The organism is Micromonospora sp. WMMD1128 (assembly GCF_027497235.1).
In the GTDB taxonomy this organism is placed as follows: Bacteria; Actinomycetota; Actinomycetes; order Mycobacteriales; family Micromonosporaceae; genus Micromonospora.
In genome coordinates, this window is sequence record NZ_CP114902.1 from 903,493 (window position 1) to 961,163 (window position 57,671).

The window sequence follows — 57,671 nt, forward strand, 5'->3', positions numbered from 1 at the left end:
GCTGGCGCCGAAGGTCTCCCGGCCCGGGTGCTCGAACACGATGTCCGGGTCCTCGCCGCCGGTCAGCTCGCGGATCCGCTCGCCGAAGCGACGCCACTCGTCCTGGTCCTGCGTCTGCTCGTCGGACCAGAACCGGAAGCCCTCGGCGGTGCGGTCGATGACCAGCTCGGCGCCCATCCTCCGGCACAGCTCGGCCTTCTCCGGCGAGGAGACCACGCAGACCGGGATCGCCCCGCCACCGAGCGCCATCTGGGTGGCGTACCCGCCCAGGCCGCCGGAGGCGCCCCAGATCAGCACCACGTCGCCCTGCTTCATGTTGGCTCCGTGGTGTGAGACGAGCTGCCGGTAGGCGGTGGAGTTGACCAGCCCGGGGCTGGCCGCCTCCTCCCAGCTCAGGTGGCGCGGCTTCGGCATCAGCTGGTTGGCCTTGACCACGGCCAGTTCGGCGAGGCCGCCGAAGTTGGTCTCGAAGCCCCAGATCCGTTGCTGCGGGTCGAGCATCGTGTCGTCGTGGCCGGCCGCGTCCTCCAGCTCGACCGACAGGCAGTGCGCCACCACCTCGTCGCCGACCTTCCACTTCGTCACCCCGGGCCCGGTCCGCAGCACCACGCCGGCCGCGTCCGACCCGACCACGTGGTACGGCAGGTCGTGCCGGCGGGTCAGCTCGGAGAGCCGGCCGTAGCGCTTGAGGAACGTGAACGTGGGCAGCGGCTCGAAGATGCTCGTCCACACCGTGTTGTAGTTGATCGCGCTGGCCATCACCGCGACAAGCGCCTCACCCGGGCCCAGCTCGGGGGTGGGCACCTCCTGGACGTGCAGCGCCTTGCGCGGGTCCTTGTCCCGGGTGGCCAGGCCGTCGAACATGTGGGTGTCCTCGGCGCGGACCACCACGCCGCGGTAGCTCTCCGGCACCGGCAGGCCGGCGAGGCCGGCGAGGTCCCGCTCCGGCTGCGCCGAGCCCTCCGCCGTCATGATCGCTTCAAGGATGTCCTGCACGGTGACCTCCCGTTCGTCAGCACCCGCACCGGGGCAGGGGTGCTGCCATCGTCGGCGCGGTGCGACGGGACCGCCATGTCGGCGGTCGACACATCCGGCACCGGTCGCGCTCCTGTGCGGCGGGACGTTACTAAACGGTAGCTAAGGTCGGAAGTCCAGTGTGAAAAACTGCATCGGCCGATGCGTCGAGATGTCCGTGGGAACGCGCAACCACGCATGGCCGCGCGTCTTCCCACGTGTTAGGAGGGGGCCCCGGTTAACAGACGTCTGTTAACCGGGGCCCCCTCCTAACACCTCAGGCGGGCTGGACCAACTCGATCAGCACACCGCCGCCGTCCTTCGGGTGCACGAAGTTGACCCGGGAGTCCGACGTCCCGCGCCGCGGGGTCTCGTAGAGCAGCCGGACCCCACGCTCCCGCAACGCCGCACAGGTCGCGTCGATGTCGGCAACGGTGTACGCGACCTGCTGGATGCCGGGACCGCGCTTGTCGAGGAACTTGCCGATCGTCGAGTCGGGCGAGAGCGGGGCGAGCAACTGCACCATGCCGCCGGAGGTGTCCGGGCCGACCGCCAGCATCGCCTCGCGTACGCCCTGTTCCTCGTTCGTCTCGGTGTGCACGCAGCGCATGCCGAAGGTGCGCTGGTAGAAGTCGATCGCGGCGTCCAGGTCCGCGACAGCGATCCCGACGTGGTCGATGCGGCGCAGACCGATGTCTGTGACAAACTCGGCAGCGGGCTCGACGGAGGAGTTCTCAGCCATGACGCTAGTCTGACCGAACAATCGTTAAGGCGTACAGGTCGGCACCCCCCTCGGAGGCAGGCATGGCTTCGGTGATCGTCAGCGGCGCGCGGACCCCGATGGGCCGCCTGCTGGGCAACCTCAAGGATCTTCCGGCGACCAGGCTCGGCGGCATCGCGATCAAGGCCGCGCTGGAGCGCGCCGGCGTGGCACCCGACCAGGTGCAGTACGTGATCATGGGCCAGGTGCTCCAGGCGGGCGCCGGGCAGATCCCGGCCCGGCAGGCCGCCGTCGACGCGGGCATCCCGATGTCCACCCCGGCGTTGACCATCAACAAGGTCTGCCTCTCCGGCCTGGACGCCATCGCGCTTGCCGACCAGCTCATCCGGGCCGGCGAGTTCGACATCGTGGTGGCGGGCGGCATGGAGTCCATGACCAACGCCCCGCATCTGCTGCTCGGGCAGCGTGCCGGCTACAAGTACGGCGACGTCACGATCAAGGACCACATGGCCCTCGACGGGCTCACCGACGTCTGGGACTGCTGCTCGATGGGCGAGTCCACCGAGCGCCACGGCGCGAGGCACGGCATCACCCGCGAGGAGCAGGACGCCTTCGCCGCGGCCAGCCACCAGCGCGCCGCCGCCGCCCAGAAGAACGGCCACTTCGCCGAGGAGATCACCCCGGTGATCATTCCGCAGCGCAAGGGCGACCCGCTGGTGATCGACGAGGACGAGGGCATCCGGCCGGACACCACGGTCGAGTCGCTGGGCCGACTGCGCCCCGCCTTCAGCAAGGACGGGACGATCACCGCGGGCAGCGCCTCGCCGATCTCCGACGGCGCCGCCGCGGTGGTCGTGATGAGCAAGGCCAAGGCGACCGAGCTGGGGCTCACCTGGTTGGCCGAGGTCGGCGCGCACGGCAACGTGGCCGGGCCGGACAACTCCCTGCACTCGCAGCCGTCCAACGCGATCAACCACGCCCTGAAGAAGGGCGGCCTGGGCCTCGACGACCTCGACCTCATCGAGATCAACGAGGCGTTCGCGGCGGTCGGCATCCAGTCCACCCGTGACCTCGGGATCAGCGCCGACAAGGTCAACGTCAACGGCGGGGCCATCGCGCTCGGCCACCCGATCGGCATGTCCGGCGCCCGGCTGGTGCTCACGCTGGCGCTGGAGCTGAAGCGGCGGGGCGGCGGCACCGGCGCGGCTGCGCTCTGCGGCGGTGGCGGCCAGGGCGACGCGCTGATCATCCACGTGCCGACGGGCGGCGAGTCCCACGCGTGAGTGACGTGAACATCGCGGCCACCGGCCCGGTGCGCCGCAGCCGGGACGTACCCCTGCTGGTCGAACGGGCCCGCGCGGGCGACCCCCGCGCGGTGGCCCGGCTGATCACCCTGGTCGAGTCCGGCGACGAGACGCTGCCCCAGGTCGCGGCGGCGCTGGCACCCTATTCCGGGCACGCCCAGGTGGTCGGCCTGACCGGTTCGCCGGGCGTGGGCAAGTCGACCACCACGAACGAGCTGGTACGCGCGCTGCGCGCCCGCGGCCACCGGGTCGGTGTGCTGGCCATCGACCCGTCCAGCCCGTTCACCGGCGGCGCGATCCTCGGCGACCGGGTCCGGATGCAGGACCACGCCACCGACCCCGGCGTCTACATCCGCTCCATGTCCAGCCGGGGCCACCTCGGCGGGCTCTCCGCCGCCACCCCCCAGGCGGTACGCGTGCTGGAGGGCGCCGGCTGCGACGTGGTCCTCGTCGAGACCGTCGGGGTCGGGCAGGCCGAGGTGGAGGTGGCCTCGCTCGCGGACACCACGCTTGTGCTGCTCGCCCCCGGCATGGGTGACGCGATCCAGGCGGTCAAGGCCGGCATCCTGGAGATCGCCGACGTCTTCGTGGTCAACAAGGCCGACCGGGACGGCGTGGACGCCACCGTCCGCGACATCCAGGGCATGATCGCGCTCGGCGAACGCGGGCCGGGTGAGTGGCGCCCGCAGGTGGTGCGCGCGATCGCCGCCCGCGCCGAGGGCATCGACGACATCGCCGCCGCGATCGACAAGCACCGCGGCTGGCTGGAGCAGCACGACGAGCTGCGCCGCCGCCGGGAGGCGCGGGCCGCCGCCGAGATCGAGGCCATCGCGCTGGGCGCGCTGCGCGCCCGGATCGGCTCACTGCGCGACGGTACGCAGCTCCCGACGCTCGCCGCCAAGGTGGCCGAGGGCGCCCTCGACCCGTACGCGGCGGCGGACGAGTTGTTGGCCCAACTCGGCACCTGACTCCATGATCGACGGTCGGGGGGTGGGGCTTGTACGCTCCCGGGGTCGGGTTGGGCGAGGGTGATGGGGAGCAGGCGTGGAGCACGAGGCTACGCAGGAGCTGTCGATGACGCCGGACGCGACGGCGGGCGGGACGACGCACGTCGCCGACGAGGTGGTGGAGAAGATCGCGGTGGCCGCCGCGAAGTCGGTCCCCGGCGTGGCCGAGTTGGGCGGTGACGTGGCCCGCTTCTTCAACGCCGTGTTCGACCGGGTCGGACTGGATCAGCTCGGCGACGCCCGGCGCGGCTGCTCGGCCCACGTCACCAACGGCGCGGCCGTGGTCAACCTGGTCATCGTGATCGACAGCGGTCACCCGGTGCCGCAGGTCACCGACGCGGTGCGGACCGCGGTCACGTCAGCCGTCGAGGCGTACGGACTGCGCGTCGACGAGATCAACATCCGGGTGGACGACGTGGCGATCGGTGATCCCGGCGCATCCGTGCGCTGAGCGCGAGTGGGTGCACGTCGCCGGCAAACCTGATGGCCGGCCGGGATACCGCCACTTCGGCGTCATGCCGGGCGGGTGCTCGGCGGAAGCCATCACTTCGGCGAACTGGCGTCGCCGGTGGCGTTCCGATCGCGTGACTCGGGTACGTGCCGCACGGATGCCAGCCGGATCGGCCCGTCCACGCCCGCGCTTCGCGTCGGAGCCGGCCCCGGCTGTTGTGGACGCTCGCCGGTCCGCTCGGACCACGTCGTTCGGGTGCACCTGATGTCGCTCCGGCACCACAGATGCCCCCAACCCTCGCCCCCTTCCCCCCTCCGTGGGCCACGGGGGTGCAGTGCGAGCGGTGGGTGGAACGGTATGGACGTCAAACGGGCGCGGAGACGTCCATACCGTTCCACCCACCCGGCCGGAGCGCCACGAGTGGAACGGCATGGACGTCAAACGCCCGGCCCGTCGCCGGCATCGGACCCGCCCCGCCCTGACGAGCCGGGATCCTGGCATACGCCCTGACCCACCCGAGACACGCCGCCGCTCGACCGCCTGCGCGGGCCGGCGGGGAAGCGCGCCCGGCCCCGGCGTCGGCGGAGGACGTGACCTGTGCGCGCACGCCGGAGCGGACTGCCGGATCGGGTCAGGCGTTCGGCGGGCGGGTCAGCTCGACCTCGTCGCCCGGTAGCAGCTCCACGTCGCCCGTCGGGCCGTGGACCTCCAGGATCGGTACGCCCTCGTCGAGCTGCATCGTCCGGCGCTCGTTGCCGGTCGGCATCCGGGCGATGACCGAGCTGCCGGCCTCGAGCTCGACCTGCCGACGCTGAGGCGCCTCCCGCACCCGCGTGCCGAAGGGCCTGCTGGTGGTGACCAGCCCTTCCGACCGCAGCAACGAGATTGCCATGCGGACGGCGTCGCGACCGATCTGGTGCTCCTGGCTGAGCCGCGTCTCGCTTCCGACGTTCGCTCCGGCCGCGAGTGCGCCCGACTCGATCTGCTCTCGGAGCAGGTCGGCGAGCTGCACATAGACCGGCGTGTGCGACCGGGGATCGATAACCATGCCGTAAGCCTTGTGCCTTCGTGGATGCGACCCAACAAGGCTTTATTGCTTTGATGGATTGTTGCTACGTTGCCCTCTTGCTATGGTCGCAGTAGCAAGGCGTGCTCGGGCGGTCGCCGGTGAACGTGACCCGTTCGTGGGCGCTTGCGGCTGAGTTGCCCTGGTGCCGTGCTGCGGACTGACGCCGCGGTGGCAGGGCGGGCGGGTCCGTCCGTGCGGGGCGGACGGGTGGACCCGCCCTTCCAGTCCACTCCACGCGAGAGGTGGCAGTGATGCGGGAACGGTTCGTCATCCATCTGCCCGTCGTCGCCGGTGACCTGGCCGGCGCGGTGCGCCTGGCCCGGGTGGTGGCCCGCTGGTCGGGGGTGCTCGCCTCGGCCGACCCGGGCGAGACCACCGTGTCGGCCGAGGACGAGCAGGGCGTACGCCATCGGGTGTTCTGTGATCGTCGGATGGTCGGCGGGCGGCGCTGCCGGCTCCGGGTCGACCACGACGGACCCTGCTCCCGGATTACCGGTCGGTACGCGTCTCCTTAGCGATCGTTCAGGATGGCGTTCTACACTCGGTGTCCGGACCAGGACCGCAGGACCCGAGGAGGAGCTCCGCGCATGGACGCTGACGAGATCGCCGCCGGTCGGGCCCGCTGGCAGGCCCGCTACGACGCCGCCCGCAAGCGCGACGCGGACTTCACCACGCTGTCCGGGCTGCCGGTCGACCCGGTTTACGGGCCGCCGGAGGGAACGGCGTACCCGGGGTTCGAGCGGATCGGCTGGCCGGGCGAGTTCCCGTACACCCGGGGGTTGCACCCGACCGGCTATCGCGGACGGGCCTGGACCATCCGGCAGTTCGCCGGCTTCGGCAACGCCCGGCAGACCAACGAGCGCTACAAGATGATCCTCGGCGCCGGAGGCGGCGGGCTCTCCGTCGCCTTCGACATGCCGACGCTGATGGGCCGCGACTCGGACGACCCGCAGTCGCTCGGTGAGGTCGGGCACTGCGGCGTGGCGGTCGACTCCGCCGCCGACATGGAGGTGCTCTTCGACGGCATCGACCTGGCCGGCGTCACCACCTCGATGACCATCTCCGGCCCGGCCGTGCCGGTCTTCTGCATGTACCTGGTGGCCGCCGAGCGGCAGGGCGCCGACCTGTCCACGCTCGACGGGACGCTTCAGACGGACATCTTCAAGGAGTACATCGCGCAGAAGGAGTGGCTCTTCGACCCCGAGCCGCACCTGCGCCTGATCGGCGACCTGATGGAATACTGCGCCGCCGAGATCCCGCGTTACAAGCCGCTCTCGGTCTCCGGCTACCACATCCGCGAGGCCGGCTCGACCGCCGCGCAGGAGTTGGCGTACACGCTCGCCGACGGGTTCGGCTACGTCGAGCTGGGCCTGTCGCGCGGGCTCGACGTCAACGTCTTCGCCCCCGGGCTCAGCTTCTTCTTCGACTCCCACCTCGACTTCTTCGAGGAGATCGCCAAGTTCCGGGCGGCCCGCCGGATCTGGGCCCGTTGGCTGCGCGACGTCTACGGCGCCACCAGCGAGAAGGCGCAGTGGCTGCGGTTCCACACCCAGACCGCCGGGGTGTCGCTGACCGCCCAGCAGCCGGTCAACAACGTGGTACGCACCGCGGTCGAGGCCCTCGCGGCGGTGCTCGGCGGCACCAACTCGCTGCACACCAACGCGCTCGACGAGACGCTCGCCCTGCCCACCGACGAGTCGGCCGAGATCGCCCTGCGGACCCAGCAGGTGCTGATGGAGGAGACCGGGGTGACGAACGTGGCCGACCCGCTCGGCGGCGCCTGGTACGTCGAGGCGCTCACCGACCGGATCGAGGCCGAGGCGGAGGAGATCTTCGCCCGGATCCGGCAGCTCGGCGGCGACGGCCCGCACCGGATCGGGCCGATGACCTCCGGCATCCTGCGTGGCATCGAGGACGGCTGGTTCACCGGGCACATCGCCGAGTCGGCGTTCGTCTACCAGCAGGCGCTGGAGAAGGGCGACAAGAAGATCGTCGGCGTGAACTGCCACACCGGCACGGTCGCCAAGGAGCTGGAGATCCTGCGCATCTCGCACGAGGTGGAGCTGGAGCAGCGCCGGGTGCTGGCCGAGCGGAAGTCGGGCCGTGACGACGCGGCGGTCACCGCCGCCGTACGCCGGATGGTGGAGGTCGGCCGGACCGGCGCGAACATGATCCCGGCGATGCTGGACGCGGTCCGCGCCGAGGCCACGCTCGGCGAGATCTGCGACGCGCTGCGCGCCGAGTGGGGCGTCTACCGCGAGCCCGCCCGCTTCTAGGTGGTTAGGCGGGGGCCCTTCTTAACACACGTGTGTTAAGAAGGGCCCCCGCCTTACACCTCTGAGCAGGGGTGAGAGTCGCAACGTCGACCTCGCGGGTGAACGGTCTTCGGTGCGACACGTGCGAGACTAGACAACCATGAGCGACCCACGGATCACCTCGTCGATCTTCACCCGCGGCGCGGTCGACCTCAGCGCGCTGCGCACCCCCGCACCGGCCGACACCCCTCCCGCCACACCGACACCGGGCGGTCCGCCCGCCGGGCTGCCGGGCAGCCCCGCCGGCTCGGCCGCCGTGCTCGACGTGACAGAGGCGAACATCCAGTCCGAGGTGCTCGAACGCTCGCTCAGCACACCGGTCGTGGTCTTCTTCGGCGCCGCCGGCTACCCGGAGAGCGACCAGTTCGCCCCGGTGCTGGAGCGGCTGGCCGCCGAGGGCGACGGGGCGTGGCTCCTGGCCCGGGTCGACGTGCAGCAGCAGCCCCGGCTCGCGCAGATGTTCCAGCTCCAGACGCTGCCGACGACCTACGCCATCGTCGGCGGGCGGCCGGTCGACGCCTTCCCGGGCGTGGTGCCCGAACCGCAGCTGCGGCAGTGGATCCAGGCCGTGCTCAAGGCCGCCGGCGTCACGGTCGCCGAGCCGGAGGACCCGCGACTCGACGCCGCCGACGACGCGTTGATGAGCGGTGACCTCGACGCCGCCGAGGCGGCGTACCGGAAGATCCTCGCCGAGTCACCGGCGGACGCGGCGGCGGAAGCCGGCCTTGCCCAGGTCGGGCTGGCCCGGCGGGTGGCCGGCGCCGACCCCCAGGGTGCGCTCGACGCCGCGGCGGCCGACCCCGACGACGTGGACGCGCAACTGCTGGCCGCCGACATCGAGGTGCTCAGCGGCCTGGCCGAGCAGGCATACAAGCGACTTGTCGCCACCGTCCGCCGGACCGCCGGCGAGGAGCGGGACCGGGTACGCCAGCACCTGATCGGCCTGTTCACCATCGCCGGCCCGGACGACCCCGCTGTGGCCTCCGCCCGACGAGCCCTGGCCAGCGCCTTGTTCTGAACCCGACGTACGCCCGCGCGGGCCGGCGCGCCGCCGGCCCGCCCGACCACCGAGGACGGGAGCCCATGATGCGCCGGATCGCCGTCCTCGACGCGCCGACGAACCTCGGGCTGCGCCCGCCCACGGCCAGCTCCGTCCCCGGCTGCGGCAAGGCGCCCGGCGCGCTGCGCGACCACGGGCTGCTCGCCCGGCTGCGCGCCCGCGACGCCGGCTGTCTCACCCCGCCCCGGTACGATCCGGGCGACTGGCGCCCGGGCGACGGCGTCTGCCACGCGCCGGAGATCTCCGCGTACTCGGCGGCGCTCGCCGACCGGATCGGCGCGATCATCGACCGCGGTGAGTTCCCGCTGGTGCTCGGCGGGGACTGTTCGGTGCTGCTCGGCTCGGCGCTCGCCATGCACCGCCTCGGCGAGGCGGTCGGTGGGCGGATCGGGTTGGTCTTCGTCGACGGCCACTCCGACTTTCGGCACCCCGGCAACGCCTCGTACGTCGGCGCGGCGGCGGGGGAGGACCTGGCCCTGGTCACCGGGCGGGGCCAGTCCGACCTGGCCGCCATCGAGGGGCGACGACCCTACTTCCGGGACATCGACGTGGTGGTGCTCGGCATCCGCGCGCAGGACGAATACCGCCTCGACCTCCAGGCCGCCGGCATCACCACCCGGCCGGTGCCGGCGCTGCGTGCCGAGGGCGCGGCCCGGACCGCCCAGTGGGCGCACGAGCAGCTCGTCGACTGCGCCGGCTACTGGGTGCACATCGACGTCGACGTGCTCGACCCGGCGGTGATGCCCGCCGTCGACGCGCCCGACCCGGGCGGCATCGCCTTCGCCGAGCTGGAGATCCTGCTCGCCGGGCTGGTCGACACCCCGCACTGCCTCGGCGTCGAGTTGACCGTCTTCGACCCCGACTACGACCCGGAGGGGGCGTACGCGGCGGAGATCGTGAACACGGTGGTGGCCGGGCTCGCCCCGGTGGCCGCCCCGGGCGCCGCGCCGCCCCGGCTGCTGCCGGCCGACCCGGTCGCCCCCACGGCCCCGACGCCCCGCACGGGCAACGGCCGCCGCGCGGAGCGTGGACCGGCGGCCGTGCCCGCGCCGGCCGTCGCGACGGACCCGATCGGTCCGCCGGCGGCCCCGCCCGGGGAGGGCGACCCCACGCCGGCTCCGGCCGCCGACACCTCAGTCTGAGCGCGCCCGGGTCGTTTGGGTGCACCTGATGTCGCTGTCAGCGGGCGAGGCTGCGTTCGTCCGGCGGGCGTTGCCGCGTTCGGTCGGCGGGCGAGGCTGCGTCGTCCGGCGGGCGTCGCCGTGTGCCCGGTCAGCGGGCGAGGCCGCGCAGGAAACGCTCGGCGATCGGCACCGCGCTCGTCGTGCTGGAGCCGCCCTGCTCGACGAAGACCGCGAAGGCCACGTCGCCCTGCCAGCCGACGAACCAGGCATGGGTGTGCGCCGGGTTGTCGTCGTATTCCGCGGTGCCGGTCTTGCCGTGCACCGGCTCGCCCGGCACGTCCGCCAGCGCGGCGGCGGTGCCGCCGGTGACCACGCCGCGCATCATCGTCTTGAGCGCGGCGACGGACTCCGGCTTGAGCGGCGGGCCGGCCGGCGCGAGCTTGCCCGGCGCCGGATCGACAAGCAGTTGCGGCTGCTGGAAGTTGCCCCGCGCCACGGCCGCGGTGGCGCCGGCCATGGCCAGCGGGCTGACCACAGTGGTGCCCTGGCCGATGGCGGCGGCGGCCTGCTCGGTGGGGCCGCCGTTCGCGGAGATCTTGCCGGTGAACACGTCCGCGCCGAGGTTCCAGTCGGCCTCCAGGCCGAGCGTACGGCCGGCCTGGGCGAGCCCGTCCGCGCCGAGCTGCGGGGCGAGCGAGGTGAAGGCGGTGTTGCAGGACTTGGCGAAGTCGGTGGCGAACGGCACCTTGCCCAGCGCGAAGTTGTCCGAGTTCTTGAAGATCCGGCCGTCGACCTCGGCGGTCTTCGGGCAGTCGACGGTGGTCTGCGGCGTCACCGCGCCCCGGTCGAGCAGGCCGAGCGCGCTGACCATCTTGAACGTCGAGCCGGGCGGCACCTGCGCGGTGAAGGCCAGGTTCTCGCCGGCGGCGCCGGGGCCGTTGGCGGCCGCCAGCACCGTCCCGTCGCTGATCCGCACCGCGACCAGGGCCGAGCGCCGCTTCTGGCCCCGCAACGCGGTGTCGGCGGCGTTCTGGGTGGCCACGTCCAGCGTGGTCTTCACCGGCTGCCCGGGCTTCGACGGGCTGCGGAACACCTCGGTGCCGGTGGGCTCGGTGGCGCCCTCCGCCGCCGGCCGTTCGGTGATCACGGTGACGCCGGGCGTGCCGCGCAGCCGTTCGTCGTAGCGGCCCTGCAGACCGCCGTGGCCGACCAGGTCGCCGCGCGCGTACCGGTCGGGGTGGGCCTCAAGGTCGTCGGCCTGCGCCGGGTCGACGGAGCCGAGCAGCGCCCGGGCGAACTCCCGGGTCGGGGCCAGCATGAGCGTGTCGGTGGGGAACCGGGTGCCGGGCAGATCGTAGATGCGGGGCTTGATCTGCCGGTACGCCTCGTCGCGCAGGGTGACCACCTCGACGAGCGCGTCCCGGTCCGCCTCCTTGAGGCGTTTGGGCAGGTCGCTGACGTCGACCGGAGGATCGAGCGCGGGCCGGATCGCCTTGAAGGCGGCGTCGAGCTTACGCGCCAGCCCGGGCGCGTCGGTGACCTCGCCGGCCGCGACCTGCACCCGGACCACCGGTCGGGGCGCGACGATCGGCTCGCCGGCGGCGTCCAGCACCGCGGCGCGCCCCGCCGACTCCCGGCGCAACGCGAGGTGGTCGCCGTCGGTCAGCTTCTCGTGCACCACGGCCGGCTCCCAGATCACCTGCCACTGGTCACCGCCGCCCTTGAGGCGTACCGGATTCTCGTAGGCCCAGCGGGCGCCGCCCGGCAGCGCCCAGGTCAGCCGGACGCGGGCGGTGGCGATGTCGCCGGCGACCTTGATGTCGCCGGTGCGTTCCAGGTCGGGCGGGGCGGCGGCCAGATCGCCGGAGAGCGCCTTGATCCGCTTGGTCACCTCGGCCGCCGACAGCCGTGCGCCGGTCGGCTCGATGAAGCCGACCGGTTGCAGGTCGCCCGACCGCCAGCCGCTCAGGAACGCGTCGACGACGCGCTCCGGCCCGTCCCCGTCGGAGCACCCGGTCACCGCGCCTCCGGCCAGCAGGGCGGCGACGAGCGCCGCGAGCAGCCGACGGCGGGATTTGCGGCGGGGGCGTACGGGGTACGACAGGGGCATGAAGCGGTCCCTCCGGTGCGTGCTTGACCTGCACGCTAGTACGGCGTGCGGCTCCCCACCGCCCCGCCGCCGCCTCCGCGCGGCGAGAAGGGCGGTGTGACAGTGTGATGAACATCGCCAGCCGGGTATTCCGCGACCGGCCGACCACGCACCCGCAACAGGTGAAAGGGCACAGTCCCGATCCGGACGTCCGGCCAGTGGTCCGCCGACGGAAGGGCACAACGGCAGGGCCTAGGCTGGGCGGCAGAGTGACCCACAACGCGGTGGGTCGAGGGGAGTGGCACCGATGGACCGGCGTCCGGCGATCAAACCGGGACCCGACCTCCGGCAGGCTGACACCAGCCGGGACGATGACGGCTTCGATTCGGAGACCGACGGGGATGGTTTCGGCCACCTCGACACAGGAGTGACCGGGATGACCGGTTCCAGCATCGACACCCTCTACGACCTGGGCCTGCCCACGCAGGCGCTCGTCGACGAGTCGGAGGACGCCGAGCTGGACGAGCCGGTGCCCAACGCGGAGCGGCTGGTCGCCCAGGCGGTCGTGCTGGCCGGCGACGACCACGACGCGGCCACGCTCGTGGACCGTTTCTGGCGGTTCGCGCCGGACGAGGAGCTGATCGGCTTCACCGCCGAGGAGATGCTGGAGGCGGCCCGGGCGCACCGGGACCTGGCCCAGCAGCGGGTCCCGGGCGAGCTGAAGCTGCGCATCCACGAGCCGGACGCCGAGCAGCACCACACCGTGGTCGAGATCGTCACCGACGACATGCCGTTCCTGGTCGACTCCGTCACCGCGCTGCTGAACTCCCGCCACCTCGACGTACACCTGCTGGTGCACCCGCTCGTGGTGGTCCGGCGCGAGCCGCTGGGCCGGCTCACCGAGGTCTCCGCGGACGTGGAGCCGGACGACGCGATCGCCGGCGACCTGGTCGAGAGCTGGATGCGGATCGAGATCGACCCGGTCCGCGACCCGGCCGAGCGGGAGGCGCTGCGCCGCGAGCTGCAACGGGTGCTCACCGACGTGCGCGAGGCCGTCGAGGACTGGCCCAAGATGCGGCAGCGGGCGATGGCGCTCGCCGACGAGTTGGCCGCCGCGCGGACCTCGGACAACCGCCCACCGGTGCCGGAGAAGGACATCACCGACTCGGTGGAGCTGCTGCGCTGGCTCGCGCACGACCACTTCACGTTCCTCGGCTACCGGGAGTACCGCCTGGTCGACACCGACGGGGTGGACGGCGGGCAGGCCCTCGAGGCGGTCCTCGGCACCGGGCTGGGCATCCTGCGGTCCGACTCGCCGGAGGCCCGGTCGCTGGCGTCGATGACCCCGGAGGCGCACGAGCGGGTGCTGGAGAAGCGCCTGCTCATCATCACCAAGGCCAACTCGCGGGCCACCGTGCACCGGTCGGCCTACCTCGACTACATCGGTTTCAAGATCTTTGACGATGCCGGCGAGGTGGTCGGCGAGCGGCGCTTCCTGGGCCTGTTCTCCACCGCCGCCTACCGGACCAGCGTGCAGGAGCTGCCGGTGGTCCGGCGGAAGGTCGCCGAGGTGCTGGACCGCTCCGGCCTGAGCCTGCGCAGCCACTCCGGCAAGGACCTGCTCCAGATCCTGGAGACCTATCCGCGCGACGAGCTGTTCCAGATCAAGACCGACGACCTCTACCACGCGGTGATCGGCGTGCTGCGGATGGCCGGTCGCCGGCAGCTACGCGTGTTTTTGCGGCGCGACGCGTACGGGCGGTTCATCTCCTGCCTGATCTACCTGCCGCGGGACCGGTTCACCACCCAGAACCGGCTCCGCATGCAGGACATCCTGCTGCGGGAGCTGAACGGCGTCGGCGTCGACTACACCACCCGGGTCACCGAGTCGATGCTGGCGCGGGTGCACTTCATCGTCCGCACCGACCCGAACAGCCCGCCCGGGGAGATCGACGCCGACCTGCTCGCCGAGGAACTGGCCGACGCCACCCGGCTCTGGGACGACGACTACCGGCTGGTGCTGGAGCGCAAGCTCGGCGACGAGCAGGCCAAGCACCTGTTCAGCCGCTACGCCGACGCGTTCCCGGAGGGCTACAAGGACGGGCACACGCCGTACGAGGCGATGAAGGACCTGGCCAAGCTGGAACTGCTGGAGGAGCCCGGCCAGCTCGAGATGCACCTGTTCCGCAAGCAGTTGGCGCCCCGCGCCCACGCGGGCCGGGCGAACGACGCCGACGAGACGATGGACGTGCGGTTCAAGGTCTACCGGTACGGCGAGCCGATGATGCTCTCCGCCGTGCTGCCGGTGCTGCACTCACTCGGCGTGAAGGTGGTCGACGAGCACCCGTACGAGGTGGAGCGCGTCGACGGCCGGATCTGGCTCTACGACTTCGGGCTGGAGCTGCCCGAACGGCACCAGGACCTGGCCGAGGTACGCCCGCACGTGGAGAACGCCTTCGCCGCCGCCTGGCGGGGCGAGGCCGAGGTGGACGGCTTCAACGAGCTGGTGCTGCGCACCGGGCTCACCTGGCGGCAGGTGGTGGTGCTGCGGGCGTACGCGAAGTACCTGCGGCAGGCCGGCACCGTGTTCTCCCAGGAGTACATGGAACAGACGTTCATCGCGTACCCGCGCGTCGCCGGGCTGCTGGTGCAGCTCTTCGAGACCCGGTTCGCGCCCGGCGCGGCCACGCTCGACGAGCGCCGGCAGCGCAGCGGCGACCTCGTCGACGCGATCGGCGAGGCGCTGGACGAGGTGGCAAGCCTCGACCAGGACCGGATCCTGCGCGCCTACCTGACGCTGATCCAGGCCACGCTGCGTACCAGCTTCTACCAGAGGCCGGTGGGCGGGCGGCCCAAGCCGTACGTCGCGTTCAAACTGGACCCGCAGGCCATCCCGGACCTGCCGGCGCCCCGGCCCAAGTTCGAGATCTTCGTCTACTCGCCCCGGTTCGAGGGCGTGCACCTGCGGTTCGGGCCGGTGGCCCGGGGCGGCCTGCGCTGGTCCGACCGGCGCGAGGACTTCCGTACCGAGGTGCTGGGCCTGGTCAAGGCGCAGATGGTGAAGAACGCGGTGATCGTGCCGGTCGGCGCCAAGGGCGGCTTCGTGCTCAAGCAGAAGCCGGGCGACCGGGACGAGGCGGTGGTCTGCTACAAGGAGTTCATCTCCGCGCTGCTCGACGTCACCGACAACATCGTCAGCGGCGAGATCGTGCCGCCCGAGGACGTGGTCCGGCACGACGCCGACGACCCCTACCTGGTGGTGGCGGCGGACAAGGGCACCGCGACGTTCTCCGACATCGCCAACGAGATCTCCACCGCGCACCGGTTCTGGCTCGGTGACGCGTTCGCCTCCGGCGGCTCGGCCGGCTACGACCACAAGAAGATGGGCATCACCGCTCGGGGCGCCTGGGAGTCGGTGAAGCGGCACTTCCGGGAGTTGGGGCACGACACCCAGACCCAGGACTTCACCGTGGTCGGCGTCGGCGACATGTCCGGCGACGTGTTCGGCAACGGCATGCTGCTGTCGGAGCACATCCGGTTGGTGGCCGCCTTCGACCACCGGCACATCTTCCTCGACCCGGACCCGGACGCCGCCACCTCCTACCGGGAACGCAAGCGGCTGTTCGACATGCCCCGGTCGTCGTGGGAGGACTACGACCCGGAGCTGATCTCGGACGGCGGCGGCATCTTCCCGCGTACCGCGAAGTCGGTGCCGATCACGCCGCAGGTGCGCGCGGTGCTCGGCCTCGACGACGGCGTCACGCAGCTCAGCCCGCAGGAGCTGATGAAGTCGATCGTCACCGCGCCGGTGGACCTGTTCTGGAACGGCGGCATCGGCACCTACGTCAAGGCGTCGACGCAGACCAACGCCGAGGTCGGGGACAAGTCCAACGACGCCATCCGGGTGGACGGCAAGGGCCTGCGCTGCCGGGTGGTCGGCGAGGGCGGCAACCTGGGCTTCACCCAGCAGGGCCGGATCGAGTACGCCGCGGGCGGCGGTCGCATCTACACCGACTTCATCGACAACGCGGCCGGGGTGGACTGCTCCGACCACGAGGTGAACATCAAGATCCTGCTGAACACGGCGGTCGCCGACGGCGAGCTGGACCGGCCCGAGCGCGACGAGCTGCTGGCCCAGATGACCGACGAGGTCGCCGAGCTGGTGCTGCGGGACAACTACGACCAGGCCCGGGCGATCAACAACGCCCAGGCCCAGGCCGCCTCGCTGCTGCCGGTGCACCGACGGATGATCAACGAGCTGGAGCGCTCCGGCGCGCTGGACCGGGCGCTGGAGGCGCTGCCGCCGGACGAGGAACTGGCGGTACGCACCGAGAGCGGACTGTCCGCGCCGGAGTTCGCGGTGCTGCTCGCGTACGTGAAGATCGTGCTGGAACGGGAGATCGTCAGCGAGGGGCTGGCGGACGAGGAGTGGACGACAGACGTCCTGGTCAACTATTTCCCGACCCCGCTGCGGCAGCGTTTCGCCGACCGGATGGGCCGGCACCGGCTGCGCCGGGACATCGTCACCACGGTGCTGGTGAACGAGGCGATCAACCGGGGCGGCATCTCGTTCGTGTTCCGGGTGGTCGAGGAGACGGCCGCCTCGGCGGCGGACGTGCTGCGCGCGTACGTGGTGGTCCGCGAGGTGTTCGAACTGGGCGACCTGTGGAACGCGGTCGAAGCGCTCGACAACAAGGTGTCGCCCGAGTTGCAGACCGCCGTCTACCTGGACACCCGACGGCTGCTCGACCGCGCGGTGCGCTGGCTGGTCACCAACCGGCGCTCCCCGATCGACGTGCCGGCGGAGATCGCCCGGCTGCGCGACGGAGTGACCCAGCTCATGCCGGACCTGGAACACCTGTTCTGGGGCACCGAGCGGGAGGCGATCGCGGCGCACATCGGGTCGCTCACCGACCGGGGACTGCCGCGCGAACTGGCCGTGCGGGCGACCCGCCTGATGTACAGCTTCGGCCTGCTCGACATCGTCGAGACGGCGCAGACGACCGGCCGGGAGGTGAGCGAGGTGGCGTCGGTCTACTTCGTGCTCTCCGACCGGTTCCGGGTGGACGCCCTGCTGTCGAAGATCTCCCTGCTGCCCCGGGAGGACCGCTGGCAGACACTGGCCCGGATGGCGCTGCGCTACGACCTGTACGCCGCGCTGGCCGCGCTCACCGCGGAGGTGCTCGGCTCCACCTCGGAGAGCCTCCCGCCGGTGGAGCGGGTGCAGGAGTGGGAACAGGCCAACGCGACCTCGATCCACCGCGCGCACCGGGCGATGGGAGAGTTCGACGAGTCCCGCGCCGACCTGTCCGCGCTGTCCGTCCTGCTGCGCCAGATCCGCACCCTGGTCCGGACGTCCGCGGCGGCCTGAGGTGTAAGGCGGGGCCCCCGCTTAACGCATTCGGTAGAGGCGGGGGCCCCGCTTAACACCCGACGCGCCGGCGCCGGGTCATGCGGTCATGTGTGCGTAGACGACGATGTTGTTCAGGTAGCTGCCGGCGGCCTGGTCGAACACCCCGCCGCACGTCACCACCCGCAGGCCGGGCACGGCGGACGGGCCGTAGACCTGCTCCGCCGGGAAGGCTGTCTTCGGGTACGACCGGACGTCGTCCACGGTGAAGGTGGCGGTCGAGCCGTCCTGCCGGGACACCGCGATGATGTCGCCTCGCACCAGGGCCCCGAGGCTGAAGAAGACCGCTGGGCCGAGCTTGGCGGAGTCGACGTGCCCGACGACGACGGCGTTGCCGACCTCACCGGGGCTGGCGCCGGGGGAGTACCAGGCCGCCTTCATCGCCTGGTCCAGCGGGGGCACCTGAACCGTGCCGTCCGGGTTGGTGCCGAGCGGCATGATCTCGGCGCGTACCCCGATCCGGGGTATCACGATGGTGGTGGGCACCGACCGCGCCAGTCCGGCCGGCACGCCGCCGGGCCTGCCCGGTGCGCCCGTGAGCGTCGCCGTCGGCGCAGGTCTGCCCGGCGCCGCCGCTGGTCCGCTCGGTCCCGCTGGTCGGATCGGTCCTGCGGGTCCCGTCGTGCCGTCCGGTCCTGCCGGTCCTGCCGGTCCCGTTGTCCCGCCCGGTGCCGCCGGTCCGCCCGGTGCCGCCGGTCCGCCCGGTGCCGCCGGTCCGGTTGGTCCCTGTGTTCCGGTCGCTCCGGTTGTTCCGGTCGCTCCTGCTGTTCCGGTCGTTCCCGGTAGCCCCGTTGGCTCCGTCGGATCCGGGGGGATCGACTCCGGCGCGGGGGCGTACCACGGTTTGTCGGCCTGGAGGATCCCATCGGTCGCCGGCTCGGCGGGGTCCGTCGTGCCGGCCTGCGCGATCGGCTGCGGCGGGGCGGGCGGCGGGACGGTGCGCACGGACGCGCCGATCAGGCCGGAGCCCACCATGGCGAGCAGGACGACGAGCGCCGTGCCGGCGGCACGCCACGGTCTCCCGTGACGGCCGCCGGCCCGGGTCGTCGTCCGATCAGACCAGGTCACTGGCCCGCCGCCGACGCAGCAGCACCAGGCCACCAAGCGCGGCGGCACCGATCATTCCGGCACCTCCGGTGGCGAGACCGCGGTTCATGCCGGTGGTGGCCATGCCGCCGTCACCGCCGTCGACCCCGCCGCGGGGCAGGACCACGAGTTCGCCTTCGCCGCAGGAGCCCGACAACTCATACCGGCCCGGGTGGGCGTCCTCGGAGACGTGGGCCTCGCCGTAGTAGACGAAGTCCTTCCCGCGCTCCCAGCCGGCCTCGTCCCCGCCGTGCCCGTACTCGTCGCCCCCGTGTTCGTCCTTTCCGTCCTTGCCGTGTTCGTCCTTGGCGTCTTCGCCGTGGCTGTCCTTGCCGTCCTTGCCGTCCTTACCGTCCTTGGCGTCCTTGCCGTGGTTGTCCTTGCCGTCTTCGCTGTGGCCGTCCTTGCCGTCCTTGCCGTCCTTGCCGTCCTTGGCGTCCTTGCCGTCCTTGCCGTGCTGGTCATCGGCCCAGAGGGCGGCGTCCCAGCCCGGCTCTGCGGCCTGGCCGTACTCCTCCGGGCCCTCGCCGGCGGCGGCGTCGGCCATGCCGGCCCCCACCCCGCCGGGCTTCGGGTCGGCCGGCGGTTCCGGCATTCCCGCCTCGCCCGGGCCGTGCCCGTCCTTGCCCTTGTCGTCCTTGCCCTCGGGGGCCTTGCCCTTGTCGTCCTTGCCTTCGGGAGCCTTGCCCTCGGGGGCCTTGCCTTCGGGGGCCTTGCCTTCGAGGGCCTTGCCCTTGTCGTCCTTGCCTTCGGGGCCCTTGCCGTGGTCGTCGCCGTGCCCGTCCTTGCCGTCGGGGCCCTGGTCGGCGTCCTCGGTCCAGTCGTCGCCCCGGCCAGCCCAGTCCCCGCCGTCGGCCCAGTCCCCGCCGTCGGCCCAGCCTCCGCCGTCGGCCCACTCGCCGCCGTGATCGGCCGAGTCGCCGCCGTCGGCCCACTCACCGTGCTCGCCGTCGCGGGCCGGGTGGAGGTCGACCTTGCCGGTCACCTTCGACCAGACGTAGGCGTGCTCCTGTGGTTCGGAGCAGATCTGGAGCAGGTCAACGGTGTCACCGGCCTTGACCACGTGCGGCTTGGCGATGACCTTGCCCTCGTTGTCGTGCCCGCCCGCGTTGGCCATGCCTGGGGTGAACGCGAGAAGGCCGGCACCGCCGAGGGCGGCACCCGCAACGACCTTCCCGAGCATCTTCTTAGCCATGAGCAGCGTCACTCCATCCCTGTTCGTCCTGAGCCCGACGTCAGTCGAGCTAAGGCCGACGTTAGACTCTTTCGCGACATATTCGGGGAAAGATTCGTTTTTAGAAGTTTGCCAATGATGCGGCTTTAGCGCATCAGAGGCCGCCCCGCACCCAACTACGCCTCCTGTGCCGCCTTGTCTCGCCTGTCGACATCAATGGGCCGAAAGGTGGGAACCTGGCCGATCCAGGTGCGAATGCGGCCCGGTGGCGCGCGGCGCGCTGGGCGTGGCGGGGGCGGAGGGACGGGGTGGGGGTAAGGTCGAGGGGCGCATCGAGGCATTGCCATGGAAGCGCTCCCATGCAAGAATCGCTGCACGCGGTTCGGGGAGCCACACCGCGAGCTCAGACGTCGAGGGCAGCCGGTCTCACCGGAACGACGTCCGGCTCCCCACGGCCGGTCCTGCGGACCGGTCGGCACCACCACCCTCACGCCCGTCCGGGTCGGGCGTCCCCGAAGTGACCCGTGGCGTGCACGGTCGTTCCCGCAGGGCGACCGCCGCCGCCATTCCGCCGGGCCGTACGCGGATCCGGTCTCGCCCAAGGAGATCACTGGTATGAATCTGTGGAGAAGGCTGTCCGGCCGGAGCCGGACGTTGGCGCTCACCGGCGCCGGCGTCCTCGTGGCCGGCGGGCTGGTGACCCTCCCGGTCACCGCGGCGCAGGCCGCAACGCAGTGCAGCGTGGACTACACCACCAACGACTGGGCCGGCGGCTTCACCGCCAACGTGGTCATCAAGAACCTCGGTGACCCGGTCAGCTCGTGGAACCTCGGCTTCACCTTTGGAAACAGCAGCCAGCGCGTGCAGCAGGGCTGGTCGGCGAAGTGGTCCCAGAGCGGCCAGAACGTCACCGCGCAGAACGAGTCCTACAACGGCTCGCTGGGCACCGGCGCCAGCACCAACATCGGCTTCAACGGCGCGTGGAGCGGCAGCAACCCGAAGCCGACCCGGTTCACGCTGAACGGCACGGTCTGCAACGGCGGTACGCCGCCCACCAGCACGCCGCCCACCAGCACGCCGCCGACGAGCACCCCGCCCACCAGCACGCCGCCGACGAGCACCCCGCCGACGAGCACGCCGCCCACCAGCACCCCGCCCGGGCAGAAGGTGGACAACCCCTACGTCGGGGTCAAGGGGTACGTGAACCCGGAGTGGAAGGCCAAGGCCGAGTCGGTCTCCGGCGGTAGCCGGGTGTCGAACAACCCGACCGCGGTGTGGCTGGACCGGATCGCCGCCATCGAGGGCACCCCGGACAGCAGCTCCAACGGCGCGATGGGCGTCCGTGACCACCTGGACGCCGCGCTCGCCCAGGGCGCCGGCTACATCCAGTTCGTCATCTACAACCTGCCCGGCCGGGACTGCTCCGCGCTCGCCTCGAACGGTGAGCTGGGCCCGGACGAGCTGCCGCGCTACAAGTCCGAGTACATCGACCCGATCGCCGCGATCCAGAACGACGCGAAGTACAAGAGCCTGCGCATCGTCAACATCATCGAGATCGACTCGCTGCCGAACCTGGTGACCAACACCTCGGGCAACCCGGGCGGCACCGTGATGTGTGACACCGTCAAGGCCAACGGCGCGTACGTCAACGGCGTCGGCTACGCGCTGGCCAAGCTGGGCGCGATCGGCAACGTCTACAACTACATCGACGCCGGTCACCACGGCTGGCTCGGCTGGGACAGCAACTTCGGCCCGGTCGCCGACCAGCTGAAGGCCGCCGCCGTCGCGTCCGGCAGCACCGTGCACAACGTGCAGGGCTTCATCACCAACACGGCGAACTACTCCGCGCTCCGCGAGCCGTACATCAAGGTCACCGACTCGGTGAACGGCCAGACCGTGCGGCAGTCCAAGTGGATCGACTGGAACCAGTACGTGGACGAGCTCTCGTTCGCCCAGGCGTTCCGGCAGAAGCTGGTCTCGATCGGCTTCGACAGCAACATCGGCATGCTGATCGACACCTCCCGCAACGGCTGGGGCGGCTCCGCCCGGCCCACCGGCCCGGGCCCGTCGACCAGCGTGGACGCCTACGTCGACGGCGGTCGGGTCGACCGTCGCTTCCACGCCGGTAACTGGTGCAACCAGGCTGGTGCGGGTCTCGGCGAGCGGCCGAAGGCGGCGCCGGAGTCCGGCATCGACGCCTACGTCTGGGTGAAGCCCCCGGGCGAGTCGGACGGCTCCAGCAAGGAGATCCCGAACAACGAGGGCAAGGGCTTCGACCGGATGTGCGACCCGACGTACACCGGCAACGCCCGCAACGGGAACAGCATGTCCGGTGCCCTGCCGGACGCGCCGATCTCCGGCGCCTGGTTCGCGGCCCAGTTCGCGCAGCTGATGCAGAACGCCTACCCGGCTCTCTGAGCCACGGCGGACCACCCGCGGCGGCGGGAGTGAGGCACCGCCGCGCGGGTTCCCCGGGCCCCTGGTCGACGCCCACGTCGACCAGGGGCCCTCGGCTGTCCCCGGGTTCAGGTCAGGGCACCGTCTTCTCGATCGCCGCCCGACCCAGCTCGGCCAGGTCGCGGCGCGCCCGTTCCAGGTTTTCCGGGGTGACGTCCTGACCGCGCGCCCGTACCAGGTCCGCCGGCTCCCACGGCTGCTCGGCGCCGGTGCGGACGTTGTCCCCGCCGGCTCCGGTGCCGGTGCCGGTCGCGCCGGTCCCGGCCGCGTACGGGTCACCGAGGACGTCCGGCGACCCGGTGTCGGCCACCGCGCCGTCCGGCTCGGTGAACGTGGGGTTGTCCGGGTCGGCGCCGCCGGCACGCAACTGCGGCACCGTGCTGTCGTCGTCCACCGCCGAGGCCACCTCGGGGGTCTCCTCCAGCGGGCGCTCGCCACCGGGGTCACGATCGGTCATGCTGCTGCCTCCTGTCCCCATCGCTGATCCCCCCGGCGTACCCCGTGGCGGGCCGGCCATGCCGACCGGCCGGGGATACGCGCGGCCGGGTCAGGACTCGTCGGACCGGCCCTCCTGCACCTCGGTCGGGCTGAGCCGCTGCCAGAGCAGCATGAGCAGCCCGAACACGAGCATCACCGCGCCGGCCCACAGGTTGATCCGGACGCCCTGCGCCTTGTCGATCTCGGCCGACGAGTCGAAGAGCCCCATCAGCCCGACGATCAGCCCGTACACGACGAACAGCCCACCGATCACCCGGCGGATGTCGAACAGCCGGGCCGCCGCCGAGCTTGCCTCCCGGGCGTCCTCGGTCTCGTCGACGAGTGGGTCGTGGGCCTCGCCGTCCTGGTAGCGGTCCGCGTTGTCTGCCATGACGTGGGTCCCTTCCTCAGAAGACCGGGATGTAGAAGAGGGCGGCGAGGATCACGGCGACGACGCCGAGCAGCACCGGGGAGCGGTACCAGGCCGCGTCGCCGGCCAGCGAGTCGTCGGCGAGCGTGGTGTTGCTCATGCCGTACACCAGGCCGGTCAGCTCGTCGTCGGTCTTCGGCCGGGTCAGCGGGGTGATGATCGCGGCCACCACCGCGACCGTGACGAAGGCCAGGCCCGCGCCCCAGAAGCTCTCCTCCAGATCGGAGTTGAAGCTGATCACGCCGGTCTTGTAGAGCAGGTAGGTGGCGATCGCCACCACGGTGCCGGCGAGCAGTGACCAGAAGCCGGCGAGCGCGCTCATCCGACGCCAGAACATGCCGATGATGAAGGTGCCGAAGAGCGGGGCGTTGAAGACCGAGAAGAGCGCCTGGATGTAGTTCATGATGTTGCTGAAGCCGGCCGCGATGAACGCGGTGCCGATACCGACCACCACCGCGACCACGGTGGCGATCCGGCCCACCTTCACGTAGTAGTCGTCCGGGCGGTCCCGCCGGAAGTACGCCTGCCAGATGTCGTACGTGAAGACGGTGTTGAAGCCGCTGACGTTCGCCGCCATGCCGGCCATGAACGACGCGACCAGGCCGGTGACCGCGATGCCGAGCACGCCGTTGGGCAGCAGGTCGCGCATGAGCAGCGGGATGGCGTTGTTGTAGACCAGGTCGCCCTGGTCGGCGCCCAGGCCCTTGACCGTGATCAGGGCGATCAGTCCGGGGATCACGGTGACGACCGGGATGAGTAGCTTCGGGTACGCCCCGATGATCGGGGTACGCCGGGCGGCGCTCATGTTCCGCGCCGACAGCGCGCGCTGCACCTCGGCGAAGTTGGTGGTCCAGTAGCCGAAGGAGAGCACGAAGCCGAGGCCGAAGACGATGCCCAGCCAGTGCGCGCCGAGCGGGTTGTCGGTGCCGCCGGTGCCCTGCCAGGCGTGCAGGCCGGCCTCGCCGAGCTTGGAGCCCCGCACCGCGTCCATCAGTCCGTTCACGCCGCCGACCTTGACCAGGCCGATCACCGTGATCGGCACCAGCCCGGCGATGATCACGAAGAACTGGAGCACCTCGTTGTAGATGGCGCCGGACAGCCCGCCGACCGTGATGTACGCCAGCACGATCAGCGCGCCGATGACGATCGCGACCCAGAGCGGCCAGCCCAGCAGCGCCTGCATGATCAGCGCCAGCGCGTAGAGGTTCACGCCCGCGATCAGCACCTGGGCGACCGCGAAACTGATCGCGTTGAGCAGGTGGGTGGGGCGGTTGAAGCGCAGCCGCAGGTATTCCGGCACGCTGCGGACCTTGGAACCGTAGTAGAAGGGCATCATCACGATGCCGAGGAAGACCATCGCCGGCACGGCGCCGATCCAGTAGTAGTGGACCGTCATGATGCCGTACTGGGCGCCGTTGGCGGCCATGCCGATGATCTCCAGCGCGCCCAGGTTCGCCGAGACGAACGCCAGGCCGGTGACCCAGGCGGGCAGGGAGCGCCCGGAGAGGAAGAAGTCGACGCTGGTCTTGATGGCGCGCCGGGCGGCGAAGCCGACCCCCAGCACCGTGACGAAATAGAGCGCCAGGATCAGATAGTCCAAGGCGTTCATGTTCAACCGTAGGCCGCCGCCCATGCCTGTGGCTCCCCTCATCCGGGTGGGTGCTGCGCCCGCAGTTACCCCGATCGCGAGGTTTCATGCCTGCTGTGCGGTGTAAGGAGGGGCCCCTTCTTAACGCCTGGCGTCGAGAAGGGGCCCCTTCTCACACGTTGGCCGTGTGAGGTGGCGGGTGGGGGAGGTCAGCGACCCAGCACGCGGTCCAGGAAGTCGCGGTAGCCGCGCACGGCCACCCGGAGCTGCTCGGTGTCGGACGAGCCGGACTCCTGCCAGGCGCCGAGTCGGCTGCGTTGCTCCCGCAGCGCCGTGGACAGCGCCTCGATCGCCTCCTCGACCAGCGACTCCGCCTCGCCGACCGCAGCCTGCGGGTCGTCCACGAAGCGCAGCTGGACGTCGCGCCAGCGGTCCCGGAAGCCCTGCGCGGCGTCCGGGGCGAACAGCGTCGCCGCGTCGCCGGGCACGGCCCCGGACGCGGGCCGCTCCGCGCCGGCAAGCGTCCCGGCCGCCGCGCCGCCGCCGGCAGTGCTCGCCGCCGCGGTGGCGGTTTCCGGGTCGACGGTGTCGTGGTGCCGTCCGGTGGTGTCGGCGACCGGCTCGGCGTCGGGGTCGACCAGGCCCGGCTCGGGGCTGCCGTAGCCGACCGCGCCGGCGGCCACCGCGTCGTCGCGGCTCGATCCCGGTACGCCGTCCCGGTCCGCGTCGGCTACCGCGGTGTCGTCCCGGTCGGCCTGGGCGACGACGGTGTCGTCCCGGTCGGCGTGGGCGACGACGGTGTCGTCCCGGTCGGTGTCGTCGACGACCGTGTCGTCCCGGTCGGTGTCGGCGTGCTCGGCGTCCCACTGGTCCCGGTCGTGCAGCCGGTCACCGGCGGTCGGGTCGGCCCGCTCGTCGTCGAGCGGCTCGGTGCGTCCCGGTGCGCCGTCGCCCGGGACGGCGGTGTCCTCGCCGCGCGCGTCCCGCTCGTCCTCCGGACGGCCGCCGGCCAGCGCCGAGGCGGCCACCGCGTCGCCGACCGTGGCCGCGCCGAACGCCGTCGGCAGCGGCGCCGGCTCGTGGAAGGCGGGCCGACCGTCGTCGTCGACCCGGTCGGCCGCGCCGGGCTCGTCGGCGTCATGCGTCCGCGCCGCGTCGGGCTCGTCGGCGTCATGCGCCCGCGTCGCGTCGGGCTCGTCGGCGTCGTACGCCCGCGTCGCGTCGGGCTCCGCGTCCCGCGCGCCACCCGCGGCCGGGTCGTCGAACGTGCCCCGGTCGTCGAGCGCGTCCTCGGGCACGTCGGCCCGGCCGGCGCGATCGGCGTCGGCGTGGCCGTCCGGTGGCGGGACCGGTACCGGTGCGGACCGTACTGCCTCGGGGTGGTCCTGCGTGACCTGCTGCTCTTCCTGGCGCATGGCGGCGGCTCCTCAGCGGCTCGTGGCGTCGTGCTCGGGGTCGGGGTGGCGCTGTTCCGGCGGCTGCTGGGCGACCGGGTCCTCGCCGAGCAGGTCGGCGAAGAGGGCCCGGTAGTGCACAAGCGCCTGGCGGAGGTCCTCGGTGCCGGCCTCACCGCGCTCGTTGCGCTGCCGGATCTCGTGGGCGTCGCGGTAGTGGGTGAGCGTGCGGGCGTGCTCGACGGAGAGGTGGGCGATCTGGTCGGAGAAGTCCCCGGTGGGGTATCCGCGCTCAGCGATCAGGCGACTGACCAGCTCGTCGGCCTCGCCTACGGTTTCCGCCGGCGAGTCGACGAAGCGCACCTGGACCTCCTCCCAGGCGGCGGCGTAGCGGGCCCGGGACTCCGGGCTGAGCGGGGTCAGCTCCAGCTCGGCGTGCCGACGCTCGCGTTCCCGCAGCTCGCGTTCGGCGGCGCCCCGGCTGTCCTGCTCGGCGACGACCCGGTCGTACTCCGGGCCGAAACGCTGCCGCAGCGCCCGGCGACGATTCGCGACCACGGCGAACGCGGCGAGCGCGGCGACGACGATGACGACGATGACTATGACGACTACCTGGGTGGACGACATGGCTCCTCCTTCGGAGGCTGGTATTCCCTGGTGCGGGTGATCGCCAATCCCGTTCCGGGGCACTTTCCCGGTGGGGTGAAGAAACGCCCGTCCGGCGACGAGTCGGGCTCCGACGGCGTCCACCAGGCTCGTCTCGGACGGTAGCGAGCGTCGAGACGGCCGGTAGTGCATCCGCCGGGGATTACGTATCCTGCCCAAGGCGTCCGGGTCGGGCTCCGGCGTCGTGGCCGGTGACCTGCCGGCCGCTGCCGGAGCCACCCAGCGAACCTTCCCGGGCGAGGTCTGATTGAACACCCGCGACTGGCCGATCCGCGCCAAGTTGACCGCGCTGGTCATCGGCCCGGTGACCGGGCTGCTGGCGCTGTGGATCTTCGCCACCACGCTCACCTTCGGGCCCGCGCTCGATCTGCTCGCCGCCCGTACCCTCCTCTACGACCTGGGTCGGCCGGGCGAGAGCGTGGTCGCCGAGCTGCAACGGGAACGACGGCTCTCGGTGGTCCAGCTCGCCGGGGACGGCGTCCTGCCGGAGCTGGCCGGGCAACGCGGGCGCACCGATCGGGCCGTATCCGAGCTGCGCCGCCGGATCGACGGCGAGGAGTTGCGCGACGCGGCCGACGACCACCTCGACGCCCGGCTCGACCAACTGGGCGCGGCGCTTGACGCGTTGCCCGCGGGGCGGGTCTTCATCGACGACCGGAAGGTGGACCGGGCCGGCGCGGTCGGGCTCTACAGCGGGATGATCGGCTCGGCCTTCCAGGCGTTCTCCGCCATGGCCGCGACGCCCGACGTCCAGATCAACCGGGAGGCGTCCGCGCTCACCGCGCTGGGGCGCTCCCGTGAGCTGCTCGGCCAGGCCGACGCGCTGCTGGCCGGCGCAGTCACCGCCGGCCGGTACGCCGAGGGCGAGCACGAACAGCTGGTGCGGACGGTGGAGAACCAGCGGTTCCTGACCGAGAACGCGGTCGCCGATCTGCCGCCCGACGAGCGGGCCGACTACCAGCGACTGACCGAGGGCGGTGCGTTCCTCCGGCTGCGCGCCCTCCAGGACGCCCTGATCCGCTCTCCCGACCTGCCCGCCCGCTTCGACGTGCGTGCCTGGGAGACCAGCCACGCCGAGGTCTGGGCGGGCCTGCGTGACTTCGAGTTGCGCGGGGCGGACGGTCTCACCGAACGTTCGGTGCCGATTGCGGCGCGGATCCTGATCCAGCTCGCCGTCGCCGGAGTGCTCGGCCTGGTCGCGATCGTGGTCTGCGTGCTCGTGGCGTTGCGGGTCGGCCGGTCGCTGGCGCAGCGGCTGACGAGCGTGCGCACCGCCGCGACCGAGGTGGCCGAGCAGCGGCTGCCCGACGTCGTCGCCCGGCTGCGCCGGGGCGAGGAGGTCGACGTCGCCCGCGAGGCCCCCGAGCTGGACCACGGCGGGGACGAGATCGGCCAGGTGGCGCGCGCGTTCAACGAGGTGCGCCGGACCGCCGTACGCGCCGCGGCCGACGAGGTCACCCTGCGCCGCGGGTTCAACGAGGTCATCCTCAACCTGGCCCGGCGCAGCCAGGGGCTGGTCCACCGTCAACTGGCGTTGCTGGACCGGCTGGAACGGCGCACCGAGGACCCGGACGAGCTGGCCGGACTGTTCCAGGTCGATCACCTCGCCACCCGGCTCCGCCGGCACGCCGAGGACCTGGTCATCCTGGCCGGGGCCGCGCCGGGGCGGGGGTGGCGTCGGCCGGTCGCGGCGGTGGACGTGATGCGCGGGGCGATCTCCGAGGTCGAGGCGTACGACCGGGTCGACGTGGGCGACGCGCAACCGGCCGGGGTGCTCGGCCGGGCCGTCGGTGACGTGATCCACCTGCTCGCCGAGCTGATCGAGAACGCGACCGCCTTCTCCCCGCCCGGGACCCGGGTGGACGTCACCGGTCGTACCCTGCCGGGCGGCTATCTGATCGAGATCACCGACCGAGGGCTCGGCATGTCCCCGCCGGCGATGGCGGCGGCCAACCGCAAGCTGGCCGTCCCGCCGGAGTTCGACCCGACCGACAGCGCCCGGCTGGGCCTGTTCGTGGTGGCCCGGTTGGCCGCGCGGCACGGCGTGGGGGTGGAGCTCCGACCGGGGCGTCCGGCCGGGACGACTGCGGCGGTGTTCCTCCCGTCGGACCTGATCACCGACGAGCCGCCGGTCGGCTCGGATGCCGCCGCCGGCCCGGAGCGGCGGCGGATGGCGAAGGTGAGCCGGTTGACCACGGTGCCCCGCGGCCGGTCGACCCGGCCGGGCCGGGAGCGCCCGGAGTCCACCGTGATCCCGTTGGCGGCGGCCCGCGCCTCGACCGTGGAACCGCCCGCCGACGACGACGGCCTGCCCCGCCGGGTGCGGCGGCGTGGCCCGGCGGCGCGTCCCCGCGCGGTCGCCGCCGACACCCCGGCCCTCCGCCCGCCGGAGGAGGCCCGCCGGGCCATGTCCGCGTTGCAGGCCGGCACCGCGCGCGGGCGCCGGGACGGCACGCGTGCCGCCGGTGGTCCGACGGTCGCACGGATCGGGGAAGCCGGTCCGGTCAAGCCCACCGGCGCGCCGGGTGACACCGGTACGCCGTCCACCGCGCCGGAGCCGGCCACGGAGCCCTCCCCGCCGGCGCCGGACCAACGAACCGTGACAGAGAGGGACGCCTAGTGGTGCACACGACGCGGCAGAACGCCGATCTCGACTGGCTGCTCGACGACCTGGTGGAGCGCGTACCGGGGGCCCGGCGGGCGGTGGTCCTCTCGGCGGACGGGTTGCTCCTCGGCGCCTCCGCCGACCAGGACCGCACCGACGCGGAGCACCTCTGCGCGCTGGCCTCCGGCTTCTCCGGCCTGGCGAAGGGGGCCACCCGGCACCTGGACGGCGGCGCGGTCCGGCAGACGGTGGTGGAGATGGAGTCGGCGTACCTGTTCGTCACGGCCGCCGGGCAGGGTGCCTGCCTGGCCGTGGCAAGCGACGCCGAGGCCGACATCGGCCTGGTGGCGTACGAGATGGCGATGCTTGTGATCCGCGTCGGCGAGAACCTGGCCGCGCCGGCCCGGATCGTGGAGCCGACCGATGCGAGCTGAGCCACCGGTGCCGGCGCACGAGTGGCTGGACGCCGACGCCGGTCCGGTGGTGCGCCCGTACACACTCACCGGCGGGCGGGTGCGTCCGCCGGTCGACGGCTTCGACCTGCTGGCCTTCGTGTTGACCACGTCGGCGGCCGAGCCGGCCGGCATACCCGGTCTCCAGCCGGAGCACCGCCGCCTGGTCGAGCTGGCCCGGCGGCCGAAGGCCGTCGCCGACCTCGCCGCCGACCTGGATCTCGCCGTGGGTGTGATCCGGGTGCTGCTCGGCGATCTTCTCGCCCATGGGTTCGTCGCGGTGCACCGGCCTCCGGCCGCCGCGTACCTGCCCGACGACAACATCCTCAAGGCGGTGGTCAATGGACTCCGTGCGCTTTGATCGGGAGCCGGCCGTGCCGCTGGCTTTGAAGATCCTCATCGCGGGTGGCTTCGGCGCCGGCAAGACGACGCTTGTCAGCGCGTTGAGCGAGGTCCGCCCGTTGCAGACCGAGGAGGTGCTGACCGGGGCGGGTCTCGGCACCGACGACGTCTCCGGCGTGGAGCAGAAGTCGACCACCACGGTGGCGATGGACTTCGGCCGGATCACCATCAACGACGATCTCCAGGTCTACCTGTTCGGCACCCCGGGGCAGGACCGGTTCTGGTTCCTCTGGGACGAGTTGGCCTTCGGCGCGCTCGGCGCGGTGGTGCTCGCCGACACCCGCCGGCTGGCCGACTGCTTCCCCTCGATCGACTACTTCGAGCAGCGGGGCATTCCCTTCGTGGTCGGGGTGAACTGCTTCGAGGGGTCCCGGCGGTTCGGGCTGGAGGCGGTCCGCGACGCGCTGGACCTCGATCCGGAGGTCCCGCTGGTGTTGTGCGACGCCCGGGACCGGCAGTCCGGCAAACTGGTGTTGATCTCGCTGGTCGAGCACGTGGCCCGGCAGCGGGGCGAACCGGTGCCGGTGGGCTGACCTCCGGCCGCGCGGGCAGCCGGATGGGATCGCAGCAGCAACGGCGGAAGGTGGGAACGTTGACCGGGCAGCACGAGATCGTCCACATCGGCGGTTACACGGCGGAGTCGGACGGGCGGGCGGACGGGATCGTGGCGGCGCGGCGCGACCCGGCGACCGGTGCGTTGACGCCGCTCGGGACCGTGGCGGCCACCCCGTCGCCGTCGTTCCTCGCCCGGCATCCGGTGCGGCCCGTGGTGTACGCCGTCAACGAACTCTCCGAGGGCCGGGTGAGCGCGTTCCGGGTGGCGCCGGACGGCGACCTCGCGCCGCTTGGCGTACGCCCGACCGGTGGGGCCGAGCCGTGCCATCTCGCGGTCGCGCCGGACGGGCGGCACCTGTTCGTGGCCAACTACGGCGGCGGCAGCCTGGCGGTGTTCCCGCTGGACGCCGACGGCGTGCCGGGGGAGCGCACCGACCTGGTCCGGCACGAGGGGCACGGCGCCGATCCGCAGCGGCAGGAGCGGGCGCACTGCCACATGGTGTCGCCCGCCCCGGACGGTGGGCCGCTGCTCGCCGTGGACCTGGGCACCGACTCGGTCTACCGGTACGACCTGGACGCCGACTCGGGGCGGCTGGTGCCCCGGGCGCCCCGGTTGCGGACGCCTGCCGGCACCGGGCCCCGGCACCTGGCCCGGCACCCGGACGGGCGGCGCTGCTGGCTGGTCGGTGAGCTGGACGGCACGGTCACCGCGTACGACCTGACACCGGACGGGCTGCACCAGCGGGCCCGGGTCGACGCCAGCGGCCGGACCGGGCACGTCCAGCCCTCCGAGGTGGCGGTCGGGCCGGACGGGCGCTTTCTCTACGTGGCCAACCGCGGCGTGGGCACGGTGGCGGTCTTCGCGCTGGGCGGCGCGGCGCCGGAGCTGGTGGCGGAGGTGGACGCCGGCGGCGGGTGGCCCCGGCACTTCGCGCTGGCCGGGGCGCACCTGTACGTGGCCGACGAGCGGGCCGACCTGATCCGGGTCTTCCGGGTGGATTCCGGCACCGGGGTGCCGGAGCCGGTCGGGGAGCCGGTGCCGGCCAGCAGCCCGACCTGCGTTTTGATGTGACGAAATGGTGACCGTATGCGCTGTCCGTAATGGAAGGTGATCACCTAAGTTACTGATCCATAACTCAGCGTATCATTTAAGTGATCAAGTATTGCTCCTGCGTAACTTTCGTCCGAACGGTTGTGGCAGTAACCCCACGAGATACGCAAGATGGTCACCGTGTCTGGCCGCCATCGCATGCGTTCCAACCTCCGTGGGGCAGGTGCCGCCGCGGCGGCAACCGCTCTCGTCGCCGTCGTAGCCGGTTCCTGGTTCGGCTACCAGCAGCTGGCCGGCCCGAACTGTTCGGGCCGGATCGAGCTGTCGGTGGCGGCTGCCTCGGAGATCGCCCCGGCGGTACGCGGCGCCGCCGACGACTGGGTCGCCAACGGCGCCCGCGTCGGCGAGACCTGCATCGCGGTGAACGTCACGGCGGCCGAGTCGGTGGACGTGGCCGCCGCCGTGGCGAGCAAGCACGGCGCCACCCTGGCCGGCGTCGGGCAGGCCAGTGGCACCGCGGTCACCCCCGACGTCTGGGTGCCGGACTCCTCGACCTGGTTGGTGCGGCTCAAGGCCGGCGGCGCCAGCGCCTTCGCGCCGGCCAACGGCGCGTCGATCGCGCGCAGCCCGGTGGTGGTCGCGCTGCCCGAGCCGGTGGCCGCGCGGATCGGCTGGCCGGACAAGGAGTTCCGCTGGTCCGACATGCTCCAGCAGGTGACCTCCAGCAAGCCGCTCCGGGCCGGGATCGTGGAGCCGACCCAGGACGCGGCCGGCCTGTCCGGCCTGCTCTCGTTGACCGCGGCGGCCAGCTCCACCGGTGAGGCCGGATCCCCGAAGGCCCAGGAGGCGATGGTCGGGGCCCTGCGCGCGCTTGCCACCAACCGCTCCTCGCTCCGGCAGGACCTGCTCGCGCGGTTCCCGCGCTCGTCCGACCCGACGGCCATCGCCAACGGACTGGGCGCGGCGGCGCTGTCCGAGGAAGACGTGATCGCGTACAACAACACCAAGCCGCCGATCAAGCTGGCCGCGCTCTACCTGGATCCGGCGCCGATCCCGCTCGACTTCCCGTTCGCGGTGCTGCCCGGCATCGAGCCGAGCAAGGCCTCGGCCGCGCGGGTGCTCTTCGAGGCGCTGCGGTCCGCGGACTTCAAGGACCGGCTCGCCGCCCAGTCGCTGCGCGCGCCGGACGGCAACTGGGGGCGTGGCTTCCAGGCGCCGACGGGCGCGCCGAGCCCGGCCAACGGCGGCGAGAAGCAGGTCCCGCCGTCCGGTCAGGGCGGTGCGGCCGACCTCGACCCGGTCGCCATCTCGACCGCGACCACCACCTGGTCGGTGGCCACCCAGTCCGGCCGCATGCTCTGCGTCATCGACGTCTCCGGTTCGATGAAGAAGCCGGTGGCCACCGCCAACGGCGCCAGCCGGGAGCAGGTCACGGTGGCAGCCGCGGGTCAGGGCCTCGGGCTCTTCGACGACTCCTGGTCGATCGGCCTGTGGACCTTCTCCACCAACCTCCAGGGCCCGCAGGACTGGCGGGAGCTGGTCCCGATCCGTCCGCTGTCGAGCAACCGGGGCGCGCTTCAGCGCGGCCTGGCCAACGTCCGGCCCTCCAACGGTGACACCGGCCTCTACGACACGATGCTGGCGGCGTACAAGAAGGTGCAGCAGGACTGGGAGCCCGGCAAGGTCAACTCGATCGTGCTCTTCACCGACGGCAAGAACGAGGACGACAACGGCATCTCGCAGAAGGGGCTGCTGGCCCAGCTCGAAAAGCTCAAGGACGACGAGCAGCCGGTGCAGGTGATCATCATCGGTATCGGCAACGAGGTGAACCGGGCCGAGCTCAAGTCGATCACGGACACGGTCGGCGGTGGCGCGTTCGTGACCACCGACCCGAGCAAGATCGGTGAAATCTTCCTCCAGGCGATCGCGTTGCGCCCGCCCGCACCGCGCTGACCTGCGGGTCAGCGACCTCCTTCCGCCGTACCGGGGTTTCCGGTACGGCGAAAGGCTTCCCGGGTCAAGACACGGGAAGTGAACTGACGGTAATGTGTCCGAATCAATTGGTAACCATAATTGTCCTGGCATGATGTCCTGGTGCCTCGACCGCGGGTCCTCTCCGGGACCGGGCGGGGACGGGGCGATAGGCAAGTAAGTGGGGAGGGCCGGTGACCTCGGCGACGCTGTTGACCCCTGCCAGGACGTCGCGACCCGGGGGCGAGCGACCCGGGGCGACGACACGAGCCGCGGAGCGGGCCTACATCCGGTTCCTGGTGGTGCTCGACACCGCCGTGCTCGCCGTGGCCATCCTGGCCGGCTACCTGGCCCGATTCGGCGACGAACAACCGAGCGGCTCCGAGATCTCCTACGTGGTGGTCGCGCCGGTGCTCCTGCTGGTCTGGTTGGTGTCGCTGAAGGCGATGCGCTGCTATGACGACCAGGTGCTCGGCTACGGCGCGGACGAATACCGCCGGGTCAGCGCGGCGAGCCTGCGGCTGGCCGGCGCCATCGCCATCGCCGGCTACATCGCCGACGTCGGAGTGTCCCGGGGCTTCCTGGCCATCACCTTCGCGGTCGGCACGATCGGGCTGGAGGTGGCGCGGTTCGCGGCCCGCAAGCGGCTGCACCGGGCCCGCGACCGGGGCGCCGGCTGGTCCCGCAAGGTGCTCGTGGTCGGCGACACCGCGCACGTGCTGGAGCTGGTGCACACCCTGCGCCGGGAGCCGTACGCCGGCTACCAGGTGGTCGGCGCCTGCATCCCGGACGCGCTGCTCGCCCCGGTGCCGCAGCGGCTGGGCGACGTGCCGGTGGTCGGGTCGTTCCGCGGCATCCCGGACGCGGCCACCGCGATCGGGGCGGACACGGTGGCGGTCACCGCCTCCGGTGAGCTGACCGCGGCCCGGCTGCGCCGCCTCGGCTGGCAACTCGAGGGCACCGGGGTCGACCTGGTGGTGGCCCCGGCGCTCACCGACGTCGCCGGCCCGCGCATCCACACCCGCCCGGTCGCCGGCCTGCCCCTGATCCACGTCGAGGCGCCCGAGTTCCGTGGCGCCCGCAAGCTGGTCAAGGGATTCGTCGACCGCTCGCTGTCGCTGATCGCCCTGCTCCTGCTCTCGCCGCTGCTGCTGGTGCTCGCGCTCGCCATCAAGCTGGACAGCCGTGGCCCGGTATTGTTCCGACAGACCCGGGTCGGCCAGGGCGGCAAGGAGTTCGGCGTCTTCAAGTTCCGCACCATGGTGGTCAACGCCGACGCCCTGCTCGCCGAGCTGGCCGCCCGCAACGAGACCGACGGCCTGATGTTCAAGATGCGCGACGACCCACGGGTGACCCGGACCGGCCGGCTGCTGCGCCGGTGGTCGCTGGACGAGCTGCCCCAGCTCGCCAACGTGCTGCTCGGTCAGATGAGCCTGGTCGGTCCACGCCCCCCGCTGCCCTCCGAGGTGGCCCGCTACGACGGCGACGTGGCCCGCCGGCTGCTCGTCAAGCCCGGCATGACCGGCCTCTGGCAGGTCAGCGGCCGGTCGGACCTGAGCTGGGAGGACGGCATCCGGCTCGACCTCTACTACGTGGAGAACTGGTCCCTGGCGGCCGACCTGACCATCCTCTGGAAGACGTTCGGCGCGGTGCTCGGCAGTCGCGGCGCCTACTGATCCGGCCCGTTCTCCGGCTGCGGCCCCAACCAGTCCAGGCAGACCACCACCGCGTCGTCCACCAGGTCACCGGCGACGAAGGCCCGCAGGTCGCCGATCAGCGACCGGACCGCGTCCAGCGGCTCCAGCGGGCCGGTGTGGCGCAGGAACCGGTCCAGGGCCGACTCGCCGTAACGGATCCGGCCGGCGGCGGCGTCGACCACCCCGTCGCTCACCACGAAGAGCCGGTCCCCGCGCGCCAACTGGAACCGCTGCTCCCGGTAGTCGGTGCCCTCGAACATGCCGAGCGGGAACTGCTTGTCCAGCACCTGCTGGGTCACCGCACCGGCGCGCAGCCGGATCAGGTGGGGCGAGCCGGCGTCGACCGCGGTGAGCGCCCCGGTGGCCAGGTCCACCTCCATCAGCAGCACGGCCAGGTGCTGCCGGCCCCGGTGCTGCGCATAGATCGCCTGGTCGGCCAGGGCGGCCTGGTCGGCCAGGGACAGCCCGGCCCGGCGCGCGTTGCGCAGTGCGAAGGTGGCAAGTGAGGTGAGCAGCGCCGCCGCCACCCCCTCGCCGAAGCCGTTGAGCACCGCGAGCCAGAGCCGGTGGCCGTCGTCGGACCAGTCGAAGCTGTCCCCGCGCACCGCGTACGCCGGCTCCAACTGCCCGGCCAGGGCGAACGACGGACGGATCCGGCTGCGCCCGGGCAGCAGCTCCCACTGCATCTCGGCGGCCAGGGTGAGGCGCCGACTGCGCCGGGCCGTCAGGTAGACATCGGTGGTCGAGGTCACGGCGGCCAACTCGTGCCCGAGCACGGCGGCGATGGTGGCCAGTTCCGCGCGGGCGGCCGGATCGGCCGGGGCCGGCGAGACCCGGAGCACCCCACGCCGTTCGCCGCGCATCCCCACCGGGAACCAGCCGGTGCCGTCGGCGACCATCGGCTCCTGGTGGTCGAAGGCGTACCAGGCCGGGTGGCCGGGGCCGGTGACGGACTCGCCGCCGCCCAGCGGCAGCAGTTCGGCGAGCCGGTAGTCGACCTGGAAGAGTTCGGTACGGGTGATCCCGTACGTCCGCAGCAGCTCGGCGGCGAGCCGGTCCACGATGAGATCCGTCGGCGCATCCGTCACGATCCGGCGGGCGCGTGCCTCGGCATCGCTCATCCTTTGCTCCTTTGCACAGGTCGTCGGCCTGGCCCGGGGGGTAGTGTCGGGCCCACCATGACCGATCAGCCCGGTCCCATGGGACCTGACGTGAGTATCTCCGCCGCCCTGGACGAGGCGGCGGGCACCCTGCTGGCCGTCTGGGAGGCGGCCCGGGAACGCGCCACCAGCCGGCTCTCCGAAGCCCAGTTACGTGCCGTCATGGTCGTCGAACAACACGACGGGATCAACCTTCGCCGGCTCGCCTCGCTCACCGACATGCTGCTCTCCTCCGCCAGCCGGCTCTGTGACCGGCTGGTGGCCGCCGGCATGCTGGAGCGGGAGCCGGGCCGTCACGACCGCCGGGAGATCTCGCTGCACCTCACCCCGGCGGCCACTCAACTCCTCGCCGAGCTGCGGGCCGACCGGCGGCGGCGGCTGGAGCGCATCCTGACCGGGATGAGCCCGGCAGGCCAGGCGGCGTTGCTGCGCGGGATGCGCGAGTTCGACGAGGTCGGCCGCCGTGGGGCGGCACCCGTGGCCGAGGGCTGGCCGGTGTTGCAACCCTCCGGGGAGCGGGTCGGCGACCCGCTGGCCGAGCTGGACGCACCCACCCGACCCGCCCGGGTGGCCCCGCAGCGCCCGGTCGGCGAGCCGGTCCCGCCTGACGAACCCCCCGTGATCCGCACCGCCTGACCTCGCGCCGATCTCCGCCGGCGGATCCACCGGGCCCAGCCCCGACCGGACCTGCTCCCGCCGGCGGATCCACCGCGCCCGGCCTCCACCGGACCTGCTCCCGCCGGCGGATCCACCGCGCCCGGCGCTGATTGGACCAGCTTCGCCGTCGGGTGCGGCGTCGCCGGCCCGATTCGGGCTCACGCGGCGGCCACGGCCAGCATGGCGATGTCGTCGTGTGGGTGCCCGCCGAGCCACTCGTCGACGAGTTGGAGCACCCGGTCGACGAGCGCGGCCGGTGGCAGCCCGGCAGCCGCGGCGAGCGCCTGCCGCAGCCGGTCGTCGCCGAACATGGCCGGCTCGGCGGGGCCGCCCCGAGCCTCGGTCACCCCGTCGGTGTAGGCCAGTAGCAGGTCGCCCGGGGCCAGCCGTACCTCCGCCTCGGCGAACCTCGCCGCGGTAAGCGCGCCCACCGGCATGCCGCCCACCCGGACCGTGTCGATCCCGCCGCCGGCGCGGACGACAAGCGGCGCGGGATGCCCGCCGCCGGCCACCCGGACCAGCAGCCCGCCGTCGGGTTCCCGGCTCAGGGTGCCGAGCAGGATCGTGGTGAACTGGGCCCGCTCGGCCGCGCCCGGCGCGTCCAGCAGCGCCCGGTTGAGCAGTTCCATCAGCTCCCGGGGGCGCTGCTCGACCAGGCGCAGGGTCTGCAACGACTGGCGTACCCGTCCGGTCAGTACGGCCGCACCGACACCCTTGCCGCAGACGTCGCCGAGCGCGAACAGGCCGCCGCCGGGGGTGGGGAACAGGTCGTAGAAGTCCCCGCCGATGCGCAGGCTGTCCCCGGCGGCGCGGTAACCGCCGGCCAGGGTCACGCCGGGCAGGCGCGGTAGTCGCGGCGGAAGCAGGCTGTTCTGGAGCACCCGGGCCAGGTGGGTCTGCTCGCCGTACAGCTCGGCGGCGGCAAGCGCGGCGCCGGCCCGCCCGGCGAACTCCCGGGCCAGTGCGATCTCCCGCTTGTCGAAACCAGTCCGGCCGGGACGGCGGGCCAGGATCAGCGCACCGGCCGGACCGCCGGCGCCGGGCATCGGGCTGATCAGCACGGCGCCCGACCGGCCGAAACCGGCCGGTAGCAGCTCGGCCAGGTCGGCCGGCTCGGCGTCGGGCCACGGGCTGGGCTCGGTGAGATCACCGTCCAGCGCCTCGACCAGAGCGGGGACGGACTTCACGGTCGGCCATCCGGCCACACCGGTGGCCGGTTCGGAGTCTCCGGCGGCGTACCGGACCCAGTGCGGCTCGTCCTCGGCCGGCGGCGGTGGTAGGTGCACCACCACGGCGGCGTCGGCCAGGTAGGGCACCGGCAGGGTGACGGCGGCGCGCAGCGTCTGCTCCCGGTGCAGGGAGAGCCCGAGCCGGCTGCCGGCCTGGGCGAGGAAGGCGGTGCGGGATCGTTCGGCGAGCAGCGCGTCGGTGCGTGCGCGCTCCTCGGTGACGTCCCGCACGTACCAGACGCGGCGCTCGCCGGCCAGCCCGCGCCGCAGGCCGTGCAGCCGCCGGCCGTGGTGCTCGGTCTCGAACGTGTCGGCGTCGTCGCGCGCCGCCTGCGCCAGCGCCGGCACCGCACAGGCGGCCAGGCCGACGCCGGGCACCAGTTCGGGCAGGAGCTCCGCCGCCGTGGCGTTGACGAGCGTCACCACGCCGGCCGGGTCGATCGCCACGACGGCCTCGGCCAGCCCGTCCAGCAGCTCGCGGGTGAGCCGCCCGTCGGCCGGTCGACCCGTATGCATGCTTTCGGTGCGCTCCTCGCTCGCGGACAGGTTGCCTGACTGCAAGCGTACCGAGCAGGTGCGACGCCACCCCACGCCCGGGGGAAAGGAGGGGGCCCCGCTTAACGCCTCCGGTATAGGAGGGGACCCCGCTTAACACCGGGCACGGCGCGCCGGGGGGTCGTGGTGCGCGCCGGGCACAAGCCTGGTTGGCTGCCGGCATGAGCAGCACCATGGTCTTCCGGCGCGGCAACGCGGCCCACCGGTTCTACAGCGTCGTGGTCTTCGTGGTGCTCGCCTCGCTCGACAACGTGGCGATCGGCCTGGTGCCGCCGCTCTACGGGCCGATCTCCGGCGCGCTCGGCGTACCCCAGCGGTTGCTCGGCCTGGTCACGGCCGTGAGCTTCCTGGTCAGCGCGGTGGCCGCGGTGGGCTGGGCGTACGTCGGCGACCGCACCAACCGCAAGCCGCTGCTCATGGTCGGCACGCTGATCTGGGCGGCCGGCACCGGCGGTAGCGCGCTGGCCGAGCGGTACCCGACGTTCCTGGTCGCCCAGCTCGTCGCCGCGATCGGGCTGGGGGCGGTCGGCTCGGTCGGGTTCTCCGTGGTCACCGACCTGATCTCGCCGCGCCGCCGCGGCCTGGTGATGAGCTTCTGGGGGCTGTCCCAGGGCGTCGGCACACTTGCCGGCACGCTGGCCGGCGGCCTGCTCGGCGCGACCGACTGGCGGCGGCCGTTCCTGCTGCTGACCGGCGTGGGCCTGGCCGCGACGGCGGCGTACCTGTTCACCTACGACATCGCGCGCGGGCAGAGCGAGCCCGAGCTGGCCGAGGCGCTGGACGCCGGCGGCGAGTACGACTACCGGATCAGTCGCGCCGACCTGCCCCGGATCCTGGCCCGGCGGACCAACCGCTGGCTGATCCTCCAGGGGCTCACCGCCCAGGCGGCCTTCGGCTCGCTGGTCTGGCTGCCGGTGCTGTTCAGCCAGCGGGCCGAGGCGCAGGGCTACTCGGCGGCCACCGCCGTCGTGGTGGGCAGCGTCTTCGCCACCCTGTTCCAGCTCGGTGGCGTGCTCTCCATCGTGGGCGGCCTGGTCGGCGACGCGCTGCAACGGCGTACGCCGAGCGGCCGGGCGCTTGTCGCGGCCGTGGGGATTCTCGCGGCCGTGCCGTTCTACCTGGTCCTGTTCTTCGTGCCGATCCGGATCGACGTGCCCGACGGCGGCGGTTCCGGCGCGGTGGTGGCGGCGGTGCTGTCAAGCGTCCTCACCGAGCCGACGATCGGGTTGAGCCTGCTCACCGCCGTGGTCGCGCTGGCGCTCACGTCGGCCAACTCACCGAACTGGTTCGCGCTGATCGCCGACGTCAACCCGCCCGAGCACCGGGGCACGGTCTACAGCCTGGGCAACCTGGTCAACGGCGTCGGTCGGGCGGCCGGCAACGGGCTGGTCGGGGTCGCGTTCGCCGCGCTGCGGGTGGCGTTCCCGCCGCCGCTGAACTACGCGGTCGGGCTGGCCGCGTTCCAGTTGTTCTTCGTGCCGACGGGGGTCATGTACTGGCTGGCGGCCCGTACGTCACCCCGGGACATCGCGCAGGTGCACGCGCTCCTGCACACCCGTGCCGACCGCCTGGAAGCCGAAGGCGGGGGCCCCGCTTAGGGACTGTGTCGAAGTCGGTCACAGCCACTCGTTGATCGCGGCGATGTGCACGGTGGCCTCGTAGCGGACGGCGAGTTTGTCGAAGCGGGTGGCCACGGCACGGTGGCGTTTGAGGCGGTTGATGCCGCACTCCACGGCGTGACGCTGCCGGTACCGCTGGGGGTCGAAGGCCGGTGGCCGGCCGCCCTTGGACCCCTTCTTACGCCGGTTCGCGTCCTGGTCGGCCTTCGACGGGATCGTCGCGGCGATCCCACGTCGACGCAGGTAGCGGCGGTTGGCCTTCGACGTGTACGCCTTGTCGGCCAGGACCCGGTCCGGGCGGGTCCGGGGCCGGCCACCGCCGAGGCGGGGCACCCGGATCCCGTCGAGCACCGGGATGAACTGCGGGCTGTCCCCGCGCTGCCCGGCGGTCAACACGATCGACAGCGGCTTCTGCCCCTGCTCACATGCCAGGTGCACCTTCGTGGTCAGCCCACCGCGCGAGCGACCGAGCGCGTGGTCGTCCGGTTCGACCGTGACCCCGCCCGGCGGCTCGACCTGCAGATCCCCCTTTTACGCGCCCCCGCAGCGTGCTGATGCGCCCGAGCGACCGTCGAGTCCACCGACACGTCCCACACGACGCGTCCACCCCCGTCAGCCAGGGCCTGCAACACGGTCAGGATCTTCGCCCAGGTCCCATCGCGCTGCCAACGCCGGAACAGCGCGTACACCGCCGCCCAGGACCCGTAACACTGCGGGACGTCCCGCCACGGGGCGCCAACCCGTACCCGCCACCGAATCCCATCAATGAGCTGCCGTTTCGTCCATGTCGACGGCCGACCTGGCCGACGCCCCGCAGGCAGCAACGGCTCCAGCGCCGCCCACTGTGCGTCGGTCAGGTCATGCCGCCTCGTCACCGCTAGGCTGTCCACGAGGTCTCCGGTGTTCGGGTTCTGCTTGGTCGCTGAACCAGATACCGGAGACCTCGCTACATCTCGAACACCGACACGCCAAGACCCTCACCCAACAACTCAAGCCCCGGGCACCGACTTCGACACAGGCCCTAACCGGTGGGTGTTAAGCGGGGCCCCCGCCTATGCAGAAAGCGTTAAGCGGGGCCCCCGCCTTACACCCACCACACGGTGACGTCGGTGGGGACGGCGGAGCCGTCCAGGGGGGCGCTGGACACCAGCACCGTCGCGCCGGCGGGCAGCGGCACCGGCGTCGCGCCGAAGTTGGTCAGCACGGTCAGGTCGCCGTTGGTGAACGTGAGCACCTCGTCGCCGGAGGAGAGGAAGCGCATCGGGCCCCGGGCCAGCGCGTGCTCGCGGCGCAACCGCAGCGCGGTCCGGTACAGCTCGTACGTCGAGCCGGGCACCCCGCGCTGCCGGTCCAGCGCGTACTCCGCCCACACCGGCGGCTGCGGCAGCCAGCTCGCGTCGGTCGGCCCGAAGCCGTACGACGGGGCGTCGGCCTCCCACGGGATCGGCACCCGGCAGCCGTCCCGGCCGCGCTGGGTGTGCCCGCTGCGCTCCCAGGTCGGGTCCTGCCGGGCCTCGTCGGGCAGCGTGGTGTGCTCCGGCAGCCCCAACTCCTCACCCTGGTAGAGGTAGGCGGAGCCGGGTAGCGCGAGCATCAGCAGGCTGGCCGCCCGCGCCCGGCGCAGGCCCAGCGCCACGTCCGGCTGCGGGTCGTCGACGCCGATGCCGTTCATCCGACCGCCGGCGGTGGTCAGCCCGAGGCGGGAGGCGTGCCGGACCACGTCGTGGTTCGACAGCACCCAGGTGGTGGGCGCGCCGACCGCGTCGGTGGCCTCCAACGAGCGGGTGATCACCGCGTACTGGGCCGGGGCGGTCCAGGCGGCCATCAGGTATTCGAAGTTGAACGCCTGGTGCATCTCGTCCGGCCGGACGTAGCGGGCCAGCCGCTCGGCCGGCTCCACCCACGCCTCGGCCACCAGGACCCGCTCCCCGGGGTACGAGTCGAGCAGCCGCCGCCACTCGCGGTAGACCTCGTGCACGCCGTCCTGGTCCCACATCGGCGGACGCGGCTTGTCCGCCTCCTGGCCGGAGAGAATCTCCTGCGGCTCCTGCCAGTCCGCCAGGTCGGCCTGCTTGATCAGGCCGTGCGCGACGTCCACCCGGAACCCGTCGACGCCCCGGTCCAGCCAGAAGCGCAGCACGTCGAGGAACTCCGCGCGCACCTCCGGGTTGTCCCAGTTGAGGTCCGGCTGGCCGGTGTCGAACAGGTGCAGGTACCACTGCCCGTCCGGCAGCCGGGTCCAGGCCGGGCCGCCGAACACGCTCTCCCAGTCGTTCGGTGGCTCGGCGCCGGCCGGGCCCCTGCCGTCGCGGATGACGTAGCGCTGCCGCTCCGGGCTACCCGGCGCGGCGGCCACGGCGGCGGTGAACCAGCGGTGCGCGGACGAGGTGTGGTTGGGCACCAGGTCGACGATCACCCGCAGGCCGCGGGCCTTCGCCTCGCTGATCATCCGATCGGCGTCGGCGAGCGTCCCGAAGAGCGGGTCGACGTCCCGGTAGTCGGCCACGTCGTAGCCGGCGTCGGCCTGCGGCGACGGATAGAACGGGGACAGCCAGATCGCGTCGACCCCCAGCTCGGCAAGGTGGTCGAGGCGGGCCGTGATGCCCGGCAGGTCGCCGATGCCGTCGCCGTTCGAGTCGGCGAACGAACGCGGGTAGACCTGGTAGATGACCGCCTCGGTCCACCAGCCGGTGGCCGGGGCCTGCTGCGTCGCGTCGGTGTTCAGCGCCTTCTCCCTCAGGTGGTGGTGCGGACGAACGGGTCCGTTCAGTGTGCCCGGGGCGGCGCGGTCGAGTCCCGCACCACAAGCCGAGTGGGGAGGATCACCGAGGCCGGTGTCCGCGGGGCGCCGCCAGCGGCGCGGGGCGCCGGCACCAGACCGGGGTACGGTTCGGTCACGCCCGTTCCCAGCGGGTCGAGCAGGATACGGGCGGCGAGCCGTCCCTGGTCGGCGGCGGGTTGGGCGATGGTGCTCAGCCCGAGCACGCCGGCCAGGTCGTGGTCGTCGATGCCGATCACGCTGACGTCCTGCGGCACCCGCAGCCCGGCGTCGCGAAGCGCGCTGATCGCGCCCATCGCCATCTCGTCGCAGGCGGCGAAGATGGCGGTCGGTGGCTCGCCGCGGGCGAGCAGTTCGGCGGTGGCGCGGGTGCCGCCGTCGATGGTGAACCGGGACTCGACGTCGAGGCTCGGGTCGGGCCGGAGACCGGCGGCGCGCAGGGCCTCCTGGTAGCCGCGCCGCCGGTCCAGGTGAGTGGTGAAGGCCAACTCGTCGTCCGGGTCGCCGGAGATGTGCGCGATCCGGGTGTGTCCGAGGTCGAGCAGGTGGCGGGTGGCGGTCCGGGCGGCGGCCACGTCGTCGATCCGTACGCAGGGCCAGCCGGGCACTCCGCTTCCGGAGCTGATCGTCACGCCGGGCAGGTCGAACTTGGTCAGCGCGTGCACGTCGGCGGCGCGCAGCGGGGTGGCGACCAGGATGATCGCGTCCACCCGCTTGTGCAGGTTGGCCGTGCGCAGCACCCGCTGGCGGGTCTGCTCCCGGCCACCGAGGTTGTAGAGCAGCAGGTCGTAGCCGTTCTGCTGGAGCGAGTCCTCGACCGTCTCGACCACCGTGCCGAAGAACCACCTGGTGATCCGGGGCACCACCACCGCGACCGTGCCGGTCTTTCCGCCGGCCAGCCGGGAGGCGCTCGGCGAGACCGCGTACTGGAGTTGCTCGGCGGCGGCCAGCACCCGGCGGCGGGTGGCGGCGGACACCGTCGGCAGGCCGCGCAGCGCGCGGGACACGGTGGCCGTCGAGACCCCGGCCAGGCGGGCGACGTCGTCAATCCTGGTCATCGCTGCTCCCCGTTGCGACCCGGTCCCGCCGCCGCCGGTGGCCCGGCGGCGGCGGGGCGCCGGGTCAACCCTTGACGCTGCCGGCGAGCAGGCCCCGCACGAAGTAGCGCTGGAGGGACAGGAACACGATCAGCGGTACGACGATCGACACGAACGCGCCGGAGGTCAACCGCTGCCACTCGTTCCCCTTGGTGCCGGCCAGCTCGGCGAGCCGGACGGTCAGCGGTGCGGTCTCGTCGCCGCCACCGGCGAAGATCAGCGCGACCAGCAGGTCGTTCCAGACCCAGAGGAACTGGAAGATGCCGAACGCCGCCAGCGCGGGCGTGATCAGCGGCAGCACGATGGTCCGGAAGATCTTCGGGTGGGTGGCCCCGTCGACCCGGGCCGCCTCCATCAGATCCTTGGGTAGCTGGCTGATGAAGTTGTGCAGCAGGAACACGGCCAGCGGCAGGGCGAAGCAGGTGTGCGCGAACCACACCTGCGCGAACCGCTGCTCGTCGACCAGGTCCCAGGCCGGCAGCACCTGGACGCCGGCGACGGTGACGCCGGTGGAGAAGAACTTCAGCAGCGGCACCAGGGCCATCTGCAGCGGCACGATCTGCAACGCGAAGATCGCGATGTAGACCCAGTCCCGCCCCTTGAAGTTGATCCAGGCCAGCGCGTACGCGGCGAGTGAGGCGAAGGCCAGCGGAAAGAGCACCGACGGAATGGTGATCGCCAGCGAGTTGATGAAGTAGCTGGCCAACTGGCCGGCCGAGGACGAGCTGCCGAACAGCACCTGCTCGTAGTTGTCGAGGGTGAACTGCGGATCGCTGAAGAAGGTCCACCAGCCGGTGGTCTTGATCTGGTTCTCCGGCCGGAACGAGGAGACGAACAGGCCGAAGGTCGGCACGGTCCAGACGATCGCGAGGACGATCGAGACCAGGGTCGCGGTCGGCGTGTTGAGGCGTCGGCGGACCCGACCGGCCCGGGTCTTCGGTGGGTCGTCGGTGCGCTGGGCGCCGGCGGGGACGGTGGGCGTGGCAGTGGTCATCTCAGCCCTCCCGCTGCTGCCGCAGGTTGCGGATCTGGTAGATCACGATCGGCACGACCAGGATGAAGAGCACGACGGCGAGCGCGGCGCCGTGCCCGTTCTGGCCGTACCGGAACGCCTGGTTGTACATCTCGTTCGCGATGACGCTCGTCTCGTAGTTGCCGTTGGTGGCGGTCCGGACGATGTCGAACACCTTCAGCGTGGCGATGGTGATGGTCACCACGACCACGATCAGCGCCGGTCGGATGCTCGGCAGGGTCACCCGCCAGAACATCTGCCAGGCCGTCACGCCGTCCAGGCGGGCGGCCTCGATGATGTCGCCCGGAATCGCCTTGATCGCGGCGGAGAGCACCACCATCGCGAAGCCGGCCTGGATCCAGACCATGATGACGATGAGCAGCAGGGTGTTCAGCGGCGAGTCGAGCAGCCACTGCTTGGGCTCTCCGCCGAACCACACCACGATCTGGTTGAGCAGGCCGATCTGGTCCTGTTCGGCGCCCCGGAAGGCGTAGACGAACTTCCAGATGATGCTCGCGCCGACGAACGAGATGGCCATCGGCATGAAGATCAGGGATTTGGCCAGCGCCTCGAGTCGGGCCCGGTCCACCATCACCGCGTAGAGCAGGCCGATCGTGGTGGCCGCCAGTGGCACCAGCAGCACCCAGACCAGCGTGTTGATCAGCACTCGGACGATGGAGTCGTCGGCGAGCATCCAGGCGTAGTTGTCCAGGCCGACGAAGTTCTCGCTCCGCCCGTCCATGAACGAGAGCAGCGTGGTGCGGATCGCCGGGACGACGAGGCCGATGAGCAGCAGCAGCACCGTCGGCAGCAGGAAGAAGAGCGCGAAGATCCCTTCCCCCTGCTTGCGCGGGCGGCCGGACAGCACGGCGCCGTTGGCCGTCGCGGCGACCAGGCGTGCCTCGCGTCGGCGGGCGAAGAAGGCCGGCACCACGTCGAGCAGCAGGAGCAGGCCGCCCACCACCAGGACGAAGGCGATCAGCCCATACATCAACATGAGGAACTTCGGCTGCTCGGCCGCGAAGTCGAAATCCATCAACCCTCCTTCCGGGGTCGGGTGGACCGGTGGCCCGGTCCGCCTTCGCGGACCGGGCCACCGGAAACCATCACTTCGGCCAGCTGCCCTCGATGTCGTTGAGCACCGTGGTGGTGTCCTTGCCGTTGATCCAGGACACCATGCCCTTCCAGAAGGTGCCCGCGCCGACGGCGGCCGGCATCAGGTCCGAGCCGTCGAAGCGGAAGACGGTCTTCTGGTCCTGGAGGATGCCCACGGAGAGCTTGTCCACCGGGTTCGGCACGTTGTTGATGTCCAGCTTCTTGTTCGCGGACACCCAGTCGCCGATCTTGGCGCGGCTGTTGGCGTACTCGCCGGAGGCCAGGTAGGTCTGCACCGCCTGGATCTCGGGGCGGTCGGCGAAGGCCGCGACGAACTCGCCGCCGCCGAGCACCGGCTTCTGCTCCGGGTCGAGGCCCGGGAAGTAGAACGCGAAGACGTCGCCGTCCTCGGCCACCTTGGTGCCCTTCGGCCACTGGTTGGCGTAGAAGGACGCCTGGCGGTGCAGTGCGCACTTACCGGCGGTGATGGGCACGCCGGCCTCCTGGAAGGAGGTGGTGGCGATGCTCTTCACGCCGCCGAAGCCGCCGTTGACGTACTTCTCGTTCTTGAGGATGGTGCCGGCCTTGTTCACGGCCTCGGCGACCTTCGGGTCGTTGAACGGGATGCCGTGGGTGGTCCACTGGTCGTAGACGTCGGGTCCGGCCGTGCGCAGCAGCACGTCCTCGATCCAGTCGGTGGCCGGCCAGCCGGTGGCGTCACCGGACTCGATGCCGGCGCACCACGGCTTCATGCCGCTGGCGGCGATCTGGTCGCTGAGCTTGATCAGGTCGTCCCAGGTGGTCGGGACCGTCCAGCCCTTCTCCTTGAAGGTCTTCGGCGAGTACCACACGAAGGACTTCACGTTGGAGCCCAGCGGGGCGCCGTAGAACTGGCCGTTGACGGTGCTGTACTTCAGCCAGTCGGGGGAGTAGTTCTCCTCCGCCATCGCCTTGGTGTCGGCGCTGGCCGGCTTGAGCTTGCCCGAGTCGACGAACCGCTTGAGCAGACCCGGCTGCGGGATGAACGCGAGGTCGGGGGCGTTGCCGCCGTCCACCCGGACGCCGAGCTGGGCCTCGAACTCACCCGATCCCTCGTGGTCGATGTCGATGCCGGTGCAGTCCTCGAACTCCTTCCAGGACTCATCGAGGCGGTCGGCCTCGATGTCCCGGATCGAGGAGTAGATCGAGACCTTCTTGCCGTCGTTGCCCTGGTACTTCTCGTATGCCGCGCACTCGGCCGAGCCCGCCTTGTCGCTGCTCTTCTTGTCGTTGCCGGTGCCGCAGGCGGCGACGCCGAGCGCCAGCCCCAGCACGCCGGTGACCGCGAGAGCCTGGCGTGATCTGGCAAACGCCATGCCGTTCTCCTTCCTTGCCGGCGCATGGGGGAAGTCGAATCCGCGCCGGTCCGATGGTCGTCCCCACATGTAAGCGCTTGCATCCCGTTCGGTCCACCCCCCGACCGGACACGGCCCGGTAACAATCCCGAAACTCGCTCACCTGCTTGGGTGCGCTCCCACGGTTCTTCCGCCGAACGGAACTTTCTGCCACCCTGTCCGTATCCCATCGAAGACTTTCGACATCGGAGGTAGTGGATGCGTAAGCGGTGGCTCAGTCTCGGGGCGGGAGTGGCGGTCCTGGCCGCGACCATCGTCCCGGCGGCGCCGGCGATGGCCGCGCCGACGTTCAAGGTTCCGTTCCCGTGCAACCAGTCCTGGTCCGGGCAGACCCGGTCCAACCACAGCCCGGCGAACGCGATCGACTTCAACCGCACCGACGATCTGGGCGACCCGGTGGTGGCCAGCGCGCCCGGCACGGTCGACGTGGTGACCAACCTCGGCGACACCAGCTACGGCAAGTACGTGCGGATCAACCACGGGGGTGGCTGGACCACCTACTACGCGCACCTGAACGCCTTCAACGTCTCGGTGGGGCAGACCGTCGGATACGGACGGGTGATCGGATACGTCGGCACCACCGGCGGCTCCACCGGACCGCACCTGCACTACGAGCAGCGGTCGGGCGGCAGTGCCGTGAAGATCAAATTCAACGGCGCGGCGGCGCTCTACTGGGGCACCAAGACCTACAAGAGCGACAACGGCTGCTCCGGAGCGAACACGGGCGCGGGCACGGTGAACACCGCGGGCTCGCCGCTGACCGTGCGCTCCGGCCCGGGCACCGGCTACAGCGCGGTCGGCTCGGTGGCCGACGGGGCCGGCGTGACGATCCACTGCCAGACCAGCGGCACCTCGGTCACCGGCACCTACGGCACCAGCTCGATCTGGGACCGGATCGGCTCCGGCCGGTTCATCTCCGACGCCTACGTCTACACCGGCTACGACGGCTACATTCCGGGCGTGCCCCGCTGCTGACCGGACCGGGCGCGGGGGCGACGGCTCCCGCGCCCGGAGCCGGTCAGGCGTTCATCCGCCAGATGGCGAAGTTCAGCGCGGCGGCGAACGTGACCCACGCCCAGTACGGCAGCATCAGCAGCGTCGCCGGCCGGGAGACCCGGCGGAACAGCGCGACGGTCACGCCGATCGCCAGCCACATCAGCACGATCTCGGCGAACGCCAACCCGTACCGGCCGGCGCCGAAGAAGAGCGGGGTCCAGATCGCGTTGAGCACCAGTTGCGCGACCCAGGCCCCGAGCGCGGGGCCGAATCCGACCCGGCGCCAGACCAGCCAGCCGGCGATCGCGATCAACGCGTAGAGCACGGTCCAGACCGGGCCGAACAGCCACGACGGCGGAGCCCAGGCAGGTTGCTCCAGGCTCTGGTACTCGGCGGAGGTGCCCCGGACGCCCAGCCCGCCGATCGCGGCGGCGGCGAACGTGGCGGCGCCGAACCCCAGCAGAGCCCACCAGCGCCGGCCGCCGCGGGCCCGCCGGATGCTTCCGGAGATCGTCATACCGCTGTGATGCCCGGCCCGGCGTGGCGCAAACGGCAGGCAGCCGGCCGCCGGACGCGAAACGCCGGAGCCGTCGGATCGGTGCGCTCGGGTCTGGGAGGACAGAGCGCCGGACCCGACGACCCCGGCGGGTCATCGGTGGTGCGGGCGGGGGTTACGTGTTGAAGATGCTGACGCCACCCGGGCCGACCAGCAGGCCCACGACGATCAGGACGATGCCCCAGAGGATCTGCCGACGGAAGAGGGCAAGAATTCCGGCGACCACGAGTACGACTGCGAGAATCCAGAGAATCAGCTCCATGTTGGCTGGATACCCGGACCTCGGTGCCGGGAAACCTCCCGCTCAGTCGAGCTGATCTCCCAGGTGGAAGACGCTGTACGCCTGCTTGATCACCGGGTGCGCGACGTTGCGGACCCGCACCCCGCCCGGGGTGGTGCCGCGCTCGGTGCCGTGGTGGGCGTGCCCGTGCAGCGCCAGCGCGGTGGGCGCCGAGTCGATCGCCTGCCCGAGCTGGTAGCAGCCGAGGAACGGATAGATCTCCGGCGGCTCGCCGGCCAGCGTGTCCGGCACGGGGGCGTAGTGGGTGAGCGCGACGAGCGCGTCGCAGTCCAGCGCGAGCAGCGCGGCGGCAAGCGAGTCGGCGCTCTCCCGGGTGGTCCGCACGAACGACTTCATCTCCGGCTCGCCGAAGTCGCTGGCGCACCGCCCGGCGAATCCGCCACCGAACCCCTTCACCCCGGCCACGCCGAGCCGCCCACCTTCGCACTCCAGCACCGTGCCGGTGCCCTCCAGCACGGTGATCCCGGCGTCCTCCAGCACCTTGACCACCTGCGGCACCTGGTCGCACTGGTGGTCGTGGTTGCCGAGCACGGTGATCACCGGCACGCCGAGGTCACCGAACTCCCGCGCCACGCAGCGCGCCTCGGCCTCGGTGCCGTGCCGGGTCAGGTCGCCGGCGAGCAGCAGCACGTCGGCGCAGTCCGGCAGCTCCTCAAGGGCCGGGCGGAACCGGCCCACCACGTCCTCGTCCACGTGCACGTCGCCGACGGCGGCGATCCGGATCACGATCGAACCTCCCTCATGGCAGCTCCTCGACCTGGGTGGGCGCCTGCGCACGGATCACTCCGATGTCGCTCGTCACAGGCGTGTGCGGGAAGCGCTCGGCCACCCGCCGCAGGATCTCCGCACGCCGGTGCGCGCTCTCCACCTCGCCGTAGAGGACCAGGCCGCGTTCGCGGCGCACCACGGTGATGCCCTGCTCGGCCACGGACGGGTCCTCGGCCAGCATGCTCTGGATCTCCGCCTCGACGTACTCGTCGGGGGGCACGTCGCCGGGCTGTCCGGTCACGGGATCTCCCTTCCGCCGGGCGCGCCGCCGGGCAGCACGTCCAGCCGATCGAGCAGCACGAGGAACGCCTCCGCGTACGGCGAGTGCTGCGTTTCCTTCCGTACCCGCTCCCAGTCGATCTGTTCCCGCAGCGAGCGGGCGAGCGGCAGGGCGCGGGCGAAGTCGCAGTAGTGCTGGGAGAAGCTGAGCAGCTTGTGCACCATGAGCTGGCTGGCCGACAGCACCGGCATCCGGATCGCGTCGACCGGCCGCTCGATGGTGTCGGCGAAGGTCTCCTCGGTCACCGGCGTCTCGATCGGCCGGTGGATGAGGTCCACCATCCGCCCCTCGTCGTAGACCTTGACCAGCCAGTCCTCCGGCGGACGCTCGGCGGTGAAGCCGGCGTCGACGAGCGCCTCAAGCGCCCGGTCGACGTCTGACTCCCGGATCAGGAAGTCGACGTCGTGCTCACTGGAGTGGCCGCCGTGCGCGTACACCGCGAAGCTGCCGCCCAGCGCGAACGGGATCTCGGACTCCTTGAGCACGGCGGCGACCTTCTTCAGCGTGTGCATCAGGGTCTCGTCCCCGCGCTCGGCCATCTGAGGTCTCCCGTCGTCGTCGTGGGCGGTGAGATTAGGGTGCGTACCCGGCGGACGCCCCGGCCACACCTGTTGGGTCCGCTCGGGGAGGAAAGCGACAAAGCGCCGGTGTGAGCATGCACCGGATAACCTGGGTGAGGTGGCCAGCTCACTGCGGACGCGGCGCGGCGGACCCCGACTACGCGCCGTCGCCCTGATCGGCATCGACGGCTCCGGCAAGACCACCCAGGCCCACCGGCTCGCCGAGGCGCTCACCGCCGCCGGGCATCCGGCCACCTACCACCGCAACGCCGGCGGTCGCCGGTGGCTCGGCCGGATCGCCAAGCGCGTCGGCCGGCCGGACGCACAGCGCCTGGTCGGGCGCGACGGACTGCTCGCAGTCGAGTCCGTGCTGCGCTGGCTGGCCATCGCGCTCGCGCTGCTCAGCTGCCTGGTCACCGGCCGTACGGCGGTGATGGACCGCTGGTCGGCCTGCCAGTACGCGAGCATCCGGGCGCACGGCGGGCACCGGTGGGAACGGCTGGCCCGGGCCGGCTACCGGGTCTTCCCGCCGCCGCGGGTCACCTTCCTGCTGACCGTGGACCCGGCCGAGGCGTACCGGCGGATCGAGCAGCGCGGCACCGACCACGAGAGCATGCGGTGGCTGACCGCCGCCGCCGCCGCGTACCGGTCGCTGCCGGAGTATCCCGGTTTCGTGGTGGTGGACGGCGGCGGTTCACCGGAGGAGGTGTCCCGGCGGATCCGGGCGCACCTGAGCGAGTGGCTGCCGGACGACCCGGCGGCCCTGGCCGAACCGGGCGGGGGCGGCCCGCCGCGTCCGACCGGCGGCGGGCGGGACGGCCCGGTGCCGGCTCAGGCCCGCCCGTAGACCGGGATGCTCGCGCCACTCGTCGGTGCGGACTCGTCGCCGGCCAGGAAGCGGATCACCGCGGCGATCTCGGCCGGCGGCACCCATCGCCGGTGGTCCGCGTCGGGTTGGGCGGCCCGGTTGGCCGGGGTGTCGACGACGCTCGGCAGCACCGTGTTGCACCGCACCCCACGCTGCTTGTACTCCACCGCGACCGCGTTGGCGAACGCCTGCACCCCGGCCTTCGCGGTGGCGTAGCCGGCCGCGCCGGGAAACGGGGCCGCCGCCGCCCGGGCCGACACGCAGACCACCGTGCCGCCGCCGGCCGCGACCAGGTGCGGCAGCGCCGCCTGGGTCACCAGGTAGGTCGGGCGCAGGTTGATCCGCAGCATCCGCTCGAACTCCTCGACCGGGGTCTCGTGCACCAGCCCGCCGCTGGCGTACCCGCCGACGAGGTTGACCACCGCCCGCAGCGGCGCCGTGGGCTCGCCGGTGGCCGTTGCCACCGCCCGCGCGGCGCCCTCGGGGGTGAGCAGGTCCGCCGTCACCCGCACCGGCCCGTCGGGCGTCGTCTCCCCGGCCTCCCGACCGGGTACGACCACCCGCCACCCTCCGCCGAGGAAGGCGGCGGTGACCGCGCCGCCGAGCCCACCCGTGCCTCCGGTCACCAGCACCGTGCGATCCACCATGCCGCTCACGCTAGCCGCCGGTCGCGCCCGTTCGCCGGATGGCCGGCCGGCGGGAGTGAGTCGACCGGACCGGGGGAGGCGGTGGGGCTGCGGTGATGGGACCCTGAACGCGGGGATCAGGCGCGGAAGGCGGTAAATTTCCCGATACGCGGTGTCATGGTTGACGCTCCCGCCTTACTGAAAGTAAGTTTCATCCGTGGCGAAGAGTCCGAAGATTTCTGCGAGTCACGAGCCCGGTGGACTGATCGTCCACATCAGCGGCCTCCTGCCCTCGCTGTCCCCGGCCGAGCAGCGGGTCGCCCGGCTGGTCGTCGCCGATCCCGCGGACGCGGCCCGGCGCACCATCACCGACCTCGCCACCGCCGCCGAGACGTCCGAGGCGACAGTCATCCGGTTCTGCCGCTCGGTCGGCATGAACGGCTACCCGCAACTGCGGATCCGGCTCGCCGCCGAGGCCGCCCGCCGGATCGAGCCGCCGGACGTCCGGGTGGTCGGCGGCGACATCCCGCCCGGCGCCGACCTGGCCCAGATCATCGCCACCATCGCGTTCAACGACGCACGGGCCGTCGAGGAGACCGCCGAGCAGCTCGACCCGGCGGTCTGCGCGCAGGTGGTCGAGGCGATCGGCGCGGCCGGCCGGATCGACGTCTACGGCGCCGGCGCCAGCGGCTTCGTCGCCTCCGACTTCCAGCAGAAGCTGCACCGCATCGGCCGGGTCGCGTTCTACTTCCCGGACGTGCACACCGCGCTCACCTCCGCCGCGCTGCTGGGCCGGGGCGACGTCGCGATCGGCATCTCGCACACCGGCACCACGTCCGACGTCATCGAGGTGCTGGAGCAGGCCCGCACGCGCGGGGCCACCACGGTGGCGCTCACCAATTTCCCCCGCTCACCGATCACCGAGGTCGCGGACCACGTGCTCACCACCGCCGCCCGGGAGACGACCTACCGGTCCGGCGCGACGGCCAGCCGGCTGGCCCAGCTCACCGTGGTGGACTGCCTCTTCGTCGGCGTGGCCGCCCGGAGCCGGACCCGGACGAAGAAGGCGCTGGAGGCCACCGCCGAGGCCGTCCAGTCACGCCGGGTGGGCCCGGGGCGGAGGCGGGCATGACGCCGGGTCGGGTGGAGCGCGACGAGGTGGCCGCCGTGCGCCCGGTGGTGCGCGTCGGCGCGCCGACCGAGCGGCGTAACCCGCACAGCGTCGACCTCGACCTGATGTCCACCCGGGACGTGCTCACCGTGATCAACGAGGCGGACCGGCGGGTGCCGGCCGCGGTGGCCGCCGTGCTCGACGAGATCGCCGAGACCGTCGACCTCGCCGTCGCCGCGTTGCGTGACGGGCACCGGGTGCACTACTTCGGCGCCGGCACCTCCGGTCGCCTCGGGGTGCTCGACGCGGCCGAGCTGGCCCCCACGTTCAACTCGCCACGGCACTGGTTCTGCGCGCACCTGGCGGGCGGCCCGGAGGCGATGTGGCGGGCCGTCGAGGACGCCGAGGACGACGAGGGCACCGGCGCCGCCGAGGCCGCCGACTGCGTACGCCCCGGTGACCTGGTGGTCGGCCTGGCGGCAAGCGGGCGCACCCCGTACGTCCTCGGGGCGCTCGCCGCATCCCGGGCGCAGGGTGCCGGGACCGTGCTGCTCTGCGCCAATCCGGAGGCCGAGGCCGCCGGCTCGGTGGACGTGTTCATCGGGGTGGACACCGGACCCGAGGTGGTCACCGGTTCGACCCGGATGAAGGCCGGCACCGCGCAGAAGTTGGTGCTCAACACGTTCTCCACGGCCGTGATGGTGCGCCTCGGCCGGGTCTACTCCAACCTGATGATCGACATGGTCGCCACGAACGCGAAGCTGCGCGGCCGGATGATCTCGATCCTGGTGGAGGCCACCGGCTGCGCCGAGGAGGTCTGCCGGGTCGCCCTCCAGCAGACCGACGGCGACCTCAAGACCGCCCTGGTCACGCTGGTCTCCGGGGCCGAGGTGCCGGCCGCCCGGGCCGCCCTGGCCCGGGCCGCCGACCAGGTGCGCGGCGCGTTGGCCCTGCTCGCCTCCTGAGGCCCGGGGGCGATCCTCCCGCGTGTCCACCCGCCCGGCGCATCCGTCCGGCCGGTGCGACGCGTATCACGTGGCGGGAGGGGACGGCTCTCCCCGGGCGGATTGTTCAACGAGGCGGAGGGTAATCCTTCACGGTGGCTGAACCGACCGGTCCGCGGGCTCGTATCACGCAGTGACCAGGATCGCAGATACGTGGTGACGCGGCTCGCTGTGTTCATGGAACGGGCAATGGTGCCATTCCATGGGCGGACGGTGATTCCGCTGCTGCGGACTCCGTTCACCAGGGCGTCCGTGGGCCACCCGGGTAGGGGTCCTGACAGCAAACATGGACCGGGCTCTCAGCTACCACTCAGGCATTCGTGACAGTTTCGACTCACGACATGGAATCCCCGACACGTCACATCTGTTGTGTAGGTGTCAGCACCTACGGGCACAGCGGAGGTTACGGGGAGGGCTGATGAACGTGGGGATGGCAAGGAACCGGGCAACCGGCGCGAGTGAGGGGACCGTGGCAATAGTGGACAAGAACATCGGCATGCGTACCGACGAGGTCGCCGAGGAGCGGGACCTGGTCGGCGTCTACCTGCACGAGATCTCCCGGACGCCGCTGCTGGACGCCGCCCGGGAGGTGGAGCTCTCCAAGTCGATCGAGGCCGGCCTCTACGCCGAGCACCTGATCGACACCGAGCGGATTCCCGACGGGGCCACCCGGGAGGAGCTGGAGCGCGTGGTCGTCGACGGTGAGCGGGCCAAGGACCTGTTCATCCGTGCGAACCTGCGGCTGGTCGTCTCCATCGCCCGCCGCTACGTGCGCTCCGGCATGCCCATGCTGGACCTGATCCAGGAGGGCAACACCGGCCTGGTCCGGGCCGTCGAGAAGTTCGACTACGAGCGGGGCTTCAAGTTCTCCACCTACGCGACCTGGTGGATCCGCCAGGCCATCAGCCGGGCGATCGCCCAGCAGGAGCGGACCGTGCGGCTGCCCGTGCACCTGGTGGAGGACGTCAACCGGATGCGCAACGTGGCCCGGCAGCTCACCCGCGAGCTGGGTGGCGACCCGGAGCCGGAGCAGATCGCGACCGCGCTCGGCGTCACCGTCGAGCGAGTCAACGAGCTGGTCCGCTGGTCGCAGGACACCGTCTCGCTGGACACCCCGGTGGGCGACGACGGCGACACCAACCTCGGTGACCTGGTCGCCGACAGCGACGCGCCGTCGCCGGAGGAGATCGTGCTGACCGGCCTGGAGCGGCAGCGGATCGAGGGTCTGCTCAACCACCTCGACGACCGGTCGGCCGGCATCATGCGGGCCCGCTACGGCCTGGAGGACGGCCGCGAGCACTCGCTGACCGAGGTCGCCTCCCGGTTCTCGCTCTCCCGGGAGCGGATCCGCCAGCTGGAGATCCAGGCCCTCGGCCGGCTCCGTGAGCTGGCCCGCGCGGAGGGCTTGCAGGCGGCCTGACCTGGTAGTAATTGAAACGACGAACGGCCGGCGTCCGATAGGGGGACGCCGGCCGTTCGCCTGTCCGGGGTCAGACCCGGCCGTAGCCGGCGATGCTCATGATGTTCATGCCCCGCTTGCTGACGTTGCGGCCCGCGCTCGGCGCGTCGATGATCTGGCCGCTGCCGACGTAGATCGCCACGTGCCCGAGCCCGGAGTAGAACACCAGGTCTCCCGGTTGCAGCTGGCTGCGGCTGATCCGGGTGGTGGCCTTCCACTGCTTTGCCGCGTTGTGCGGCAGTGACTTGTTGGCGGCCCGCCACGCGGCCATCGTCAGGCCCGAGCAGTCGTAGCTGCCGGGACCGTCGTTGCCGTACCCGTAGGGCTTGCCGACCGCGCCGTAGGCGTACCGCACCGCGATCCCGGCATCGCCGGAGACCGCCGGCGGCTTGCCCGCCGAACTCGCCTTGGCCGGCGCCTCGGTGGCCCGCCCGTACGCCTTGCGGCGCATCTCGTAGAGGCGGGACAGGTCCGCCTCGATCCGCTTCTTCCCGGCTTTGAGTTGCTTGACCTGTGCCGCCTCCCGGGCCAGCGTGACGTCCAGTTTGGTCTTCTGGTCGATCAGCCGGCGCTGGTCGGCGGTGAAGCCGGTGATGGTGCGCTGCCGCTGGCGGGTGAGCTGGTCGAGCGTGCCCAGCCGCTCCGGGAGCGCGGCCGTGCCGCCCGGCTCCAGCAGGGCCGCGGCGGTGCGCATGCCGCCGGTCTTGTACGCCGTCGCGGCGAGCACGGCCACGTCGGCGCGACTGCGCTCGGCCTGTTCCTGCAAGGGGCCGATCCGGGCCTGCAACGAGGCCGCCTCGGCCTTGTTGGCCTTGATGTCCTCGTTGAGCTTGTTGTAGGACTCGACGATTCGCTCCAGCTCAGTCGAGGACTTCTCGATCTGCTTCGTCAGCTCGGCGGTGGTGGGCTCGGCCCGAGCCACCGACGCCGGGGCGAGCAGCGCGGCCGAGAGGCCGGCCACCGCGAGCGAGCGGAG

Annotated in this window: 45 protein-coding genes and 5 pseudogenes (2 of these 50 only partly in view); 23 read left to right on the top strand and 27 right to left on the bottom strand. The window is 72.1% G+C overall.

What is annotated here, in order from left to right; all coding sequences use genetic code 11:
• Both ccrA and mce read right to left on the bottom strand, forming a co-directional pair.
• On the bottom strand, positions 1-996 hold the 5' portion of the coding sequence (ccrA, locus tag O7602_RS04410; RefSeq protein WP_281586946.1) for a crotonyl-CoA carboxylase/reductase. The gene continues 360 nt to the left of window position 1, outside the view; 996 of the gene's 1,356 nt are visible here — the first part of the coding sequence; it begins with the start codon at positions 994-996; the stop codon falls past the left edge of the window.
• A 295-nt stretch (positions 997-1,291) separates the two neighbouring features.
• On the bottom strand, positions 1,292-1,756 hold the full coding sequence (gene mce / locus O7602_RS04415) for a methylmalonyl-CoA epimerase (RefSeq protein WP_281586947.1): 465 nt from the start codon (positions 1,754-1,756) through the stop codon (positions 1,292-1,294).
• A gap of 62 nt (positions 1,757-1,818) precedes the next feature.
• Here mce and O7602_RS04420 point away from each other — a divergent pair, with 62 nt between their 5' ends.
• From O7602_RS04420 to O7602_RS04430, 3 genes are all read left to right on the top strand, one after another.
• A complete protein-coding gene (locus O7602_RS04420; protein ID WP_281586948.1) occupies positions 1,819-3,018 on the top strand; it encodes an acetyl-CoA C-acetyltransferase in 1,200 nt (399 codons plus the stop codon).
• Entirely contained in the window at positions 3,015-4,007 is a 993-nt protein-coding gene (gene meaB, locus O7602_RS04425) for a methylmalonyl Co-A mutase-associated GTPase MeaB (protein WP_281586949.1), read from the top strand. Before O7602_RS04420 ends, meaB begins: the two co-directional genes overlap by 4 nt.
• 76 nt (positions 4,008-4,083) lie before the next feature.
• Positions 4,084-4,497 carry an Asp23/Gls24 family envelope stress response protein gene (locus tag O7602_RS04430; RefSeq protein ID WP_281586950.1) on the top strand — a complete coding sequence of 138 codons (414 nt, stop codon included), beginning with the start codon at positions 4,084-4,086 and terminating at the stop codon, positions 4,495-4,497.
• Between the two features lie 631 nt (positions 4,498-5,128).
• On the opposite strand, the gene O7602_RS04435 is transcribed toward O7602_RS04430, so the two are convergent.
• The gene (locus O7602_RS04435) at positions 5,129-5,545 is read right to left on the bottom strand and encodes a winged helix-turn-helix domain-containing protein (RefSeq protein WP_281586951.1); all 417 of its coding nucleotides are present in this window, start codon (positions 5,543-5,545) and stop codon (positions 5,129-5,131) included.
• A gap of 272 nt (positions 5,546-5,817) precedes the next feature.
• Here O7602_RS04435 and O7602_RS04440 point away from each other — a divergent pair, with 272 nt between their 5' ends.
• From O7602_RS04440 to O7602_RS04455, 4 genes are all read left to right on the top strand, one after another.
• Positions 5,818-6,081 carry a hypothetical protein gene (locus O7602_RS04440; protein WP_281586952.1) on the top strand — a complete coding sequence of 88 codons (264 nt, stop codon included), beginning with the start codon at positions 5,818-5,820 and terminating at the stop codon, positions 6,079-6,081.
• Between the two features lie 72 nt (positions 6,082-6,153).
• Complete coding sequence (locus tag O7602_RS04445) at positions 6,154-7,842, top strand: methylmalonyl-CoA mutase family protein (protein ID WP_281586953.1); 1,689 nt, start codon at positions 6,154-6,156, stop codon at positions 7,840-7,842.
• A 139-nt stretch (positions 7,843-7,981) separates the two neighbouring features.
• Positions 7,982-8,899, top strand: a complete 918-nt coding sequence (locus tag O7602_RS04450; protein ID WP_281586954.1) for a tetratricopeptide repeat protein — start codon at positions 7,982-7,984, stop codon at positions 8,897-8,899.
• A 65-nt stretch (positions 8,900-8,964) separates the two neighbouring features.
• Positions 8,965-10,083: an arginase family protein gene (locus O7602_RS04455; RefSeq protein WP_281586955.1), complete on the top strand. Its 1,119-nt coding sequence runs from the start codon at positions 8,965-8,967 to the stop codon at positions 10,081-10,083.
• A 130-nt stretch (positions 10,084-10,213) separates the two neighbouring features.
• Here the strand turns inward: O7602_RS04455 and O7602_RS04460 are convergent, their stop codons facing one another.
• On the bottom strand, positions 10,214-12,175 hold the full coding sequence (locus O7602_RS04460) for a penicillin-binding transpeptidase domain-containing protein (protein ID WP_281586956.1): 1,962 nt from the start codon (positions 12,173-12,175) through the stop codon (positions 10,214-10,216).
• A 286-nt stretch (positions 12,176-12,461) separates the two neighbouring features.
• Here O7602_RS04460 and O7602_RS04465 point away from each other — a divergent pair, with 286 nt between their 5' ends.
• Entirely contained in the window at positions 12,462-17,525 is a 5,064-nt protein-coding gene (locus O7602_RS04465) for an NAD-glutamate dehydrogenase (RefSeq protein WP_281586957.1), read from the top strand.
• 78 nt (positions 17,526-17,603) lie between these two features.
• Here O7602_RS04465 and O7602_RS04470 read toward each other — a convergent pair.
• The 3 genes and pseudogenes from O7602_RS04470 to O7602_RS04480 all read right to left on the bottom strand — a co-directional run.
• Positions 17,604-18,071: pseudogene (locus O7602_RS04470) on the bottom strand (class F sortase); the annotation flags it as partial.
• Between the two features lie 390 nt (positions 18,072-18,461).
• A pseudogene (locus O7602_RS04475) lies at positions 18,462-18,632 on the bottom strand (class F sortase); the annotation flags it as partial.
• Positions 18,619-19,845, bottom strand: coding sequence for a hypothetical protein (locus O7602_RS04480; RefSeq protein WP_281586958.1), 1,227 nt, complete (start codon positions 19,843-19,845; stop codon positions 18,619-18,621). The pseudogene O7602_RS04475 and the gene O7602_RS04480, both read right to left, overlap by 14 nt.
• Before the next feature lie 594 nt (positions 19,846-20,439).
• Here O7602_RS04480 and O7602_RS04485 point away from each other — a divergent pair.
• On the top strand, positions 20,440-22,242 hold the full coding sequence (locus O7602_RS04485) for a glycoside hydrolase family 6 protein (RefSeq protein WP_281586959.1): 1,803 nt from the start codon (positions 20,440-20,442) through the stop codon (positions 22,240-22,242).
• 112 nt (positions 22,243-22,354) lie between these two features.
• On the opposite strand, the gene O7602_RS04490 is transcribed toward O7602_RS04485, so the two are convergent.
• The 5 genes and pseudogenes from O7602_RS04490 to O7602_RS04510 form a co-directional block, all read right to left on the bottom strand.
• On the bottom strand, positions 22,355-22,738 hold the full coding sequence (locus O7602_RS04490; protein ID WP_281586960.1) for a hypothetical protein: 384 nt from the start codon (positions 22,736-22,738) through the stop codon (positions 22,355-22,357).
• Positions 22,739-22,828: 90 nt separating this feature from the next.
• Positions 22,829-23,149 carry a hypothetical protein gene (locus O7602_RS04495; protein ID WP_281586961.1) on the bottom strand — a complete coding sequence of 107 codons (321 nt, stop codon included), beginning with the start codon at positions 23,147-23,149 and terminating at the stop codon, positions 22,829-22,831.
• Positions 23,150-23,165: 16 nt separating this feature from the next.
• Positions 23,166-24,797 (bottom strand): sodium:solute symporter family protein, encoded by a 1,632-nt coding sequence (locus O7602_RS04500; protein WP_281586962.1) that lies wholly within the window; start codon positions 24,795-24,797, stop codon positions 23,166-23,168.
• Between the two features lie 914 nt (positions 24,798-25,711).
• A pseudogene (locus tag O7602_RS30950) lies at positions 25,712-25,894 on the bottom strand (hypothetical protein); the annotation flags it as partial.
• 309 nt (positions 25,895-26,203) lie between these two features.
• Entirely contained in the window at positions 26,204-26,797 is a 594-nt protein-coding gene (locus O7602_RS04510) for a hypothetical protein (protein WP_281586964.1), read from the bottom strand.
• A 286-nt stretch (positions 26,798-27,083) separates the two neighbouring features.
• Here O7602_RS04510 and O7602_RS04515 point away from each other — a divergent pair, with 286 nt between their 5' ends.
• The 7 genes from O7602_RS04515 to O7602_RS04545 all read left to right on the top strand — a co-directional run bounded on the left by O7602_RS04515 (position 27,084) and on the right by O7602_RS04545 (position 35,548).
• A complete protein-coding gene (locus tag O7602_RS04515; RefSeq protein WP_281586965.1) occupies positions 27,084-29,456 on the top strand; it encodes a nitrate- and nitrite sensing domain-containing protein in 2,373 nt (790 codons plus the stop codon).
• Entirely contained in the window at positions 29,456-29,875 is a 420-nt protein-coding gene (locus tag O7602_RS04520; RefSeq protein WP_281586966.1) for a roadblock/LC7 domain-containing protein, read from the top strand. Before O7602_RS04515 ends, O7602_RS04520 begins: the two co-directional genes overlap by 1 nt.
• Complete coding sequence (locus O7602_RS04525; protein ID WP_281586967.1) at positions 29,865-30,254, top strand: DUF742 domain-containing protein; 390 nt, start codon at positions 29,865-29,867, stop codon at positions 30,252-30,254. Before O7602_RS04520 ends, O7602_RS04525 begins: the two co-directional genes overlap by 11 nt.
• On the top strand, positions 30,235-30,828 hold the full coding sequence (locus tag O7602_RS04530) for an ATP/GTP-binding protein (protein ID WP_281586968.1): 594 nt from the start codon (positions 30,235-30,237) through the stop codon (positions 30,826-30,828). Before O7602_RS04525 ends, O7602_RS04530 begins: the two co-directional genes overlap by 20 nt.
• Before the next feature lie 59 nt (positions 30,829-30,887).
• Positions 30,888-31,922, top strand: coding sequence for a lactonase family protein (locus O7602_RS04535; protein WP_281586969.1), 1,035 nt, complete (start codon positions 30,888-30,890; stop codon positions 31,920-31,922).
• Between the two features lie 177 nt (positions 31,923-32,099).
• A complete protein-coding gene (locus tag O7602_RS04540; RefSeq protein WP_281586970.1) occupies positions 32,100-33,854 on the top strand; it encodes a substrate-binding domain-containing protein in 1,755 nt (584 codons plus the stop codon).
• A 212-nt stretch (positions 33,855-34,066) separates the two neighbouring features.
• The gene (locus O7602_RS04545; protein WP_281586971.1) at positions 34,067-35,548 is read left to right on the top strand and encodes a sugar transferase; all 1,482 of its coding nucleotides are present in this window, start codon (positions 34,067-34,069) and stop codon (positions 35,546-35,548) included.
• Here the strand turns inward: O7602_RS04545 and O7602_RS04550 are convergent.
• Positions 35,542-36,690: a PP2C family protein-serine/threonine phosphatase gene (locus tag O7602_RS04550; RefSeq protein ID WP_281586972.1), complete on the bottom strand. Its 1,149-nt coding sequence runs from the start codon at positions 36,688-36,690 to the stop codon at positions 35,542-35,544. The two genes, O7602_RS04545 and O7602_RS04550, sit on opposite strands and share 7 nt — an antisense overlap.
• Before the next feature lie 90 nt (positions 36,691-36,780).
• Between O7602_RS04550 and O7602_RS04555 the strand changes: the two genes are divergently transcribed.
• On the top strand, positions 36,781-37,365 hold the full coding sequence (locus O7602_RS04555; protein ID WP_281586973.1) for a MarR family transcriptional regulator: 585 nt from the start codon (positions 36,781-36,783) through the stop codon (positions 37,363-37,365).
• 179 nt (positions 37,366-37,544) lie between these two features.
• Here the strand turns inward: O7602_RS04555 and O7602_RS04560 are convergent, their stop codons facing one another.
• Positions 37,545-39,131, bottom strand: a complete 1,587-nt coding sequence (locus tag O7602_RS04560) for a SpoIIE family protein phosphatase (RefSeq protein ID WP_281586974.1) — start codon at positions 39,129-39,131, stop codon at positions 37,545-37,547.
• Positions 39,132-39,331: 200 nt separating this feature from the next.
• On the opposite strand from O7602_RS04560, the gene O7602_RS04565 reads away from it, so the two are divergent.
• Positions 39,332-40,768, top strand: coding sequence for an MFS transporter (locus O7602_RS04565; RefSeq protein ID WP_281586975.1), 1,437 nt, complete (start codon positions 39,332-39,334; stop codon positions 40,766-40,768).
• A gap of 18 nt (positions 40,769-40,786) precedes the next feature.
• On the opposite strand, the pseudogene O7602_RS04570 reads toward O7602_RS04565, so the two are convergent.
• The 6 genes and pseudogenes from O7602_RS04570 to O7602_RS04595 form a co-directional block, all read right to left on the bottom strand.
• Positions 40,787-41,679, bottom strand: a pseudogene (locus O7602_RS04570) (IS5 family transposase).
• Between the two features lie 194 nt (positions 41,680-41,873).
• Positions 41,874-43,514: an alpha-amylase family glycosyl hydrolase gene (locus O7602_RS04575; RefSeq protein ID WP_281590116.1), complete on the bottom strand. Its 1,641-nt coding sequence runs from the start codon at positions 43,512-43,514 to the stop codon at positions 41,874-41,876.
• 41 nt (positions 43,515-43,555) lie between these two features.
• Complete coding sequence (locus tag O7602_RS04580) at positions 43,556-44,626, bottom strand: LacI family DNA-binding transcriptional regulator (protein ID WP_281586976.1); 1,071 nt, start codon at positions 44,624-44,626, stop codon at positions 43,556-43,558.
• Positions 44,627-44,690: 64 nt separating this feature from the next.
• Entirely contained in the window at positions 44,691-45,659 is a 969-nt protein-coding gene (locus tag O7602_RS04585; RefSeq protein WP_281586977.1) for a carbohydrate ABC transporter permease, read from the bottom strand.
• A 1-nt stretch (position 45,660) separates the two neighbouring features.
• The gene (locus tag O7602_RS04590) at positions 45,661-46,713 is read right to left on the bottom strand and encodes a sugar ABC transporter permease (protein WP_281586978.1); all 1,053 of its coding nucleotides are present in this window, start codon (positions 46,711-46,713) and stop codon (positions 45,661-45,663) included.
• A gap of 70 nt (positions 46,714-46,783) precedes the next feature.
• Positions 46,784-48,127, bottom strand: a complete 1,344-nt coding sequence (locus O7602_RS04595) for an ABC transporter substrate-binding protein (protein WP_281586979.1) — start codon at positions 48,125-48,127, stop codon at positions 46,784-46,786.
• A 237-nt stretch (positions 48,128-48,364) separates the two neighbouring features.
• Between O7602_RS04595 and O7602_RS04600 the strand changes: the two genes are divergently transcribed.
• The gene (locus tag O7602_RS04600) at positions 48,365-49,141 is read left to right on the top strand and encodes a peptidoglycan DD-metalloendopeptidase family protein (protein ID WP_281586980.1); all 777 of its coding nucleotides are present in this window, start codon (positions 48,365-48,367) and stop codon (positions 49,139-49,141) included.
• A gap of 43 nt (positions 49,142-49,184) precedes the next feature.
• On the opposite strand, the gene O7602_RS04605 is transcribed toward O7602_RS04600, so the two are convergent.
• From O7602_RS04605 to O7602_RS04625, 5 genes and pseudogenes are all read right to left on the bottom strand, one after another.
• The gene (locus O7602_RS04605) at positions 49,185-49,679 is read right to left on the bottom strand and encodes a TspO/MBR family protein (RefSeq protein ID WP_281586981.1); all 495 of its coding nucleotides are present in this window, start codon (positions 49,677-49,679) and stop codon (positions 49,185-49,187) included.
• A gap of 154 nt (positions 49,680-49,833) precedes the next feature.
• Complete coding sequence (locus tag O7602_RS04610) at positions 49,834-49,980, bottom strand: GPGG-motif small membrane protein (RefSeq protein WP_013288160.1); 147 nt, start codon at positions 49,978-49,980, stop codon at positions 49,834-49,836.
• Positions 49,971-50,748, bottom strand: a pseudogene (locus tag O7602_RS04615) (metallophosphoesterase). Before O7602_RS04615 ends, O7602_RS04610 begins: the two are co-directional and overlap by 10 nt.
• Positions 50,749-50,758: 10 nt before the next feature.
• Complete coding sequence (locus tag O7602_RS04620) at positions 50,759-50,968, bottom strand: hypothetical protein (RefSeq protein ID WP_281590117.1); 210 nt, start codon at positions 50,966-50,968, stop codon at positions 50,759-50,761.
• Positions 50,969-51,024: 56 nt separating this feature from the next.
• Positions 51,025-51,606: a nucleotidyltransferase gene (locus O7602_RS04625; RefSeq protein ID WP_281586982.1), complete on the bottom strand. Its 582-nt coding sequence runs from the start codon at positions 51,604-51,606 to the stop codon at positions 51,025-51,027.
• A gap of 139 nt (positions 51,607-51,745) precedes the next feature.
• Here O7602_RS04625 and O7602_RS04630 point away from each other — a divergent pair, with 139 nt between their 5' ends.
• Positions 51,746-52,474, top strand: a complete 729-nt coding sequence (locus O7602_RS04630; protein ID WP_281586983.1) for a dTMP kinase — start codon at positions 51,746-51,748, stop codon at positions 52,472-52,474.
• Here the strand turns inward: O7602_RS04630 and O7602_RS04635 are convergent.
• On the bottom strand, positions 52,459-53,142 hold the full coding sequence (locus O7602_RS04635; protein ID WP_281586984.1) for an SDR family NAD(P)-dependent oxidoreductase: 684 nt from the start codon (positions 53,140-53,142) through the stop codon (positions 52,459-52,461). The two genes, O7602_RS04630 and O7602_RS04635, sit on opposite strands and share 16 nt — an antisense overlap.
• 196 nt (positions 53,143-53,338) lie before the next feature.
• On the opposite strand from O7602_RS04635, the gene O7602_RS04640 reads away from it, so the two are divergent.
• The 3 genes from O7602_RS04640 to O7602_RS04650 all read left to right on the top strand — a co-directional run bounded on the left by O7602_RS04640 (position 53,339) and on the right by O7602_RS04650 (position 56,656).
• Positions 53,339-54,253 (top strand): MurR/RpiR family transcriptional regulator, encoded by a 915-nt coding sequence (locus tag O7602_RS04640; RefSeq protein WP_281586985.1) that lies wholly within the window; start codon positions 53,339-53,341, stop codon positions 54,251-54,253.
• Complete coding sequence (locus O7602_RS04645; protein WP_281586986.1) at positions 54,250-55,197, top strand: N-acetylmuramic acid 6-phosphate etherase; 948 nt, start codon at positions 54,250-54,252, stop codon at positions 55,195-55,197. The genes O7602_RS04640 and O7602_RS04645 overlap by 4 nt, the downstream gene beginning before the upstream one ends.
• 469 nt (positions 55,198-55,666) lie before the next feature.
• The gene (locus O7602_RS04650; protein WP_281590118.1) at positions 55,667-56,656 is read left to right on the top strand and encodes a sigma-70 family RNA polymerase sigma factor; all 990 of its coding nucleotides are present in this window, start codon (positions 55,667-55,669) and stop codon (positions 56,654-56,656) included.
• 70 nt (positions 56,657-56,726) lie between these two features.
• Here the strand turns inward: O7602_RS04650 and O7602_RS04655 are convergent, their stop codons facing one another.
• On the bottom strand, positions 56,727-57,671 hold the 3' portion of the coding sequence (locus tag O7602_RS04655) for a C40 family peptidase (RefSeq protein ID WP_281586987.1). 21 nt of this gene lie beyond the right edge of the window; only the last 945 of its 966 coding nucleotides appear in the window; its start codon lies off the right edge, out of view — the gene reads right to left on this strand; it ends in the stop codon at positions 56,727-56,729.

Coding starts and splice junctions, on each gene's coding strand:
- mce (WP_281586947.1), bottom strand. CDS start 1,756: ATGGCTGAGAACTCCTCCGTCGAGCCCGCTGCCGAGTTTGTCACAGAC.
- O7602_RS04420 (WP_281586948.1), top strand. CDS start 1,819: ATGGCTTCGGTGATCGTCAGCGGCGCGCGGACCCCGATGGGCCGCCTG.
- O7602_RS04435 (WP_281586951.1), bottom strand. CDS start 5,545: ATGGTTATCGATCCCCGGTCGCACACGCCGGTCTATGTGCAGCTCGCC.
- O7602_RS04440 (WP_281586952.1), top strand. CDS start 5,818: ATGCGGGAACGGTTCGTCATCCATCTGCCCGTCGTCGCCGGTGACCTG.
- O7602_RS04445 (WP_281586953.1), top strand. CDS start 6,154: ATGGACGCTGACGAGATCGCCGCCGGTCGGGCCCGCTGGCAGGCCCGC.
- O7602_RS04450 (WP_281586954.1), top strand. CDS start 7,982: ATGAGCGACCCACGGATCACCTCGTCGATCTTCACCCGCGGCGCGGTC.
- O7602_RS04455 (WP_281586955.1), top strand. CDS start 8,965: ATGATGCGCCGGATCGCCGTCCTCGACGCGCCGACGAACCTCGGGCTG.
- O7602_RS04460 (WP_281586956.1), bottom strand. CDS start 12,175: ATGCCCCTGTCGTACCCCGTACGCCCCCGCCGCAAATCCCGCCGTCGG.
- O7602_RS04465 (WP_281586957.1), top strand. CDS start 12,462: ATGGACCGGCGTCCGGCGATCAAACCGGGACCCGACCTCCGGCAGGCT.
- O7602_RS04480 (WP_281586958.1), bottom strand. CDS start 19,845: ATGGCTAAGAAGATGCTCGGGAAGGTCGTTGCGGGTGCCGCCCTCGGC.
- O7602_RS04485 (WP_281586959.1), top strand. CDS start 20,440: ATGAATCTGTGGAGAAGGCTGTCCGGCCGGAGCCGGACGTTGGCGCTC.
- O7602_RS04490 (WP_281586960.1), bottom strand. CDS start 22,738: ATGACCGATCGTGACCCCGGTGGCGAGCGCCCGCTGGAGGAGACCCCC.
- O7602_RS04495 (WP_281586961.1), bottom strand. CDS start 23,149: ATGGCAGACAACGCGGACCGCTACCAGGACGGCGAGGCCCACGACCCA.
- O7602_RS04500 (WP_281586962.1), bottom strand. CDS start 24,797: ATGAACGCCTTGGACTATCTGATCCTGGCGCTCTATTTCGTCACGGTG.
- O7602_RS04510 (WP_281586964.1), bottom strand. CDS start 26,797: ATGTCGTCCACCCAGGTAGTCGTCATAGTCATCGTCGTCATCGTCGTC.
- O7602_RS04525 (WP_281586967.1), top strand. CDS start 29,865: ATGCGAGCTGAGCCACCGGTGCCGGCGCACGAGTGGCTGGACGCCGAC.
- O7602_RS04530 (WP_281586968.1), top strand. CDS start 30,235: ATGGACTCCGTGCGCTTTGATCGGGAGCCGGCCGTGCCGCTGGCTTTG.
- O7602_RS04540 (WP_281586970.1), top strand. CDS start 32,100: ATGCGTTCCAACCTCCGTGGGGCAGGTGCCGCCGCGGCGGCAACCGCT.
- O7602_RS04550 (WP_281586972.1), bottom strand. CDS start 36,690: ATGAGCGATGCCGAGGCACGCGCCCGCCGGATCGTGACGGATGCGCCG.
- O7602_RS04560 (WP_281586974.1), bottom strand. CDS start 39,131: ATGCATACGGGTCGACCGGCCGACGGGCGGCTCACCCGCGAGCTGCTG.
- O7602_RS04565 (WP_281586975.1), top strand. CDS start 39,332: ATGAGCAGCACCATGGTCTTCCGGCGCGGCAACGCGGCCCACCGGTTC.
- O7602_RS04580 (WP_281586976.1), bottom strand. CDS start 44,626: ATGACCAGGATTGACGACGTCGCCCGCCTGGCCGGGGTCTCGACGGCC.
- O7602_RS04585 (WP_281586977.1), bottom strand. CDS start 45,659: ATGACCACTGCCACGCCCACCGTCCCCGCCGGCGCCCAGCGCACCGAC.
- O7602_RS04590 (WP_281586978.1), bottom strand. CDS start 46,713: ATGGATTTCGACTTCGCGGCCGAGCAGCCGAAGTTCCTCATGTTGATG.
- O7602_RS04595 (WP_281586979.1), bottom strand. CDS start 48,127: ATGGCGTTTGCCAGATCACGCCAGGCTCTCGCGGTCACCGGCGTGCTG.
- O7602_RS04600 (WP_281586980.1), top strand. CDS start 48,365: ATGCGTAAGCGGTGGCTCAGTCTCGGGGCGGGAGTGGCGGTCCTGGCC.
- O7602_RS04605 (WP_281586981.1), bottom strand. CDS start 49,679: ATGACGATCTCCGGAAGCATCCGGCGGGCCCGCGGCGGCCGGCGCTGG.
- O7602_RS04610 (WP_013288160.1), bottom strand. CDS start 49,980: ATGGAGCTGATTCTCTGGATTCTCGCAGTCGTACTCGTGGTCGCCGGA.
- O7602_RS04620 (WP_281590117.1), bottom strand. CDS start 50,968: ATGCTGGCCGAGGACCCGTCCGTGGCCGAGCAGGGCATCACCGTGGTG.
- O7602_RS04625 (WP_281586982.1), bottom strand. CDS start 51,606: ATGGCCGAGCGCGGGGACGAGACCCTGATGCACACGCTGAAGAAGGTC.
- O7602_RS04635 (WP_281586984.1), bottom strand. CDS start 53,142: ATGGTGGATCGCACGGTGCTGGTGACCGGAGGCACGGGTGGGCTCGGC.
- O7602_RS04645 (WP_281586986.1), top strand. CDS start 54,250: ATGACGCCGGGTCGGGTGGAGCGCGACGAGGTGGCCGCCGTGCGCCCG.
- O7602_RS04650 (WP_281590118.1), top strand. CDS start 55,667: ATGGCAAGGAACCGGGCAACCGGCGCGAGTGAGGGGACCGTGGCAATA.